General features: G+C 62.4%; 56 protein-coding genes (2 of these 56 running past the window's edge). 26 read left to right on the top strand and 30 right to left on the bottom strand.

Going from position 1 to position 55,464, the window contains the following annotated elements:
- The 3 genes from ACMA5I_RS05420 to ACMA5I_RS05430 all read right to left on the bottom strand — a co-directional run.
- Positions 1-74, bottom strand: partial view of an NUDIX domain-containing protein gene (locus ACMA5I_RS05420; RefSeq protein WP_525885225.1) — the 5' portion only. Its footprint begins 676 nt before the window's first position; the window shows 74 of its 750 coding nt (coding positions 1-74); its start codon is at positions 72-74; its stop codon lies off the left edge, out of view.
- A 20-nt stretch (positions 75-94) separates the two neighbouring features.
- Complete coding sequence (locus ACMA5I_RS05425; RefSeq protein ID WP_525885226.1) at positions 95-1,477, bottom strand: cryptochrome/photolyase family protein; 1,383 nt, start codon at positions 1,475-1,477, stop codon at positions 95-97.
- An 81-nt stretch (positions 1,478-1,558) separates the two neighbouring features.
- Positions 1,559-3,157, bottom strand: coding sequence for a BCCT family transporter (locus ACMA5I_RS05430; RefSeq protein ID WP_525885227.1), 1,599 nt, complete (start codon positions 3,155-3,157; stop codon positions 1,559-1,561).
- A 160-nt stretch (positions 3,158-3,317) separates the two neighbouring features.
- Here ACMA5I_RS05430 and glf point away from each other — a divergent pair, with 160 nt between their 5' ends.
- From glf to trpB, 3 genes are all read left to right on the top strand, one after another.
- Positions 3,318-4,472 (top strand): UDP-galactopyranose mutase, encoded by a 1,155-nt coding sequence (gene glf / locus ACMA5I_RS05435; protein WP_525885228.1) that lies wholly within the window; start codon positions 3,318-3,320, stop codon positions 4,470-4,472.
- Positions 4,469-5,401 carry a glycosyltransferase gene (locus ACMA5I_RS05440; RefSeq protein WP_525885229.1) on the top strand — a complete coding sequence of 311 codons (933 nt, stop codon included), beginning with the start codon at positions 4,469-4,471 and terminating at the stop codon, positions 5,399-5,401. Before glf ends, ACMA5I_RS05440 begins: the two co-directional genes overlap by 4 nt.
- A gap of 71 nt (positions 5,402-5,472) precedes the next feature.
- Positions 5,473-6,678 (top strand): tryptophan synthase subunit beta, encoded by a 1,206-nt coding sequence (gene trpB / locus ACMA5I_RS05445; protein WP_525885230.1) that lies wholly within the window; start codon positions 5,473-5,475, stop codon positions 6,676-6,678.
- Between the two features lie 200 nt (positions 6,679-6,878).
- On the opposite strand, the gene ACMA5I_RS05450 is transcribed toward trpB, so the two are convergent.
- Complete coding sequence (locus ACMA5I_RS05450) at positions 6,879-7,520, bottom strand: hypothetical protein (RefSeq protein ID WP_525885231.1); 642 nt, start codon at positions 7,518-7,520, stop codon at positions 6,879-6,881.
- Positions 7,521-7,761: 241 nt separating this feature from the next.
- On the opposite strand from ACMA5I_RS05450, the gene ACMA5I_RS05455 reads away from it, so the two are divergent.
- The 3 genes from ACMA5I_RS05455 to ACMA5I_RS05465 all read left to right on the top strand — a co-directional run bounded on the left by ACMA5I_RS05455 (position 7,762) and on the right by ACMA5I_RS05465 (position 9,432).
- Positions 7,762-8,124, top strand: a complete 363-nt coding sequence (locus tag ACMA5I_RS05455; RefSeq protein WP_525885232.1) for a hypothetical protein — start codon at positions 7,762-7,764, stop codon at positions 8,122-8,124.
- A 61-nt stretch (positions 8,125-8,185) separates the two neighbouring features.
- Positions 8,186-8,650: a low molecular weight protein-tyrosine-phosphatase gene (locus ACMA5I_RS05460; RefSeq protein WP_525885233.1), complete on the top strand. Its 465-nt coding sequence runs from the start codon at positions 8,186-8,188 to the stop codon at positions 8,648-8,650.
- The gene (locus ACMA5I_RS05465) at positions 8,647-9,432 is read left to right on the top strand and encodes a fructosamine kinase family protein (protein ID WP_525885234.1); all 786 of its coding nucleotides are present in this window, start codon (positions 8,647-8,649) and stop codon (positions 9,430-9,432) included. The genes ACMA5I_RS05460 and ACMA5I_RS05465 overlap by 4 nt, the downstream gene beginning before the upstream one ends.
- On the opposite strand, the gene ACMA5I_RS05470 is transcribed toward ACMA5I_RS05465, so the two are convergent.
- The 3 genes from ACMA5I_RS05470 to argE form a co-directional block, all read right to left on the bottom strand.
- The gene (locus ACMA5I_RS05470) at positions 9,429-10,265 is read right to left on the bottom strand and encodes a hydratase (RefSeq protein WP_525885235.1); all 837 of its coding nucleotides are present in this window, start codon (positions 10,263-10,265) and stop codon (positions 9,429-9,431) included. The two genes, ACMA5I_RS05465 and ACMA5I_RS05470, sit on opposite strands and share 4 nt — an antisense overlap.
- Positions 10,266-10,348: 83 nt before the next feature.
- Positions 10,349-11,473 (bottom strand): CaiB/BaiF CoA transferase family protein, encoded by a 1,125-nt coding sequence (locus ACMA5I_RS05475; protein WP_525885236.1) that lies wholly within the window; start codon positions 11,471-11,473, stop codon positions 10,349-10,351.
- Positions 11,466-12,638 carry an acetylornithine deacetylase gene (argE, locus tag ACMA5I_RS05480; RefSeq protein WP_525885237.1) on the bottom strand — a complete coding sequence of 391 codons (1,173 nt, stop codon included), beginning with the start codon at positions 12,636-12,638 and terminating at the stop codon, positions 11,466-11,468. The genes ACMA5I_RS05475 and argE overlap by 8 nt, the downstream gene beginning before the upstream one ends.
- Before the next feature lie 235 nt (positions 12,639-12,873).
- Here argE and dctP point away from each other — a divergent pair, with 235 nt between their 5' ends.
- From dctP to ACMA5I_RS05500, 4 genes are all read left to right on the top strand, one after another.
- Positions 12,874-14,274, top strand: a complete 1,401-nt coding sequence (gene dctP, locus ACMA5I_RS05485; protein ID WP_525885238.1) for a TRAP transporter substrate-binding protein DctP — start codon at positions 12,874-12,876, stop codon at positions 14,272-14,274.
- A 72-nt stretch (positions 14,275-14,346) separates the two neighbouring features.
- Entirely contained in the window at positions 14,347-14,976 is a 630-nt protein-coding gene (locus tag ACMA5I_RS05490; protein WP_525885239.1) for a TRAP transporter small permease, read from the top strand.
- A 12-nt stretch (positions 14,977-14,988) separates the two neighbouring features.
- Complete coding sequence (locus tag ACMA5I_RS05495) at positions 14,989-16,266, top strand: TRAP transporter large permease (RefSeq protein WP_525885655.1); 1,278 nt, start codon at positions 14,989-14,991, stop codon at positions 16,264-16,266.
- A 3-nt stretch (positions 16,267-16,269) separates the two neighbouring features.
- Positions 16,270-16,707 carry a universal stress protein gene (locus ACMA5I_RS05500; RefSeq protein WP_525885240.1) on the top strand — a complete coding sequence of 146 codons (438 nt, stop codon included), beginning with the start codon at positions 16,270-16,272 and terminating at the stop codon, positions 16,705-16,707.
- Here ACMA5I_RS05500 and ACMA5I_RS05505 read toward each other — a convergent pair.
- Entirely contained in the window at positions 16,700-17,440 is a 741-nt protein-coding gene (locus ACMA5I_RS05505; RefSeq protein ID WP_525885241.1) for a maleate cis-trans isomerase family protein, read from the bottom strand. The genes ACMA5I_RS05500 and ACMA5I_RS05505 overlap by 8 nt on opposite strands.
- A gap of 25 nt (positions 17,441-17,465) precedes the next feature.
- Here ACMA5I_RS05505 and ACMA5I_RS05510 point away from each other — a divergent pair, with 25 nt between their 5' ends.
- On the top strand, positions 17,466-18,131 hold the full coding sequence (locus tag ACMA5I_RS05510; RefSeq protein WP_525885242.1) for a GntR family transcriptional regulator: 666 nt from the start codon (positions 17,466-17,468) through the stop codon (positions 18,129-18,131).
- On the opposite strand, the gene doeA is transcribed toward ACMA5I_RS05510, so the two are convergent.
- Positions 18,128-19,312 (bottom strand): ectoine hydrolase DoeA, encoded by a 1,185-nt coding sequence (doeA, locus tag ACMA5I_RS05515; protein ID WP_525885243.1) that lies wholly within the window; start codon positions 19,310-19,312, stop codon positions 18,128-18,130. The genes ACMA5I_RS05510 and doeA overlap by 4 nt on opposite strands.
- Positions 19,313-19,372: 60 nt before the next feature.
- On the opposite strand from doeA, the gene eutB reads away from it, so the two are divergent.
- Genes eutB through ACMA5I_RS05530 form a run of 3 tightly spaced genes read left to right on the top strand, consistent with a single transcriptional unit; the run spans position 19,373 to position 21,884 of the window.
- The gene (eutB, locus tag ACMA5I_RS05520; RefSeq protein WP_525885244.1) at positions 19,373-20,461 is read left to right on the top strand and encodes a hydroxyectoine utilization dehydratase EutB; all 1,089 of its coding nucleotides are present in this window, start codon (positions 19,373-19,375) and stop codon (positions 20,459-20,461) included.
- A complete protein-coding gene (locus ACMA5I_RS05525; protein ID WP_525885245.1) occupies positions 20,449-21,420 on the top strand; it encodes a cyclodeaminase in 972 nt (323 codons plus the stop codon). The genes eutB and ACMA5I_RS05525 overlap by 13 nt, the downstream gene beginning before the upstream one ends.
- The gene (locus ACMA5I_RS05530) at positions 21,417-21,884 is read left to right on the top strand and encodes an Lrp/AsnC family transcriptional regulator (protein WP_525885246.1); all 468 of its coding nucleotides are present in this window, start codon (positions 21,417-21,419) and stop codon (positions 21,882-21,884) included. The genes ACMA5I_RS05525 and ACMA5I_RS05530 overlap by 4 nt, the downstream gene beginning before the upstream one ends.
- 53 nt (positions 21,885-21,937) lie before the next feature.
- On the opposite strand, the gene queF is transcribed toward ACMA5I_RS05530, so the two are convergent.
- On the bottom strand, positions 21,938-22,396 hold the full coding sequence (gene queF, locus ACMA5I_RS05535; RefSeq protein ID WP_525885247.1) for a preQ(1) synthase: 459 nt from the start codon (positions 22,394-22,396) through the stop codon (positions 21,938-21,940).
- A gap of 174 nt (positions 22,397-22,570) precedes the next feature.
- On the opposite strand from queF, the gene ACMA5I_RS05540 reads away from it, so the two are divergent.
- The 4 genes from ACMA5I_RS05540 to ACMA5I_RS05555 all read left to right on the top strand — a co-directional run bounded on the left by ACMA5I_RS05540 (position 22,571) and on the right by ACMA5I_RS05555 (position 28,188).
- Positions 22,571-24,085, top strand: a complete 1,515-nt coding sequence (locus ACMA5I_RS05540; RefSeq protein WP_525885248.1) for an NAD-dependent succinate-semialdehyde dehydrogenase — start codon at positions 22,571-22,573, stop codon at positions 24,083-24,085.
- Positions 24,072-25,442: an aminotransferase family protein gene (locus ACMA5I_RS05545; protein ID WP_525885249.1), complete on the top strand. Its 1,371-nt coding sequence runs from the start codon at positions 24,072-24,074 to the stop codon at positions 25,440-25,442. The genes ACMA5I_RS05540 and ACMA5I_RS05545 overlap by 14 nt, the downstream gene beginning before the upstream one ends.
- A 143-nt stretch (positions 25,443-25,585) precedes the next feature.
- Positions 25,586-26,197: a TRAP transporter small permease subunit gene (locus ACMA5I_RS05550; protein WP_525885250.1), complete on the top strand. Its 612-nt coding sequence runs from the start codon at positions 25,586-25,588 to the stop codon at positions 26,195-26,197.
- On the top strand, positions 26,197-28,188 hold the full coding sequence (locus tag ACMA5I_RS05555; RefSeq protein ID WP_525885251.1) for a TRAP transporter large permease: 1,992 nt from the start codon (positions 26,197-26,199) through the stop codon (positions 28,186-28,188). Before ACMA5I_RS05550 ends, ACMA5I_RS05555 begins: the two co-directional genes overlap by 1 nt.
- A 3-nt stretch (positions 28,189-28,191) precedes the next feature.
- Here ACMA5I_RS05555 and ACMA5I_RS05560 read toward each other — a convergent pair whose 3' ends face one another.
- The 5 genes from ACMA5I_RS05560 to ACMA5I_RS05580 form a co-directional block, all read right to left on the bottom strand.
- Positions 28,192-29,292, bottom strand: a complete 1,101-nt coding sequence (locus tag ACMA5I_RS05560) for an acyltransferase family protein (protein WP_525885252.1) — start codon at positions 29,290-29,292, stop codon at positions 28,192-28,194.
- A 186-nt stretch (positions 29,293-29,478) separates the two neighbouring features.
- Positions 29,479-30,585 carry a TRAP transporter substrate-binding protein gene (locus ACMA5I_RS05565; protein ID WP_525885253.1) on the bottom strand — a complete coding sequence of 369 codons (1,107 nt, stop codon included), beginning with the start codon at positions 30,583-30,585 and terminating at the stop codon, positions 29,479-29,481.
- 178 nt (positions 30,586-30,763) lie between these two features.
- Entirely contained in the window at positions 30,764-31,816 is a 1,053-nt protein-coding gene (locus ACMA5I_RS05570) for a TRAP transporter substrate-binding protein (protein ID WP_525885254.1), read from the bottom strand.
- 17 nt (positions 31,817-31,833) lie between these two features.
- Positions 31,834-33,123: a TRAP transporter large permease gene (locus ACMA5I_RS05575; RefSeq protein ID WP_525885255.1), complete on the bottom strand. Its 1,290-nt coding sequence runs from the start codon at positions 33,121-33,123 to the stop codon at positions 31,834-31,836.
- Positions 33,120-33,662, bottom strand: a complete 543-nt coding sequence (locus ACMA5I_RS05580; protein ID WP_525885256.1) for a TRAP transporter small permease — start codon at positions 33,660-33,662, stop codon at positions 33,120-33,122. Before ACMA5I_RS05580 ends, ACMA5I_RS05575 begins: the two co-directional genes overlap by 4 nt.
- 187 nt (positions 33,663-33,849) lie before the next feature.
- Here ACMA5I_RS05580 and ACMA5I_RS05585 point away from each other — a divergent pair, with 187 nt between their 5' ends.
- From ACMA5I_RS05585 to ACMA5I_RS05615, 7 genes are all read left to right on the top strand, one after another.
- A complete protein-coding gene (locus ACMA5I_RS05585; RefSeq protein WP_525885257.1) occupies positions 33,850-34,503 on the top strand; it encodes a TetR/AcrR family transcriptional regulator in 654 nt (217 codons plus the stop codon).
- Complete coding sequence (locus ACMA5I_RS05590; protein WP_525885258.1) at positions 34,469-34,948, top strand: SRPBCC family protein; 480 nt, start codon at positions 34,469-34,471, stop codon at positions 34,946-34,948. Before ACMA5I_RS05585 ends, ACMA5I_RS05590 begins: the two co-directional genes overlap by 35 nt.
- Before the next feature lie 34 nt (positions 34,949-34,982).
- A complete protein-coding gene (locus tag ACMA5I_RS05595) occupies positions 34,983-35,444 on the top strand; it encodes a VOC family protein (protein ID WP_525885259.1) in 462 nt (153 codons plus the stop codon).
- A 24-nt stretch (positions 35,445-35,468) separates the two neighbouring features.
- Positions 35,469-35,822: a DUF1428 domain-containing protein gene (locus tag ACMA5I_RS05600; protein WP_525885260.1), complete on the top strand. Its 354-nt coding sequence runs from the start codon at positions 35,469-35,471 to the stop codon at positions 35,820-35,822.
- 166 nt (positions 35,823-35,988) lie between these two features.
- Positions 35,989-37,182, top strand: a complete 1,194-nt coding sequence (locus ACMA5I_RS05605; RefSeq protein ID WP_525885261.1) for a multidrug effflux MFS transporter — start codon at positions 35,989-35,991, stop codon at positions 37,180-37,182.
- 121 nt (positions 37,183-37,303) lie between these two features.
- A complete protein-coding gene (gene aptA / locus ACMA5I_RS05610; RefSeq protein WP_525885262.1) occupies positions 37,304-38,623 on the top strand; it encodes an omega-aminotransferase AptA in 1,320 nt (439 codons plus the stop codon).
- 76 nt (positions 38,624-38,699) lie between these two features.
- Entirely contained in the window at positions 38,700-39,242 is a 543-nt protein-coding gene (locus ACMA5I_RS05615) for a hypothetical protein (RefSeq protein WP_525885263.1), read from the top strand.
- Positions 39,243-39,382: 140 nt separating this feature from the next.
- Here the strand turns inward: ACMA5I_RS05615 and ACMA5I_RS05620 are convergent, their stop codons facing one another.
- From ACMA5I_RS05620 to cueR, 6 genes are all read right to left on the bottom strand, one after another.
- Complete coding sequence (locus ACMA5I_RS05620) at positions 39,383-39,712, bottom strand: DUF779 domain-containing protein (protein ID WP_525885264.1); 330 nt, start codon at positions 39,710-39,712, stop codon at positions 39,383-39,385.
- A 64-nt stretch (positions 39,713-39,776) separates the two neighbouring features.
- Entirely contained in the window at positions 39,777-41,318 is a 1,542-nt protein-coding gene (exaC, locus tag ACMA5I_RS05625; RefSeq protein ID WP_525885265.1) for an acetaldehyde dehydrogenase ExaC, read from the bottom strand.
- 115 nt (positions 41,319-41,433) lie between these two features.
- Positions 41,434-42,459: an NAD-dependent epimerase gene (locus tag ACMA5I_RS05630; RefSeq protein WP_525885266.1), complete on the bottom strand. Its 1,026-nt coding sequence runs from the start codon at positions 42,457-42,459 to the stop codon at positions 41,434-41,436.
- Positions 42,460-42,525: 66 nt separating this feature from the next.
- Entirely contained in the window at positions 42,526-43,296 is a 771-nt protein-coding gene (locus ACMA5I_RS05635) for an ABC transporter ATP-binding protein (RefSeq protein ID WP_525885267.1), read from the bottom strand.
- Entirely contained in the window at positions 43,293-44,288 is a 996-nt protein-coding gene (locus ACMA5I_RS05640) for a FecCD family ABC transporter permease (RefSeq protein WP_525885268.1), read from the bottom strand. The genes ACMA5I_RS05635 and ACMA5I_RS05640 overlap by 4 nt, the downstream gene beginning before the upstream one ends.
- Before the next feature lie 72 nt (positions 44,289-44,360).
- Positions 44,361-44,744, bottom strand: coding sequence for a Cu(I)-responsive transcriptional regulator (gene cueR, locus ACMA5I_RS05645; protein WP_525885269.1), 384 nt, complete (start codon positions 44,742-44,744; stop codon positions 44,361-44,363).
- A 70-nt stretch (positions 44,745-44,814) separates the two neighbouring features.
- Here cueR and ACMA5I_RS05650 point away from each other — a divergent pair, with 70 nt between their 5' ends.
- Positions 44,815-45,564: a glutaredoxin family protein gene (locus tag ACMA5I_RS05650; protein ID WP_525885270.1), complete on the top strand. Its 750-nt coding sequence runs from the start codon at positions 44,815-44,817 to the stop codon at positions 45,562-45,564.
- 18 nt (positions 45,565-45,582) lie between these two features.
- Here the strand turns inward: ACMA5I_RS05650 and pobA are convergent, their stop codons facing one another.
- The 9 genes from pobA to ACMA5I_RS05695 all read right to left on the bottom strand — a co-directional run.
- Entirely contained in the window at positions 45,583-46,755 is a 1,173-nt protein-coding gene (gene pobA, locus ACMA5I_RS05655) for a 4-hydroxybenzoate 3-monooxygenase (RefSeq protein WP_525885271.1), read from the bottom strand.
- A 100-nt stretch (positions 46,756-46,855) separates the two neighbouring features.
- Positions 46,856-48,709, bottom strand: coding sequence for a bifunctional sugar phosphate isomerase/epimerase/4-hydroxyphenylpyruvate dioxygenase family protein (locus ACMA5I_RS05660; RefSeq protein ID WP_525885272.1), 1,854 nt, complete (start codon positions 48,707-48,709; stop codon positions 46,856-46,858).
- Positions 48,706-49,548: a shikimate dehydrogenase family protein gene (locus ACMA5I_RS05665; protein WP_525885273.1), complete on the bottom strand. Its 843-nt coding sequence runs from the start codon at positions 49,546-49,548 to the stop codon at positions 48,706-48,708. Before ACMA5I_RS05665 ends, ACMA5I_RS05660 begins: the two co-directional genes overlap by 4 nt.
- Positions 49,549-49,560: 12 nt before the next feature.
- Complete coding sequence (locus ACMA5I_RS05670) at positions 49,561-51,072, bottom strand: tripartite tricarboxylate transporter permease (RefSeq protein ID WP_525885274.1); 1,512 nt, start codon at positions 51,070-51,072, stop codon at positions 49,561-49,563.
- Positions 51,072-51,605: a tripartite tricarboxylate transporter TctB family protein gene (locus ACMA5I_RS05675; protein WP_525885275.1), complete on the bottom strand. Its 534-nt coding sequence runs from the start codon at positions 51,603-51,605 to the stop codon at positions 51,072-51,074. Before ACMA5I_RS05675 ends, ACMA5I_RS05670 begins: the two co-directional genes overlap by 1 nt.
- 80 nt (positions 51,606-51,685) lie before the next feature.
- Entirely contained in the window at positions 51,686-52,681 is a 996-nt protein-coding gene (locus tag ACMA5I_RS05680; protein ID WP_525885276.1) for a Bug family tripartite tricarboxylate transporter substrate binding protein, read from the bottom strand.
- Positions 52,682-52,791: 110 nt separating this feature from the next.
- Positions 52,792-53,718, bottom strand: a complete 927-nt coding sequence (locus ACMA5I_RS05685) for a LysR substrate-binding domain-containing protein (RefSeq protein WP_525885277.1) — start codon at positions 53,716-53,718, stop codon at positions 52,792-52,794.
- The gene (locus ACMA5I_RS05690; protein ID WP_525885656.1) at positions 53,718-54,668 is read right to left on the bottom strand and encodes an AEC family transporter; all 951 of its coding nucleotides are present in this window, start codon (positions 54,666-54,668) and stop codon (positions 53,718-53,720) included. The genes ACMA5I_RS05685 and ACMA5I_RS05690 overlap by 1 nt, the downstream gene beginning before the upstream one ends.
- 1 nt (position 54,669) lies before the next feature.
- Positions 54,670-55,464 carry the end of a thiamine pyrophosphate-requiring protein gene (locus ACMA5I_RS05695; RefSeq protein WP_525885278.1) on the bottom strand. It continues 885 nt past the right edge of the window, so 795 of the gene's 1,680 nt are visible here — the last part of the coding sequence; its start codon lies off the right edge, out of view; it ends in the stop codon at positions 54,670-54,672.

Below are 55,464 nucleotides of genomic sequence, written 5' to 3' on the forward strand. Positions count from 1 at the left end.
AGCTCTTCAAACTCGCGCCGCATCTCGCGGGCCAGCGCCGGATCGTCCGGCAGCAGATCATCCCAATCGGCCATAAACGCCCCCTTATCTGGCGCTACTCATCTTTGAAGGCGTGATAGAGGTCAAGCGCCCGCTTGCGGCTCTCCTTCACAGGTTCAGGAGGGCCGTCCGGGCGGGTGATCGTCCAGCTTTTAGGGATCGCCTTCTCAAACTGCGCCGCGCCCTCGCCCTTGAGCCAATAATCGCGATATTTGGCGTCCGGGTCGTATTCCTCGGCCTGCGTCACCGGGTTGAAAATACGGAAATAAGGCGCGGCATCAGGGCCGGAGCCCGCGATCCATTGCCAGCCCATGGCGTTATTGGCCGGGTCGTGATCGCAAAGACAGTTCTCGAACCACGCCCGCCCGATCCGCCAATCCGTTTGCAGATTTTTGGTGAGGTAAGAGCCGACCAGCATTCGCGCGCGGTTGTGCATATAGCCGGTGACGTAAAGCTCGCGCATCGCCGCGTCCACCACATCGACGCCGGTTTCGCCGCGCTGCCAGCCGGTTGCGACCTCGCTTTCACCCTTCCAGGGAAAGCCGTCCCACGCGCTGCGCCAATTGTCCTCGGAGAGTTTGGGGAAATGCCAGAGCAGATGCCACGCGAACTCCCGCCAGATGATCTCGGCGATGAATTTGCCCGCGCCGGAATTGCCCTCTTCCGCCGCGCGCTGCGCCGCTTGCCAGACCTGCCGGGGGGAAATCTCGCCCCATGTCAGATAGGCCGAAAGATGCGACGTGCCTTGCCGGTCGAGCCGGTCGCGATCCGTGGGATAGTCGGACAGATCCTCCTCCAAAAACGACTCCAACCTCTCCTGCGCCGCTGCCTCGCCCGCCTCGACATGGGGCCGCACCACCGCCGCGCCGCGTTTCATATCCGCATGAAGCGCCCAGTCTTTCAGGCTCTCGCTCTCGGGCCAGCTCTCCGGCGCGGTCAGATCCGGCGCGCCGATCGCCGCGCCCGGATCGCGGGTCTGGACTTTTTTGCGGTAGGGCGAATAGACCTTGTAAGGCTCGCCCTGCCCGGTCTCGACGGTCCATGGCTCAAAGAGCAGAAAGCCCTCATGGCCGGTGATCTCCAGCCCGTCTTTCTCGCACGCCTCTTTCAGCGCCTTGTCCACCTCTTTGGTCGCCGGATCATAGGACCGGCTGCAATGGATCGCCGCTGCGCCCACCTCTTTGGCCAGCGCCGGCAACACCTCCGCCGGATCGCCGGTTTTGAGGATCAGCCGACTGCCCGCCGCCTCCAGCGCCTCGCCGTAAGCCTCAAGCGCCAGTCCAAGCCGAAACCGCGAGGCCGCGCCAACCGGGATCGTCGTCTCATGGGCAATGAAAACGGGGATAACGGGGCCCGCCTCCGCCGCAGCGGTCAGGGCCGGATGATCGGCCAGCCGCAGATCGCGGCGCAGCCAGAGAAGAACGGGTGATGTGCTCATATCCGCCACCCTGACAGCCGCCTGCGCAAAAGAAAACCCCGCCGAAGCGGGGTCCTCTCATTCTTTCGTGCTGTCAGGCGCTTACGCGTAAGCCTTAAGCTTGTTGCGCTCTTCCTTGAGGCCCATCCAGATGCACACACACATCGCCAGAAGGACCATCGCGAAGGGCAGACCTGTGGTCACGGCCATCGCCTGCAGCGACGCAAGGCCGCCGCCCATCAGAAGCACAATCGCGATCACACCCTCGAAGATGCACCAGAACACCTGCTGCGGGAGCGGCGCGTCGGTCTTGCCGCCTGCGGTGATGGTGTCGATCACCAGCGAGCCGGAATCCGACGAGGTGATGAAGAACACCAGCACAAGGATGATCCCGATGCCCGAGGTCAGCTGCGCCAGCGGCAGCGCGGCCAACATCTCGAAGAGACGCAGCTCGGTCGAGGCATCCGCAACAGCGGTGTAGCCGTCATTGACGATCTGGTTGATCGCGGTGCCGCCGAAGACAGTCATCCAGATGACGCAGACGAGGCTCGGGATCAGCATGACGCAGATCAGGAACTCGCGCACGGTCCGGCCGCGGGAGACGCGGGCGATAAACATGCCCACAAACGGCGACCAGGAGATCCACCACGCCCAGTAGAACGCGGTCCAGCCCTGACGGAAGTTGTCATCGGTCCGGCCAATCGGGTTCGAGAGCGGTGCGAAATCTTTCGCATACGCGCCGAGCGAGTTGAAGAAATCCTTCACCAGCTGGCCGGTCGGGCCGACGAGGAACACGAACACGAGCAGGCAGAAGGCCAACACCATGTTGATGAAGCTCGCGCGCTGAACGCCCGCATCGAGACCAGCAACCACCGATGCCAGCGCGATGAGCGTGACCACCGTGATCAGGATGGTTTTCGACCAATCATTGACCGGGATGCCGAAGAGGAAGTTCATCCCCGCAATCGCCTGTTCCGCGCCAAATCCGAGCGAGGTCGCGAGGCCGAACAGCGTCGCCATCACCGCTACGATGTCGATGACATGGCCGGGCCAGCCCCAGACACGGTTGCCAAGGAGCGGGAAGAAGGCCGAGCGCAGCGTCAGCGGCAGGCCGAGATTATAGGAGAAGAGCGCCAGCGCGAGGGCCACGATGGCATACATCGCCCAGGGGTGCAGACCCCAGTGGTAGATGGTCGCCGCCATGCCAAGCTCTTTGGCAAGCTCCGGGTTGCCCGCAGCGCCGCCAAGGGGCGCCCAGCTTTCAGGGCTTCCTGCGCCTTCTGCCACCGAGGAGGAGAAGTGCGAAATCGGTTCGGAAACACCAAAAAACATAAGACCGATGCCCATGCCAGCGGCAAAAAGCATCGCGAACCAACCGGGATAGGAGAAGTCCGGTTTGGCATCTCTGCCGCCCAGACGGACCGAGCCCATCGGGGTGAAAATCAGCAAAATGCCGAACAGGACGAAGATATTCCCGGCCATCAGGAAGAACCAATCGAAGCTGTTGATGACAAAACTTTTCATCGCTTCAAATTGCGCCGTCGCCTGATCCGCGAATAGAATGGCATAGAGCACGAACAGAACAACACCGATCGCCGAAATGGGGAAGACCGGGTTATGTACATCGAACTGAAACGGGCCTAGAGAGCCATCGACGTTGTCTTCGCCGATATCATGCTCTGCTTCATCTTCATAAGACATGATTTCCTCATTGTTTTTTATTTCATGTTGGGGCGGTGTCTAACATATGAGTGATGATGCGCAACCCGCGCCCCGAAAAGCAAACAAAACCTGAGGCCGCGAGGGCTTTTCTTTTGACCCCGTCGCAGGTAGTCAGACGGGGAAAAGGGCAGGAGACATCATGACAGGGAAACATATGCTGATGGTCGGCGCAGGTCTCTCGGGGGCCGTGATCGGACGGCGGCTGGCCGAGGAAGGCTACAAGGTCACCATTTGGGACAGCCGCAACCATATTGCCGGGAATTGCCACACTGAACGCGACGCTGAAACGGGTGTCATGGTGCATGTCTACGGCCCGCATATTTTCCACACCGATGACGCCGAGGTCTGGGGTTATGTGAACCGGTTCGAGACCTTTAAACCCTATGAAAACAGGGTGAAAGCGACCACAGGCGGCGCGGTTTATTCGCTGCCGATCAACCTGCACACCATAAACCAGTTCTTCGGCAAGACGATGCGGCCGGATGAAGCGAAAGCCTTTATCGAGGAGCAGGCGGACACCAGCATCGAGGACCCGCAGACCTTCGAGGAACAGGCGCTGCGCTTCGTCGGACCGAACCTCTATAAAGCGTTCTTCAAGGGTTACACACAAAAGCAGTGGGGGTGTCACCCGTCGGAACTGCCCGCCAGCATCCTCAAGCGCCTGCCGGTGCGCTTCAACTACAATGACAATTATTTTTTCCACCGCTTTCAGGGGATGCCGGAGAATGGCTACACGCTGATGGTGGAGCGAATCCTCGACCATGAGAACATTACGCTGCGTCTCGGCACCACTTTCACTCGCGATCAGGCCGAAGAATTCGACCATGTGTTCTATTCCGGCCCGCTCGACGGCTATTTCGACTTCGATCTGGGCCGTCTCGGCTACCGCACCCTCGATTTCGAGCGCTTCACCTATGAGGGCGATTATCAGGGCTGCGCGGTGATGAATTACGGCGAGGAAGAGGTCCCCTACACCCGCATCACCGAGCATAAGCATTTCAGCCCATGGGAAAATCACGAGGGCTCGGTCCTTTACCGCGAGTTCTCCCGCGCCTGCGAGCCCGACGATATCCCCTATTATCCGATCCGCATGGTCGCGGAAAAAGAGCTGCTCAAGGACTATGTGGCCAAGGCAAAGGAGGAACGCGGCGTCACCTTTGTCGGGCGGCTCGGCACGTACCGCTATCTCGACATGGACGTGACCATCCGCGAAGCGCTCAACACCGCCGACATGTTCCTGCGCACCGCCCGCGAGGGCACCGACATGCCCGCCTTCGCCGTCCAGCCCTTATGAGTGATCTGACCCTCGCTGCCATTGTCGTCACCTTCAACCGCAAGGCACAGCTCGACACGACTGTCGCGCGCCTGCTCGCGGAGTCCGTCGATCATGTGGTGATCGTGGACAACAACTCGACCGATGGCACGAGGGACTGGCTGAAATCACTTGAAGACCCGCGCGTAACCGTCATTTATAACGAGGAAAATCTCGGCGGCGCGGGCGGGTTTGAAATCGGGCTGCGCGAAGCCGTGGCCCGTTTCGATCCCGATTGGTGCGTCGTCATGGATGATGACGCGCGGCCCCAGCCCGGCGCCTTCGACGCCTTCCGCAGCGCTGATCTCACCCGTTGGGACGCCGTCGTCGCCGCCGTTTACCACCCCGATGGACGCATCTGCGAGATGAACCGCCCGGCCCTCAACCCCTTCTGGCACAAAGACATCTTTCGCGAAGCGCTCACCAAAGGCCGCGCCGGTTTCCACATCCCGGACGCCCGCTATGACGAGCCGCCGAGCCCGCTCGACGAGGGCAGTTTCGTCGGCCTGTTCCTCTCCCGAAAAGCCATCGAGATCGCCGGCTATCCCGACCGCGAACTCTTCATCTATGGCGACGATGTGCTCTACACGCTGACTCTCACCGAACGCGGCGGCCGCATCGGCTTCGTGCCGCAAGTCCGCTTTGAGCACGCCTATTCCACCCAGAGCGAAGGCAGCATCGCCATGCGCCCCTTGTGGAAAAACTACTATCATTACCGCAACTTGCTCTTCGTCTATCGCAAGGCCGCAGGCCCTTGGTTCTACCCGGCCCTGCTCGCGATCCTGCCGAAATGGTATCTCAAATTCCCCCATTACGGGGCGGACAAGGGCGCGTTCCTGAAGGTCCTGACCAAAGCCGTCCGCCACGGCCTCACCGGCAAACGCGGCCGCCTGCCGGAGCATGGCGGCTGAATTTCCTTGCCTCCCCGCGTCCCCCGCGCTTTTCTCTGCGCTGACACGGAAAACACGCAAGGGAGGCGCGCATGTCCTATCTCACATCTCACCCCAATAAGGACGGGTTTTTCGGGGACTATGGCGGCGCGCAGCTTCCGCCGCCGCTGGAGCCACACTTCAAGGACATCCGCGAAGCCTATGAACGGATTAAAAATTCCGACGCGTTCATCGAAGAACTGCGCTATATCCGCAAACATTTTCAGGGTCGCCCCACCCCGGTCTCGCATCTGAAAAACCTCTCCGCAGCGGCGGGCGGCGCGCAGATTTACGCCAAGCGCGAAGACCTAAACCACACCGGCGCGCATAAGCTCAATCACTGCATGGCCGAAGCGCTTTTGGCCAAGCATATGGGCAAAACCAAGCTGATGGCGGAGACCGGCGCGGGCCAGCACGGCGTGGCGCTCGCCACCGCCGCCGCCTATTTCGGCATGGACTGCGAGATCCATATGGGCGAGATCGACATCGAAAAAGAAGCGCCCAATGTCACCCGCATGAAACTGCTCGGCGCCACCGTCGTCCCGGTTGGCTTTGGCGGCCGCTCGCTCAAAGAGGCGGTGGACAGCGCGTTCCAATCCTATCTGGATCAGGCGGACACCGCGCTTTTCGCCATCGGCTCGGTCGTCGGGCCGCACCCCTTCCCCATGATGGTCCGCGATTTCCAGCATGTCGTCGGCATCGAGGCCCGCGAGCAATTCCTTGAAATGACCGGAAAACTCCCCGACATGGTCGCGGCCTGCGTCGGCGGCGGCTCCAACGCCATGGGCATTTTCTCAGGCTTCATCGACGATGACAGCGTGTCGCTTCACGGCGTGGAACCCCTCGGCACCTCGTCGAAACTCGGCGATCACGCGGCGACCATCACTTACGGCGAGGACGGCGACATTCACGGTTTCCGCACCATGGTCCTGAAAGACGACAAGGGCGAGCCCGCCCCCGTCCACACCGTCGCCTCCGGCCTCGATTATCCCGGCGTCGGCCCCGAACACGCCCATCTCTACCGCACGGGCCGCGCCAACTACACCGCCGCCGACGACAAGGAAGCGCTCGACGCCTTCTACAAACTCTCGCGGCTCGAAGGCATCATCCCGGCCCTCGAATCCGCCCACGCCGTCGCCTTCGCCATGCGCGAGGCCAAGGCGAACCCGGACAAGACGATCCTCATCAACCTGTCCGGCCGCGGCGACAAGGATATCGACTATGTGACGGAGACTTTTGGGTTTGAAGGGAAGGCGTGACGCTCATCTGCGTCAGTGCCGCGAACGTATCATCATCGCAGCGGGAGACATGCTGCGATGATGCGCATTCAAGCGACCTGATACTCAATGCATAACGCGCGCAAGGTCCACTCCGGAACCTCGTCTCTCAGCCCGATCTATCGATAAGCGCGACAGCATAGAAACCCTGCGGTGGCCTTAAATTCGCTGTCGAGACAGCCCTATCCTCGTCTTTTCCGACCAAGCAGGAGCAGACCGCCGAGCGCAGACAGGAGGCCAACTCCGGAGAGAGGGAGCGGCACGGCACTGGGGACACGGAAGCTTTGGTCCTCTATGTCATCGGTCTCATAGTGCGCAGACCACAAACCCTTATAGTCCTCACGCACTGTAAAATTCCTCCAGATACCGATGCTGGTATTCGACGCGGAAAATTCGCTTGAATTCGCGTAGTCTGGTGGGCCGAAAAGTGCCGAAACATCGACCTCTCCATTCCGGATAGACAAGTCATAAGTGCCGCAGGCTTCATTCACGCTGGGCCGCGACAGGATTTCGGCGTTTTGCGGATTGTAGATGATGGAGTCGTAGAGACCACCATACTCGTTTGGCAAATCGTCGAAGCAATCCACGTGACTAAAATAACCCGAATATTCGAAGTTCGGCCCAACCATATCGCTCACGTCGAAAACGAATCTGAAGGACGACCACCCTGAGCCGACATAGTCCGGCTGCTCTAAGCTCCCGGGGATCTCGGGCGGGAGTTGGTCATTCGTGACAACACCGGATGTGATGTAAAAGCGAAACGTCAGAATCCCGCCATGAGCCTGACCCGCCACCAAACATGCTAAAAGAATATATTTTTTCATAAAATCACCCTCCACATCCCTTCGTAGCGCATCGCGGCGCCATTTTGGGTGAAAATTGAAGGGAAGTGGACTTAATCGCAGCATCTTGTTGATTATTATTTTTTATTTCATCTCACGATCGTCGCGTGAGGACACCTAGCGCCGAAACAGAGCACGCATACAAACCTGCGGCATCAGCGCGCATTGATTTGAGTGCATTTTTGAAGAGTTTAATAAGAAAACTTTCATCGCGAGCCAACCCATGACGGATTACTGCTTTATCCACACCACGATCCCTCAGCCGCATCTGCTGACGCTGCGCCAATATCCCTATATGGAGATGCGAGACCGCGAGGATGGCGCGCATTATTTTTACACGCCTGAATATTACAGCGATATCATAAAGCTGGTGGATCCATACAAGCACCCGACTGTCCCAAGCGACATCTGGCGCGAGCATTTGCGTATGGTAAGGGACCCCAAGGCGACGTTTTTCATCACACTGGTTCGGCACGAGGAGGGCGTAGAAAATGCCGCCATGCGCTGTTTGCGCGCGCCGATTAAAGAGGGCTGGCCCGAGGTTATCCACGAAGATGTGGAACGGTTCCGCGCCTCATCCGCTTGAAACGCCGTCCGCGCTGCGTCACAACTGAGGCGATCCGGTTCGCCATCTGAAGGAGCCCGCCATGGCTGAGACGCCCGCTATCCTCTTTGTCTGTCTTGGAAATATCTGCCGCTCCCCGATGGCGGAGGGCACGATGCGGGCGTTGGCGGAGGCGCGCGGCGTGGCGGTCGAGATCGACAGCGCGGGCACCGGGAACTGGCATGTCGGCGATCCGCCGGACCCGCGCGCGATTGCGGAGATGGCGCGGCACGGCGTCGATATTTCGGGCCTGCGCGGGCGGCAGGCGACGCGGGCGGACTTTGATCGCTTCGATCATATCATCGCGCTGGATCGCCAGAATCTCGCGGATCTGAAGACAATCGCGCCGCAGGACGCGCGGGCGGAACTGTCGCTTCTGCTCGATCATGTGGAGGGCCGCGCCGGAGAGCCGGTGGCCGATCCGTGGTTTGGCGAAGCGGATGGATTTTCCGTGACTTATGCGGATGTGCGCGCGGGCGCGGAGGCGCTTCTGGACAAGCTCGCGTGAATTTGCGCGCCCGGACCGAGGCGCTTTTGGGCGCCGCCGTGACGGGCGGCGGTCCGCTCTCCGGCGGGGATTTGTCGCAAATCGCGCGCTTTACGTTGGACGATTACCGCGAGGTTGTCGCCAAGACCGGGCCGGACCCGCGGGCCGAAGCCGACATGCTCCGCGCCATGGGCGATGCGGGCGCGCCAGTACCGCAGGTTCTGGCGGCAGCGGATGTGCTGATCCTTGAATATATTCAAGATGATGGACAGGCTTCTTGGAGTGATCTTGGCGCGGTGCTGACACGGCTGCATTCCACCACCGGGCCGTATTATGGCTGGCCGCAGAATTACGCCTTCGGCACGGTTGAGATCGACAATTCGCCTTCCGAAACATGGCCGGAGTTCTGGGCCGAACGGCGGCTCCTCTGCCATCTCCCCCACATTGACGCGGGCCTCGCCAAGCGTCTCGAAACGCTCGCGAAAGACCTGCTGAACCGCCTGCCCGCCACGCCGCCCGCATCCTTGCTGCATGGCGATTGCTGGGGCGGGAATATCCTTTTCGCAAAGGGCAAAGTCAGCGCGCTGATCGACCCGGCCTGCTCCTACGGCGATGCGGAGGTGGATCTGGCGATGCTCCATCTGTTCGCGCGTCCCGGTGCGGATTTCGCCTATGAAACCCGGCCCGGCGCAGAGGCGCGCAGGCCAATATACACGCTCTGGCCCGCGCTGGTGCATCTGCGGCTTTTCGGCGGCGGCTATCGCCCCATGGTGGAGAGGCTGCTGACCCGCTGCGGCGTTTAGTCGGTCAGCGTGACGGAGACGCTCATCGGCTGATCGGCCAGCATATATTCCGCCGAGACGACGCCGGGCTCGGCGGGGGTCAGCGGGCTCAGGGAGCCGAGCGAAATCACCGAGCCGTTGGAGAGTTCAAACCCGCCGCTTTCGATCAAAAACAACACCACATCAAGGGGATGGCCGAGCAGCATCTCGCCTGTGCCGGTGCTGACGCTCTCGCCGTCGAGCTTCAGATCCACCGTCATCGCGGCGAGCGCGCCAAGCGGATCTTCGAGGTCTTTCACCCGGACGCCCTCGCCCATCACACCGCGCCACGGCATCACGCCATAGGCGGCCATGAGCAGGCCCGTCGGCTGGACGCCCTCTTCGAGCGCCATGTCGGGCAGTTCGATAAAGGGGCGGATCTCATCCAGCGCCATCGCCGCTTCGATCCTGCTGGTCGCGGCCATCAGCGCCTCGGCATCCTCGACGGTCACGACGAGATCGGCCTCATAGAGCGGGCTGCGGGTCCCGGCGAGCGAGACCTCCGCGCCATCTTCCAAAATCATCGGCTGATAGAGCGGGCCTGCGACCGGCGCATCGACGCCGAACGCCTCCTGTGCGGGCGCGGAGGTAAAGCCAACCTTCACGCCGACCGGATCGCCATAGGCCGCGATCAGCACCTCCTCGAAAGAGGCGGCGGCGCAGGTCGCGTCCTCCATGCTCTCCAACTCCAGCGCAGGCAGGCGCTCGCCCTTGGTCCAGCCCTCGGCGGCCTTCGCCATCACGGCGGGCTCCGGGCAAGCGGCGGCCGCTGCAAAAGGTGCGGCCAGCGCCGCCAATGTGATGAGATGTTTCATGAAATCCCCCTTTTGGCGGAAGCTTGGCCCGGCGGCGCGCGCTTGACCAGTGTTTTCCGGTGCGGGCGGCATAATGTGATCGCTCACCGCCACCCGCCCTTATGACTGCCCAGGGTCGGCGCGCCGTCCCTGAGATCGAGATCGGCAGCGGAAAAGACCAACGGGCTGCGCACGCCGCGCACGCCATCCGCCTCGATCTCCATGCCGCGCGCCTGCACCTGCGGGTCGGCGAACACCTCATCGACGGTGTTGATCGGGCCCGCAGGCACGCCCTCCTCTTCCATCGCTTTGAGAATGTCGCTCTTGGTCCATTCCGCGAAGGCGCGCGCGAGCAGCGGGGTCAGCGCGTCGCGGTTCTCGACCCGCGCGGCATTGGTGGCAAAGCGCTCCTCTTCATGGAGCGTCAGCCCGAGCCTTGCGGAGCAGCGCGCGAATTGCCGGTCATTGCCGACGGCGAGGATGATATGCCCGTCCGCCACCGCAAAGACCTGATAAGGCACGATATTCGGATGCGCATTGCCGAGCCGCGTGGGCGCGATGCCGCTGGCGAAATAGTTCATCGCTTGATTGGCCAGCACCCCGGTCATGCAATCGAGCAGCGCCATGTCGATCTGCTGCCCCTGCCCCGTGCGGGCGCGCTGCATCAGCGCCGCCTCGATGCCGATCACCGCATAAAGCCCGGTGAAAATATCCGCAAAAGCGACGCCGATTTTCTGCGGCTCGCCGGTCGGATCGCCCGTGAGCGACATGATCCCGCCCATGCCCTGCACGAGAAAATCATAGCCCGCGCGGGCCGCATAAGGCCCCGTCTGGCCGAAGCCCGTGATGGAGCAATAGATCAGCCGCGGGTTCAGGGCCGCGAGGCTCTCATAGTCGAGCCCGAATTTCTTCAGCCCGCCCAGTTTGAAATTCTCGATCACCACATCGGCTTCGGCGGCCAGTTCGCGGACGCGGGCGAGATCCTCCTCGCTGCGAAAATCCGCGATCATCGAGCGTTTGCCTCGGTTGGCGGCGTGGAAATAGGCCGCGGTGCCGTCGATAAAGGGCGGGCCCCAACGGCGAGTGTCATCGCCCTCGGGGGCCTCGACTTTAATCACATCCGCCCCGAGATCGGCCAGAAGCTGCCCCGCCCATGGCCCGGCGAGGATGCGGGCCAGTTCCAGCACCTTGATCCCCTTGAGCGGGGCGTCTTTTTGCGCCTCAGCCATGGGACTGCCGCTCCGCCAGTTTGCCCAGCACGTCAAGACAGCGCTCCAGGGCTTTGATTTCGATATATTCATCCGGCTTGTGCGCCTGCGCGATGCTGCCCGGCCCGAAGATCACGGCGGGCAGATCGCGGGCGGAAAAGGCGGTGGCATCGGTGCCGAAGGGCGCGGTGGAGACGGCATTCTCCCCGCTCAGCGCCTGCGCCAGCGAGATCGCCGGGTTCGCCGGATCATAGGCCATGCCCTCATATTCGCCGAGCATTTCGGTGGTGACGCCGCAGCCCTCCCCCGCCGCTTTCATCTCCGTGTCGATGCGCGCCAGCTCGTCCATGATCCGCGCCAGATGGTCGCGCCCATCATTGGGCGGCGTCTTGCGCAGCTCCCACTCGACCACGCAATCGGCGGCCACCACATTGCCCGCCGCGCCGCCATGGATCACGCCGATATTGATGGTGTTGTAAGGCGGGTTGAACGGGCCATCCTGCGGATTTGCCGCGATCTCGGTAGCCAAATCGGTGAGGAAAGTGATAAACCGCGCCGCATAGGCTATGGCGTTCACGCCATTGCGCGGGTCCGAGGAATGGCAGGCCGCGCCAAGGAAAGTGCTTTGCGCCTCAAACCCGCCCTTTTGCCCGCCGAGGATTTTCATCTCCGTCGGCTCGCCCACGATGATCGCCTCGGGCGCAACATTCTCGTCGATGAGATGCTGCGCCAGAACCGGTGCGCCCTTGCTCCCGGTTTCCTCATCATAAGAGAGCGCGATCCAGATCGGTTTTTTCAACTCCGCCGCCGCGAAATCCGGGACCATGGCGAGCGCGCAGGCCAGAAACCCCTTCATGTCGAGCGCGCCGCGCCCGTAAAGCCGCCCGTCCTCTTCATGAAGCGTAAAGGGATCGCGCGACCAGTTCTGCCCCGCGACCGGCACCACATCCGTATGCCCGTTCAGCACCACCCCGCCCGGTGCCTCCGGCCCGATCCGCGCGAGAAGATTGGCCCGCTCGCCGGTCTCGTCCCATGAGAAACTCGGCGTGATGCCATGGCCCGCGAGATACTCCGTCACATAGTCCAAAATCGGGCCGGTCGAGCCGCCCGAAACCGTGGGAAAAGCGACCAGATCCGCCAGCAGGGAGGTGCAGCGGGAAAGGGCGTCGGATGCGGCATTTGTCATAACGTCTCCTCTTCACGATATGTTTTTCTCGGCGATTTACAGGCGCATTCACGCATAAACAGAGGTTAATTAACGGGCATAGCCCCCTGAAATTGCGTAAATTTTTATCACCTCGCATTTTCACCGAAACAGCCCGCAAGCCAGAGACATATATCTCCTTGGGTTTTGCGATCTGCCTTGTTACGCTTCGTGAAAGTTTGCCGATCTGGCAGACAAAGACAATGGAGGTTCACGCATGAAAACGCTTTTTAAGACAACCAGTCTTGCCGCCCTCGCGAGCGCAATGGTCGCCGGTCCCGTTCTGGCCGATCAGTGGAAATACGCGCTGGAGGAGGCGATTGACGAGGTTCAAGGCGTCTACGCGACTGAATTCAAAAATTACGTTGAAGAAAATTCCGACCACACTGTTGAGATCTTCCCCTTCGGCACGCTTGGCGAGTCCGCCGACACGACCGAGCTGGCGCAGATGGGGGCGATCCAGTTCGTCACCGCGAGCCCCGGCTTCATGGGCGCGCTGATCCCAGAGCTTCAGGCGTTCCTGCTGCCCTATCTTCTGCCGGAAGATCAGGCGGTGCTGGCCGAGCTTTACAAGGAAAGCCCGACGATCAACGAGATGCTCGCCGGCAAATATGCCGAGCAGCAGCTTGAGTTCATCGACATGTATCCCGAGGGCGAAGTGGTCATGACGACCAAAGAAGCCGTCTCGGGCCCGGCGGATCTCGACGGGGTGAAATTCCGCGTGATGACCTCGCCGATGCTGGTCGAAACCTACAATGCATTTGGCGCGACGCCGACGCCGCTGCCCTGGGGTGAGGTGTTCTCCTCGCTGCAACTCAACATGATCCAGGGTCAGGAAAACCCGATGTTCTTCGTCGAGTCGACCAAGATGTATGAGGTGACGGATCACATCACCTATGCGGGCCACAACACCTTCACGACCGCCGTTCTGGCGAACCAGAACTTCTTCAGCGGTCTGTCGGATGAGGACAAGCAGTTGGTGCGTGACGCGGCGGATGCGGCTTATGACCACATCATCGAGTATCAGCAGGGCCTGACCGAAGAGTCGGAAGCCAAGATCCTCGAAGCCAAGCCGGATATGACGGTGACGGTCCTGAGCGATGAAGAGCGCCAGCCGTTCCGCGACGCCGCGCAGCAGGTGCGTGAGGTCTATCTTGCGGAAGGCGGCCCGGACGCGCAGGCGGTTCTCGATGGGTTCGCGGCTGACATCGAAGCAGCGCAAGCGGCTGTGGGCGGCGATGCGGCCGCAGCGGAAAACGCCGAGCAAGGCGGCGATGAAACCGGCAGCGACACCGCAGCGGAAGCGGCGGAAGGTGCCGCCGAATCCGGTGACGACGCCGAAGCGCCGGCCACGGATGACGCGAATGCGTCGGATGGCAGCGCCGATGCGGGTGACGCAGCGGATGCCGCCGAAGAGACCGCAAGCGATGCCGGTGACGCCGCTTCGGACGCAGCGAGCGACGCAGCCGATGCCGCCAGCGATGCAGGCGATGCGGCGGCGGACGCGGCAGGTGATGCAGCAGATGCAGCCGCCGACGCGGCAAATGACGCCGCTGACGCGGCCAGCGATGCCGCAAGCGACGCGGCGGATGCAGCGGAAGACGCCACCGCAAACTAAGACAAAGGGGGCGCGCCACATGAAAGGCGCGCCCTTTTTTTGAGGCAACGATCACGAAACCGGGAGGCCCCGATGCAAGAAGACCAAGACCAAAGATTGCCGGACCCCTCACCCCCAACAGCGCCGCCCACGCCGCCCGAACAGTTTGGCGGCGTTCTCGCGCCGCTCGCCTGGCTTGACGGCATGATCGCCAAAATTGAGGCGTTTGTCCTGGCCGCAGGCACGCTGATGATGGCGACCGTCTCGGTGGCCAACGTGCTGGGGCGCTTTCTCTTCGGCCAGTCGATCTTCTTTGCCGAGGAACTGAACCAGTTTCTGATCATCCTCATCACCTTTGTCGGGCTCGGCTATGCCGCCCGGATGGGGCGACATATCCGCATGTCCGCCTTTTACGACGCGCTTGGCGATGGCGGGCGCAAGGCGATGATGGTGCTGATCTGCGTCGTCACGGCGGGGTTCATGTTCACCCTCGCCTATTACTCCTATGAATATGTCGTCAGCCAGGCCCAAACCGGGCGGATCTACCCGTCGCTCCGGGTGCCGATCTGGTGGACCCTGCTCTGGATGCCCGCCGGATTTGCAATCACCGGGATCCAGTATATCCTGACGGCGATTGCCAACCTCACGCGGGAGGATGTCTATCTCTCCGCCTCGGTCGTCGACAGCTATGACGAACATGACGACGAAATCAGCGGGGTATAAACCATGGACCAGATGACCTTAATCATGCTCGGCACCATGGTGGTGCTTCTGCTCGCGGGCTTCCCGATGATGATCCCGCTTCTGGCGGGCAGCTTCGTGGCCTTCTTCGTCTTCATGTCGGTGCCGCCCGAAGTGATGATCCAGCAGATGGTCGCAGGCATCCGCCCGACCGCGCTGATCGCTGTGCCGATGTTCATCCTCGCCGCCGATATCATCACCAAGGGGCGCTCGGCCAACCGGCTGATCGACCTCGTGATGAGCTTCGTCGGCCATGTCAAAGGCGGGCTTGGCGTCTCGACCGCCATGGCCTGCACCCTGTTCGGCGCGGTCTCCGGCTCGACGCAGGCGACCGTGGTCGCCATTGGCGGCCCGCTCCGCCCCCGGATGCTGAAAAACGGCTATTCGGACAATTTCACATTGGCGCTCATCATCAACGCCTCCGATATCGCCATGCTGATCCCGCCCTCGATTGCGATGATCATCTACGGCGTGATCTCCGGCACCTCCATCTCGGAACTCTTCATCGCGGGCGTCGGCCCCGGCCTTCTGATCCTGCTGCTCTTTTCGATCTGGTGCGTGATCTACGCTGTCAAAAACGACATCCCGACCATGCCCAAAGCCAGTTGGGGCGAGCGCGGGCAGGCGTTTCTCTCCGCCCTCTGGCCGCTCGGCTTCCCGGTGATCGTGGTCGGCGGCATCTATGGCGGGATCTTCTCGCCGACTGAGGCCGCCTCCGTCTGCGTCGCCTATGCGATCCTGCTGGAGCTGGTGATCTTCCGCGAACTCAAGCTGATGGACCTCTGGGACGTCGCGAAGTCGACTGGCCTCATCACCGCCGTCGTCTTTATCCTCGTCGCCGCAGGCACCGCCTTTAGCTGGGCGATCAGCTTCAACCAGATCCCGCAGCAGATCATCGGCGGTCTCGGCCTTGCCGAAGCCTCGCCAACCATGATCCTCGTCGCGATCTCCATCGCGTTTTTCGTCGGCTGTATGTTCGTGGACCCGATTGTCGTGATCCTCGTGATGGTCCCGATCTTCGATCCGCTGGTGCAGGCCTCGGGCCTCGACCCCGTCCTCGTCGGTGTGATCATCACCATGCAGGTCGCGGTTGGCTCCGCCACGCCGCCCTTTGGCTGCGATATCTTCACCGCGATTGCGATTTTCAAACGGCCCTATCTCGAAGTCATCAAGGGCACGCCGCCCTTCGTCTTCATGCTGCTGGCCGTGAGTGTCATGCTCATCCTGTTCCCGCAAATCGCCCTGTTCCTGCCTAATCTTGCTTTCAGGTAAACCATGTATCAGACCATTCTCGCCGCCATTGACGGCTCGTCCCATTCCGACCGGGTGCTCGATCACGCCATCGCGCTGACCAAGACCTGCGGGGCGAAACTCCACATCATGACCGTCTATCGGCACCACTCGCCGTCGGAGAGCAGCCTGTCGATGATCCGCAGCAAGGATCTCGAAACCCCGGAATCGGCCCTAAAATCCTACGCCAAAGAGGTCGCGGAGTATGGCGCGGGCAAGGCGAAGGACGCGGGCGTGACGGCCAAAACCCACGCCGTGCGCGGCGCGCCGTCGCGCAAGATCGTGGATCAGGCGAAGAAACTCGACGCCGATCTGATCATCCTCGGCAAACGCGGACTTGGCGATATGGGCGGGTTTCTTTTGGGCGGCGTGTCGCACAAGGTGACATCCCTCGCGCCCTGCGCCTGCCTGACGGTCAAATAGCGCCGAGCGCGCCGAATTGTGGCATCTCGCCGGTCTCCCCGGCGAGACGCATCGCCCGCCAGATCATCGCCTGATTGCTGGTGAGAACCGGGCACCCGAGCTCCCCTTCCAGCCACGGCACCAGCCGCGCCGCATCCGTCGCCGTGCAGGCGATGAAAAGTGCGGCGCCCGGCTGCACCAGCGGCTTGGCGGCGGCAAGGATCTCATCCGGCGTCAGCGCCGAGATTGCCTGATCATCACCGAGGCCAAGGATCTTCAGCCCCGCAATCTCCACCCCCTGTCCGGCCAGATAGTCCGCCAGCAAATGCGCCACCGGCGCTTCATAGGGCGCGAGCATCGCGAGCCGCGTCAGTCCCAGCTTTTTCAGCCCGAGCAGCACCGAAGCAGGCGGCGTCACCACCGGCACACCGGGCCGCCCTTCGGCAAAGGCATCGCTGACCGCCTGCTCTCCCAACACCGCCGTGGCCGAGGTGCAGGAGAACATGATGGAGCCCAACTCCACCCCCGGCAGGATCAGCGCCGCCGCCTTGCCCAGCTGCGGCAAGGTCGCGCGCAAGGTCTCCTCGGTGAACGGATTGCCAAAGGCGATCCGGGTCGTGTGCAGCCAATGATCCGGTCCCGCCCTGAGCGCGCCGAAATCATTCTCCGTCACCAGATCCGTCGCCAGCGCCACCAGCCCGGTGCGCCGTGCATCCACCGCCCGCGATTGGCCATTGGTAAAATTATATGTCATGTCAGGGAAGGTAGAGGGCCAGCACATGACCGACAAGACAGAACCCGACATGACCCCGGCGGAGCGCCGCTTCGACACGATCTATCGTGACCTGCGGCGCAAGATCGTCCTGCTCGATTACGGCCCCGGCGACAAACTCGATCTCGCGGAACTGGAGCAGCATTACGATGTCAGCCGCACGCCGCTCCGGCGCGTGTTGCAAAAGCTCTGCGATGACGGGCTGGTGCGGGCGCGCCACGGGGTGCCGACCACGGTGCGCCCGGTCGATCTCGACCAACTCCGCCCGGCCTTTCTCTTCCGCATGGGCCTAGCGGAGCAGATCGGCGCGCTCGATCCCTGCCCGCCAAGCCCGGAAGCCCTCAACCGCCTCCGCGCCTTTCTCGACCGCGGCGCCTTTGGCGATCTCGACGCCCGCAGCTTCGGCGAGATCGACCTCGAAGTGCATGAAATCATTTGCACGCTCATCGGCAATCCGTGGCTGCATGTCACCTATGACCGCATGTTCCACATCACCGCGCGGCTCTGGCAACTCCATCTCGACGATCTGAACATCGCCCGCGAGGCGGCGGCGTTTGAGGAAGACTGCCGCGCCATTTTCGAGGCGCTCAACCGCGGCGACGTGGCCGCAATCGGCTATATCATCCGCAACGCGCTGTCGGGGATGCTCTTCCGCCTCCACGGCGTCATTTAACGCTTCACGAACAGTTCGCGCGGATAGTCGGCGATGCAGAGCGCCGGTCCGGCTTCCTGAATGACGATGCTTTCGGTGATCTCCAGCCCCCATTCATCCATCCAAAGCCCCGGCATGAAATGGAAGGTCATGCCCGGCTCCAGCACAGTTTCGTCGGATTTGCGGATGGAGATGGTGCGCTCGCCCCAATCGGGCGGATAGCTGATCCCGATGGGATAGCCGCAGCGCCCGTCCCGCTCGATCCCGGCGCGGCCAAGCGCGTCGTAAAGGGCATGGGCAATGTCGCAGGCGCGGTTCCCGGCGCGGGCGGCGTCGATGCCGTTCTCCAGCCCCTCCAAGAGCGCCGCCTCCGCCCGCAGCACCTCATCCGGCGGTTCGCCCAGCCAGATCGTGCGGCAGAGCGGCACGTGATAGCGGCGATGGCACCCGGCAATTTCGAAAAACGTGCCTTCGCCAGGTCGGATCGGCCAGTCATTCCACGTCAGATGCGGCGCGGTCGCGTCGATCCCGGACGGCGCGAGCGGCACAATCGCCGGATAATCCCCGCCATAATGCGGCGTTCCGCGAATGCCCGCATCGTAAATCTCCGCGATCAACTCGTTCTTGCGCATCCCCGGCTCGATCACCTCGATGATCCGGTCATGCATCCGCTCGACGATCCGCGCGGCGCGGCGCATATAGGCCAGCTCCGTCTTGGACTTCACCGCGCGCTGCCAATTCACCAGCGCCGTCGCATCCACGATCTGGGCATCCGGCAGACCCTTGGTCAGCTCCTGATGCGCCTTGGCGGAGTAGTAATAATTGTCCAGCTCAACCCCGATCCGCCCCTTGGCGAGACCTTTCTCTTTCAGCAAATCCGCCAGATGCGAATGGGGGTGCTGCTTGGGGTTCTGCACATAAATATCCGGGTAGCCGATGATCCGGTCCTTCGGCAGCCATACCGTGAGTTCCGCGCCCCAGCTGTCCATCATCCGGCCCCACCAGATCGGCGTGTCGCCAAGCGGCACGATCACCGCTTGGTGGGTGTAGAACGACCAGCCATCATAGCCCGACAGCCACGCCATATTGCTCGGGTCCGTCGCAATCAGCAGATCGAGACCACGCGCCTCCATCTCCTTATGCACCTTGGCGACACGCTCAAGATATTCCTCGGTCTGAAAGGAAATGTCGGGCTGTGGCATAGAGCCTCCTTTACGCTTGTCTTTCGGTTGACGCTAAGGACACTCCGCCGGAAGATGCAAATGAATTATATCTCTTGGTCAAAAATTCAGGTAAATCCGACGAATATGCAGCAAAATTGCCCAAGAGATACACAAGTCGCGCTCCCGCCGCCCCTTGCGGATGCGGAGGCGGCACGCCGCGACATGGCGGGCGTTGCGCTGCGCACGCCGCTGCTGCCCGCGCCCGCGCTGTCGGAGATGCTGGGGCGTGAGGTGCTGCTGAAAATGGAAACCATGCAGCCCTCCCGCGCCTTCAAACTGCGCGGCGCGGCGACGGCGATTGCCCGGCTCAATCCGGCGGCGCGGGCCAAGGGCGTCGTCTGCTGCTCCACCGGCAACCATGGCCGCGCGGTCGCTTATGCTGCGCAGCAAAGCGGCATCCGCGCGGTGGTCTGCCTCTCGGAACTGGTGCCCCCGAACAAGGTCGCCGCCATCGAAGCGCTCGGCGCGGAGGTCCGGCGCATCGGCCGCTCGCAGGATGAAGCGGCGGTGGAAGTGGCGCGCCTCGTGGCCGAAGAGGGCATGACCGACATTCCCCCTTTCGATCACCCGGACATCATGGCGGGCCAATCCACCATCGCGCTGGAGATGCTGGAGGACCGCCCTGACCTCGCCCATCTCGTCCTGCAACTCTCCGGCGGCGGGCTGGCGGGCGGCATGGCAAGGGTGGCGAAGGCGATGAACCCGGCGATCCGCATCACCGGCGTCTCCATGCAGCACGGCGCGGCCATGGCGGCGAGCCTCAAGGCGGGCCGCCCCGTGGATGTGGACGAGCCGCACAGCCTCGCGGACAGTCTCGGCGGCGGGATCGGCCTTCACAACCGCTTCACCTTCGCCGCCTGCCGCGACCATATCGACGATCACTGGACGGTCAGCGAGGCGGAGATCTACCGCGCCATGCAAACACTTTACTACCGCGAACGCCTCGTCAGCGAAGGCGGCGCGGTGGCGGGTCTGGCGGCCCTCCTCGCGGGCCTTGACGGCAGCGGCCCGGTCGGCCTCGTCATCACCGGGGACGCGGTGGACATGGCGCAATTCAACGCCATCATGGCGGGCCAGGACGTGACGCTTGGCGAGACCATCCTGAAAGGGCAACCATGGCAACTGTAACCCTCCTCACCGAGCGCGATCTGCGCCAGATCATCCGCCTCGACCGCGATCTGATCGACGCGATTGCGGGCGCGTTCCGCACCTTCTCGGGAGGCGGCGCGGTCCAGCCGCCGGTGCTCTCCATGGCCCTGCCCGAAGTCCATGGCGAGGTGGATGTGAAAACCGCGTGGATTCGCGGGGAAGACGGTTTTGCCATCAAGGTCTCGCCGGGGTTTTTCGACAATCCGGCCAAAGGCTTGCCGTCGCTCAACGGGCTGATGATGCTACTGGATGCGGAGACGGGCGTGGCCGAAGCGGTCCTGCTCGACAATGGGTTTCTGACCGCCATGCGCACGGCAGCGGCGGGCGGCGTGGCGGCGCAAACCCTCGCGCCCGAAACCGTGGAGACCGCCGCGATCATCGGCACGGGCGAACAGGCGCGGCTTCAGGCGGAGGCGGCGCATCTCGTGCGCCCCTTCACCCGCCTGATGATCGCCGGGCGCGACCCCGCCAAAGCCGCCGCCTGCGCCGCCGATCTTGCTAAAACGCTTGGGATTGAAACGGTGGTGACGGATGCCGAAGAGGCCGTCCGCAGCGCCCAGCTTGTCATCACCACAACCCCCGCCACCACGCCGGTGGTGGAGGCGGACTGGCTCCATCCGGGCCTGCATATCACCGCCATGGGCTCCGATCAGGCGGGCAAGAACGAGATCGCGGCGGCGGCGCTCGCCCGACTCGATCTCTTCGCCTGCGACAGCACGGCGCAATCGCAGGCGCTTGGTGAAGGGGCCGCCGCGCCGGATCGCACGCCCACCGAGATCGGCGCGATCCTCGCGGGCGACGCCGCAGGCCGCACCGACCCCGATCAAATCACCCTTTGCGATCTCACCGGCATGGGCGTACAGGATACCGTCATCGCCGCCCTAGCGCTTCGCCGGGCACGCGCGGCGGGACTTGGCACGGAGATCGAAACCACATGACGCCCCTCGATGATCGCGACCTGAAAATCCTGCGCATCTTGCAGACCGAGGGCCGTATCACCAAAACCGAGCTGGCCGCGCGGATCGACCTCTCGCCCACCCCCTGCTGGGAGCGTTTGCAAAAACTGCAAGCCGCCGGGATCATCACCGGGTTCGGGGCGGAAATCGCACCAAGTGCCTTCGGCCCGCTGATGGAGATTTTCATGCAGGCCGAGATCGGCAGCCACCGCACCGAGGATTTCCAGCGCTTCGAGGCCGCCGTCGCGCAAGTCCCGCAAATCACCGGCTGCTGGAGCATTGGCGGCGGCATGGATTACCTGCTGCACTTCGCCGTCAGCGACGTGAACGCCTATCAGCGCCTCGTCGACAAGATGCTGGCGGACGGGATCGGGCTACAGCGCTACTACACCTATATCGTCACCAAACAGGTGAAACGCGCGCCCTTCCCGCCAGTGCCGGAATAGAGCTTTTGCCAAGGGAACTCAGCGGAAAGCCCTGACGGGCCTAAGTCTATCCTTTAGCCCCGCCCCCGATAGGGCGCGACCCCCTGCTCCGGGATCCACACCCCTTCAGGCGCGACGCCGGTCTGCCAGAACACATCAATCGGCATCCCGCCGCGGGGGAACCAATAGCCGCCGATGCGCAGCCATTGCGGATCCAGCAATTCCACGATCCGCCGCCCGATGGAGACGGTGCAATCCTCGTGAAACGCCCCGTGATTACGGAAACTGCCGAGATAGAGCTTCAGCGATTTGCTCTCGACCAGCCAGTCGCCCGGCACATAGTCGATCACCAGATGCGCAAAATCGGGCTGCGCCGTGATCGGGCAGAGCGATGTGAATTCCGGCTGGGTGAAGCGCACGCAATAAGGCACGTCCTGCGGGTTTTTCACGCGCTCCAGCACCGCCTCTTCGGGGCTTTGCGGCAGGGCGCTGTTCTGGCCAAGCTGTTCGAGACCGGCATAAATATCGCTCATGGGAGGCTCCTTTTCGGGGGTCTCTCCCCCATGCCAGCCCGCGCCAAAACCCGCAAGCAGAGAAATCCTCTGCCATTGCGGCGCGCGCCAGAGGATTTCTCTGCGCCGCCCGCAAAACTTAGACGCACCCTCTGCCAAGCCCCTGATATTCAAGCGATCAGAGGAGGTTTACCCATGCAAAAGAGACGAGCGCCGGAGCTTGACCGGCTGAAAGACAAAGCGCTGATGCGCGAATTTGCCTATGTGGATGGCGAGTGGCGTGCGGCGCAGAACGGGGCGACGGTCGATGTGACCAACCCCGCCAATGGCGACTGGCTGGGATCGGTGCCGCAATTCTCCGGCACGGAGTCGCGGGCCGCGGTCGATGCGGCCGAGGCGGCGTTTCGCGGGTGGGACGACACGCTCCCCCAGGAACGCGCCGAGATCCTGCGCCGCTGGCGCAACCTCATGCACGACCACCGCGAGGATCTGGCGCTCATCATGACGCTGGAACAGGGCAAGCCCATCTCCGAATGTCGCGGCGAGATCGACTATGCCGCCGTCTTTCTGGAGTTCTATGCCGAGGAAGCCAAGCGCGCGAATATCGAGGGCATCACCTCACATCTGCGCAATGCCGAGGTCGAGCTGTGGCGCGAGCCTTGCGGGGTCGCCGCGCTGATCACGCCGTGGAATTTCCCTTCGGCCATGATCACCCGCAAAGCGGCGGCGGCGCTGGCGGCGGGCTGCGTCTGCGTGGTGCATCCCTCGAAGGAAACGCCCTTCTCCGCCCTTGCGCTGGCGGAACTTGCCGAACGCGCCGGTGTGCCGAAAGGCGTCTTCAACGTCGTGACCGGCCAGCCCGCCGAGGTGGTCGAGCCGTGGACGGCGGACCCGCGCGTGCGCGTGCTGTCCTTTACCGGCTCGACGGAAATCGGGCGGCTGCTCTATCAGCAATCCGCGCCGACCATCAAACGGCTCATCATGGAGCTTGGCGGCCACGCGCCCTTCATCGTGTTCGACGATGCGGATATGGACCGCGCCATCGACAGCGCGATTGCGGCGAAATTCGCGACCACCGGGCAGGACTGCCTCGGCGCGAACCGCTTTTACGTCCATCGCAGCGTCTATGACGATTTCTGCCAGCGCTTCACCGAGGCGACCGAGGCGCTGACCCTCGCGCCCGGTATCGAGGACAAGGATCTCGGCCCGCTGATGAACGCCAATGCGGTGCAGAAACAAAAGGATCATGTCGCCGATGCGCTGGAGAAAGGCGCGGTGCTTTTGACTGGCGGCGAGGTGGACGCGCAAGGCCCGCTGTTTTTCCAGCCGACTGTGCTGAAAGACGTGCCGGAAAACGCCTCGATCCTGTCGGAAGAAACCTTCGGCCCGGTCGCCCCGATCCTGCCCTTTGACGATGAGGACGAGGTGATCGCCAAGGCCAATGCGACGGAATACGGCCTCATCGCCTATTTCCACACCTCCGACGCGGCGCGGATCTACCGCATCACGCGGGCGCTCGAATACGGCATGGTCGCGGTCAACCGCACCAAGGTCACCGGCGCGCCGATCCCCTTCGGGGGCATGAAACAATCGGGTCTCGGGCGCGAAGGCGCACGGCAGGGGCTCGAAGCTTTTACCGATATCAAATATGTCTGCCGGAATTATGACCGCGCATCGAAAAACAAGGAAGGACGCTATGCTGACCAATGACCAACTGTCCCAGTGGGACCGAGAGAATTTCATGCACCCCTCGACCCATCTGGCGCAATTCGTGCGCGGCGATATGGGGAACCGGATCGTGACCGGCGGGGACGGCGTCTTTATCGAGGATCGCGAGGGCAACCGCCTGCTCGATGCTTTTGCGGGGCTCTACTGCGTCAATGTCGGCTATGGGCGGCAGGAGGTGGCCGACGCGGTCGCCAAACAGGCCAAGGAGCTGGCCTATTACCACGCCTATGTCGGCCACGGAACCGAGGCCGCGATTACCCTGTCGAAAATGATCCTCGACCGCGCGCCGGAGCATATGAGCCATGTCTATTACGGTCTCTCGGGGTCCGACGCGAATGAGACCAACATCAAAATGGTCTGGTATTACAACAACATCCTTGGCCGCCCGAATAAGAAGAAGATCATTTCGCGCTGGCGCGGCTATCACGGCTCGGGCCTGATGTCCGGCTCGCTGACGGGTCTGCACGCCTTCCACCAGAAATTCGATCTGCCGATGGAGGCGGTGATCCACACCGACGCGCCTTATTACTACCGCCGCGAGGATGAGAGCCTGTCCGAAGCCGAGTTCGTCCAGCAATGCGCCAAGAACCTCGATGCGCTGATTGAGAAGGAAGGCGCGGAGAATATCGCCGCCATGATCGGCGAACCGGCGCTCGGCACGGGCGGTCTTGTCCCGCCGCCGCCGGGCTATTGGGAGGCGATTCAGGAGGTGCTGACCAAGCATGATATCCTGCTCATCGCCGATGAGGTCGTGACCGGCTTTGGCCGCCTCGGCTCCATGTTCGGCTCGGCGCATTATGGCATGACCCCCGATATCATCACCATCGCCAAGGGTCTCACCTCAGCCTATGCGCCGCTCTCCGGCTCGATCTTCTCCGAAAAAATGGTCGATGTGCTGATGAAAGGCACCGACGAATTCGGCGCGATCGGCCATGGCTGGACCTACTCCGCCCACCCGATCGGCGCGGCGGCGGGCGTCGCCAACCTCAAGCTGGTCGATGAACTGAACCTTGTGAAAAACGCAGGCAAAACCGGCGCTTACCTCAAGCAGAAGATGGTCGAGGCCTTCGGTGATCACCCCAATGTCGGCGAGATCCGCGGCGAGGGCCTCTTGATCGCGGTCGAACTTGTGGAAAACCGCAATCCGCGCACCTTCTTCGATCAGCCTATGGCGAAGGCGGGCGCTGTCAATGCGGCGCTCCTCAAGCGCAAGGTCATCTCCCGCGCCATGCCGCAGGGCGACATCCTCGGCTTCGCGCCGCCGCTCTGCATCAATGAGGCCGAGTGCGACCAGATCGTCACCGCCATGTCGGGCGCGCTCGACGAGGTCTTCGGCTAACCCCGCCTCACCATCCCCCTGCCCCCGTTACCGAACCGGGGCAGGGTTTTTTAAGCCGATTTCGCTCCCTTTCTTGACCGAACCGGGCCGCCGCGTCATACCGAACCAACCGCGGCACAAGAGGCCGCGTAAGGGAGGACAGAATGGGCGCACTGATCGCGCTGTCACGGGTCATCGACCGCGTGACTTTACTTGTTGGAAAGGCCGTATCCTGGCTGATCCTGGTCGCGGTGCTCGTCAGCGCCACAAATGCGGTGATCCGCAAGGTCTTCGACACCTCCTCAAATGCGTGGCTGGAGATGCAATGGTATCTCTTCGGCGCGGCCTTCCTCGGCGCCGCCGCCTATACGCTGCAACAGAACGAACATATCCGCATCGATATCGTCTATGGCCGCTGGTCGCGCCGCACCCAGCACTGGATAGACCTGTTCGGCCACCTCTTCTTCCTCATGCCTTTCGTCATCATCACGCTCTGGCTCGCCTGGCCCTATTTCATGCGCAGTTTCAACAGTGGCGAGATGTCGAACAACGCCGGCGGGCTGATCCTCTGGCCGTCGAAACTGCTGGTCGTCCTCGGCTTCGGCCTGCTCTTCGCCCAAGGCATTTCCGAAATCATCAAGAAAATCGCGGTGATGCGCGGCGATATCGAAGACCCCCACCCGTTCCACGGCCCCGATGATCCGCAAATGGAAGGCCATGGCGGCATCGGCATGGACAGCCTCAAAGATCCGAACCGGGATTGGGAGCAGAACTGATGCTGGAATTTATCGCTCTCAACCTCGCGCCGATCATGTTCGCCTCGCTGGTGATCTTCCTCTTGATCGGCTACCCGGTGGCCTTCTCCCTCGCCGCCAACGGTCTTCTCTTCTACATTATCGGCGTGCTGCTGACCCCCTATGCGGACGGCGCCATCAATATCGGCTGGAACCTTCTCAACGCCTGGCCCGCGCGAACCTACGGCGTCATGTCGAATGAAACGCTGCTCGCCGTGCCTTTCTTTACCTTTATGGGCATCGTGCTGGAACGCTCCGGCATGGCCGAAGACCTGCTCGACACCATCGGCCAGCTTTTCGGCCCGGTGCGCGGCGGTCTGGCCTATGCGGTGATCGTCGTCGGCGCGCTGCTTGCCGCCACCACCGGCGTCGTCGCCGCCTCCGTCATCGCTATGGGCCTGATCTCCCTGCCCATCATGCTGCGCTACAATTATGACCGCAGCATCGCCACCGGCGTCATCACCGCCTCCGGCACACTGGCCCAAGTCATCCCGCCCTCGCTCGTCCTCATCGTTCTGGCGGACCAGCTTGGCCGCTCCGTGGGCGATATGTATAAGGGCGCGCTGCTGCCGGGCCTGATCCTCGTCGGCATGTATATGGCCTATGTGCTGGTGATCTCGATCCTGCGCCCCAAAGCCATGCCCGCCCTGCCGCCCGAAGAACGGCGGCTCGGCTCCGGGCTCCTCTCGCTGATCATCTCGCTCGCGCTCGGCTTCGCAATCTTCTGGCTCGCCCGTCGTCATTTCGGGCAAACCAATCCCGAAGACGCGCCGATCATTGCCGCCGGTCTCGCCGTGCTGATCCTCTATGGCGCGGCCCTTGCGGATAAATACTTCAAACTCAACGTAATGAGCCGCCTCACCCAAGAGGTCATCATCGTGCTGATCCCGCCGCTGGCGCTGATCTTCCTCGTCCTCGGCACCATCTTCCTCGGCGTGGCCACCCCGACCGAGGGCGGCGCCATGGGGGCCGTCGGCGCGCTCATCATCGCCGCCGCCAAACGCCGGCTGAACCTGCAAATGCTGACCTCGGCGCTCGACAGCACGACCAAACTTTCGGCCTTCGTGATGTTCATCCTGATCGGCAGCCGCGTCTTTGCGCTGACCTTCTATGGCCTGAACGGGCACCAATGGGTCGAGCATCTGCTGACCAGCCTGCCGGGCGGCGAATGGGGTTTCCTCATCGTGGTCTCGCTGCTGATCTTCGTGCTCGGCTTCTTCCTCGATTTCTTCGAACTGGCCTTCATCCTCGTCCCGCTTCTCGCCCCCGCGGCGGAAACCCTCGGGATCGACCTGATCTGGTTCGGCGTGATCCTTGGCCTCAACATGCAGACGAGCTTCCTCACCCCGCCCTTCGGCTTCGCGCTCTTCTACCTGCGCTCCGTCGCGGCCCGTGTGCCTTATCTCGACCGCATCACCGGCCAGAAAATCGACGAGGTGAAAACCGGCGAGATCTATAAGGGCTCGATCCCCTTCATCTGCATTCAGGTGTCGATGATCGCGATCGTGATGCTCTTCCCCGGCCTCGTCATGCACTACAAAGGCGCGCCGGTGGACACGTCCAATGTCGAATTCACGGTCCCCGATTTCGGCTCGTCCGGCAGCGGCGGCTCTTCGGGCGGTCTCGGCGGCTTCGGCGGCATGTCCCTCGACGGCGCCCCCAGCTTCGGCGGCGCCCCCGCAGGCGGATCAACAGGCAGCGAGGCCCCCGCCGCCGGCGGAATGGACCTCAGCCAGCCCCCCAGCTTCGGCACCCCCGCCCCGGCGGAGGACGCACCCGAAGCCCCCGCCGCGCCCGACCTCTCGTCCCCGCCGGACTTCGGCACCCCTGCCCCGGCAGAAGACGCAGCCCCCAGCACACCTGACCTCTCCACCCCGCCCGATTTCGGCGGCGCGGAGCCAGCGGAGGACCCCGCAGAACCAGAGGCCGAGGCCCCCAACATGGACCTCAGCCAACCGCCGAGTTTCAACTGATCTTTACCGGCTCTCTGCCCGCCGTCTGCGCAGGAAAGAGCCGGTAAATCCCCAGCGCCCGTTGTAAAGGAATTTCAGCAGCGGCACGCGCTCAATCACGGCGAAATGCAGCGCAAAACTGAGCGCAAGCGCGATGGCAACCGAAGCGAAGTAATAAATGATCCCGCGCTCCATTCCGATGCGGACGGTCCCATAGGCCAGAAGCGCAAGGATAGGGTAATGGAACAGATAGACCGTGTAGATCGACCGGCTCACGCCCCGGGAAATCGGCCCGTCCCAATTGGCAAAGCGCCGGAAGAAGGCGAGGAGTTGCAGTGTACCGATCATGTTCAGAGCACCTTTGAAGGCATAAGTCACCGCATAGGGAACGTCGCCGCGGGTCAAGAGGTGGACCCCCAGTAGCAAAACCCAAAGCAATATAAGCCGCCAGTCGATGATCAGCAGTTTTTCAAAATTCTTGAAGCAAAGCCAGCTCATCGCCCCTAGAAGGAAAAACGGCAAGTGATGGACAATGATGACTGCCGTATTGTCGATCTGGGCATCCAAATCCGCAGTCTGGACGAGAAAATGCAGAACACCGCATAGCAGGGCAATGGACGCGACAAACCCGACCTGCCCCCAAAACAACCTGTGGCGATCATAATAGGTCGCTAGGCGGCCTGCTAACTGACGCGCTTGCATCATCTCCACCACAACTGCGGCGAGCGGGATATAAATTAAGAGCGCAAGAAGAAACCACAAATGTGAAAAAACATTTTCGTATTGGAATGTGTAGGTTCCAATCAGGGTGTCGAGAAAACCTTCCGAGCGTTCAGGATAGGCTTTCACCGCATTCGTCGCCCATTTCAGAACGGGAACAATTGTCAGAAACCCGGCGATAAGCGGCACGCCAATCGCTACCGCGCGTCGACGCAGGATGGCTGCAAGGCCCCGCTTTTCCAATACCACTGAAAATAGAAGCCCCGACACAAAGAAAAATGCTGCCATCCGGAACGCCCAAGAGGTTTGCCAGACCATTTTCGAGGCCACATTCGGCGCAAATTGATGCGCGTGAAAAAAAACGCCGAAGATCATCGCGAAGCTGCGAAGCGTGTCGAAATACAAAATACGCACAGAAATACCCCTAAAATCCTGACGGCATAAGGTAAAAGGTAAAAATCAACCCGTACAATCCATCGATGATTAAATTTTTGTAAAAATTCTAAGACTTTTGAATGGCTCCCGCCGTTCACCAGACACAAAAAAACCGGGGCGTTGCCACCCCGGTTTCCATTCACACAACCTCAGAAATCAGAGATTTCCGCCACGCTGTTGCAGCATCATGAAGGTGTCGAAATTGTATTCCGACGTCTGCGCGTAGAGGTAATAGTCGTTGCGGAATTCCTTGATGTTCTCCCAGATCCGCTTGAAGAACTCGTTCTCCGCCGTCATCTCGTCATAGACCTCATTGGCCGCCGCGTAGCAGGCCTCCAGGATCTCCGGGCTGAAAGGACGCAGTTGCGCGCCGCCGGCCACAAGCTCCTTGAGCGCGGTCGGGTTGCGCCAGTCATATTCCGAGAGCATGTCGACATTCGCCGCTTGCGCCGCGGTGCGCAGGAGCGATTTGTAGTTGTCGGGCAGCTCTTCGAATTGCGCCTGGCTGAAGAGGAAGTGGACCGTCGGGCCGCCTTCCCACCAACCGGGATAGTAGTAATAGGGCGCCACTTTCTGGAAACCGAGCTTGGCGTCGTCATAGGGACCGACCCATTCCGCCGCGTCGATCGTGCCTTTCTCCAGCGCCGGATAAACATCCCCGCCCGCAAGCTGCTGCGGCACCGCGCCGAGACGCTCCAGCACCCGGCCCGCGAAGCCGCCGACGCGGATCTTGAGCCCGCTCAGATCCTCGACGCTGTTGATTTCCTCGCGGAACCAGCCGCCCATCTGCACGCCGGTATTGCCGCCCGGCAGGCCGTAAAGCCCCTGCTCGGCAAGGAATTCATTGTAAAGGTCGATCCCGCCGCCATGGTAATGCCACGCATTCATCGCGCGCGCGTTCAGCGAGAACGGCACCGCCGCGCCAAGCGCCCAGGTCGGATCTTTCCCCCAGTTGTAATAGCCCACCGTGTGACAGGCTTCGACCGTCCCGTCGATCACCGCATCCGTGGCTTGCAGACCGCCGACGATCTCGCCCGCCGGAAACACCTGAATGTTGAATTGCCCGCCCGTGGCTTCGGACACCATCTGCGACAGCACTTCCGCGCCGCCATAAATCGTGTCGAGCGATTTGGGGAATGACGAGGTCAAACGCCAGGTCACACTCGGGTTTTCCTGCGCAATCGCAGGCGCGGCGAGGGTGGTGGCTCCGGCCGCACCGGCGGCCCCCATCCCGGCCTTAGTCAAAAAAGAACGACGATCCATTTCATACCTCCCATGGTCTCATTGATCGCGGCGGGCGGTCGCACCGCCCCGCACCGGGATACATTTGCATCCCGCGCCGCGCCTGTCCACGCTCTCGTGACCGCAGCGTCACGAAAAAACGCCGCATCCTTTGCGGGATACGGCGTTTTCATCGGGCTTTTCTGAACGTGGTGAAGGATCAGTCCATCTGCGCGCGGCGCGAGCGTTCCACAGCGGTATTGGCCGCATCCACCGCATCGCCAAGCGCATCGAGCGCCTCGTCGCCGCCCTCCACATTGTCAGCAAACCATGTCACCACCGGCTGTGCGGCATCGCGAAACGCCTGCTTTTCCTCCGCGCTCGGCACATAGACCTCGCCGCCCGCTTCGGTAAACGCCTCATAAGCGGCAATGCTCTTGCGCTTCGGCGAGGCGAAAGTCGCCTGCTGAAGCTGCGCGAACCCATCGGCGACCACCGCTTGAAGATCCTCCGGCAACTCTTTGAATTTCTGGTTGTTCATCCACCAGAACGCCGCCATGTATGCGTGGTTGTCGAGGGTCAGATAGGTCAGCCCCGCATCGGTGAATTTCATATTCATGATGTCGGTGATGCCATTCGCGGTCCCCTCCACCACGCCGGTTTGCAGCGAGGTGAAGAGCTCCGGCCAGGCAATCGGCGTCGGGCTTGCGCCGAGCGACCGGGTCAGCTCCTGCGGCAAATCGGCCGGCACCGTGCGCAGCTTCATCCCCTCCAGATCCGCAGGCGTTTTCACGGTCTTCTGCGTGTTCGCGAAGGACCGCCAGCCGCCGGTATTGCCAATCGTCATCAGCCGGATCGTGTCGCCACTGTCGGCCAGCGCCTTGGTCTGCACCCATTCGGGGAAGGAGCCGGACAGCACATGCTCCGCCACCCGGTCGTTATCCATCAGATAGGGCAGGTCAAGCACCTGAATATAGGGGAAAATCCCTGCCGCCCCGCCGGAAGTGGACATATAGATGTCAATCGAGCCATCCGCGACGCCCTGCAAACATTCCTCGCCCGTGGTGCAAAGCTGCGTGCCCATGAAAATCTCGACCGCAATCGCGCCGTTGGACGCGTTTTCGACGTAATTCTTGAACACGACCAGACCGTCATAATCCTCGTCATCCTCATTGGAATTGGCCGTCGCGCGCAGGGTGTAATCCTGTGCAAAAGCGGGGGTGACGAGTGCGGTCGCGGCCAAAAGCAGCGCCGCGCGGGCGAAATGTGTCATGGAGTCCTCCTCTTGTCCTAATCAACAAAGCCGAAGAGGCGGGGCAAGGTCAAGGAAATCGCCGGGATATAGGTGACCATGAAGATCACAATCACTTCGGCCAGCAAAAATGGGATGATCGCGCGCACAATGGCGCTGACTTTTTCGCCCGACACGGCGGAGGCGACGAAGAGGACCAGCCCCATTGGCGGGGTCGCGAGGCCGACGGTCAGGTTGATCGACATAATCATCGCGTAATGCACCGGATCGACGCCGAGCTGCGTGAAAATCGGGCAGAGGATCGGGCCGAGAATGATGATCGCGGGCCCCGCATCGAGGAACATGCCGGTGACGAACAGCAGCAGGTTTATGAGGAGCAGCAGCGTCAGCGGGTTCTGACTGAGCGAGAGCATCAGATCGGCCAGTTTCTCCGGCGTGCGGTCGAGGCTGACGGCCGTTTTGAACGCCATGGCCGCGCCGACGAGAAGCAGGATGATCGCCGTGGTTTGCGCTGCCTTTCCAAACACATCCGGCAGGTCTTTAAAGCGCAGGGTCTTGAGAACGAAGAGCGAGATAATCAGCGCCCAGGCCACCGCGACGGCGGCGGCCTCCGTCGGGGTGAAGATGCCGAGAAGGATCCCCCCGAGGATGATAATCGGCGTCATCAGCGGCAAAAACGCCCGCATCCCGGCCTGCCCCCGCTCGCCCCAACTGGCCTTCTCCGTCGCGGCGGGCAGATGGTCGGCACTGGCCCGAAACGCGGTCAGCAGCATCAGCGAGAGGCCAATCATCACCCCCGGCACGAGGCCCGCGAGGAACAGCGCCGCGACGCTTTCGCCCATCACATAGGCATAGATAATCATGATCCCGGAGGGTGGGATGATCGGCCCGATCACCGAGCTTGCGGCGGTGATCGCGGCGGCGAAACGGCGTGAATAGCCCTGTTTTTCCATGGCTGGAATGAGCATCGAGCCAAGCGCCGAGGTGTCCGCCACCGCCGAGCCGGAGAGGCCCGCGAAAAGCATGGAGGACAGGATGTTCACATGGGCCAGCCCGCCCCGGAGGTGCCCCATCAGGGCGCTGGCGAAATCGACCAGCCGCGTGGTGATCCCGCCCCGGTTCATGATCTCGCCCGCGAGCATGAAGAACGGCACCGCCATCAGGGGAAAACTGTCGATCCCGCGGTAAATATTGCGCCAAATCAAGGCGAAATCGCTTTCCTGACCGCCGAGCAGCATGAGGCTTCCGGGGGCCAGCAGCAGGGCGAAAAACACCGGCAGGCCGAGGATCAGCAGGACGATGAAGACCGGAAGCAGCAACGCCATCATGCGTCTCCCGTCATGGCGGCGCTGCCCGGCGCGACGACATTGGCGAGCGCCCGCAGGATCAACTCCGCCGTCGCCGCGATCATCAGGATCACCCCTGCGAGGAGCGACATATGCATGTATTTCAAGGGCATAGCGCCCATGCCGGGGATGGTCAGGGAGCTGGATTTGAACCGTCCGGCGAAGCCGAAGACGTGGTCCCAAGCGAGCGGGAAGAGCATAATCAGCACCGCCATGGAGAGGCCCATCAAGATGAGCGTCAGCAGCGCGGCGGCCCGTTCGGGCAGCTTGTCCGCCACCATGTCGATGGAGACAAACGCCCCTTCGCGGAGCGCCTTTGCGCCGAGAAGGCCGGTCACCCAAAGCATCAGGAACCGCGCCGCCTCTTCGGGCCAAGGCAGAGCGTTATCAAAGACATAGCGGAGGATGATCTGCAAAAGCACGATGGCGACCATGGCCATCATCGCCAAAATCGCCGCGCCGTAAGCCAGCCTTAGCATCCATCGGTTGACGGTCGAAAGGACCCCAATCAGCGCGTTCATGCACCCCCTGCTCCCCCGCACCTTGCGCGCGCGGTTTTCGCCAAATTGCGGGGTTTGCGCGGCCAAGGCAAGCCCTAGCGCACCGCAACCGCGACTCAGGCGATACGTTAACCTTGCGATAACGTTCGACTCTTTTTGCTAGGAAACATACCGACCGGTCGGTATGTTTGAGGGGAAGGAGTTAACGATGTCTGAACCGAACAGCAAACGTCCACGCCGGGGAGAGGCCCGCGAAAAACTGCTGGAGACGGCGATGACCGTGATCCGCCGGGGCGGGTTTTCGGCGATGACGGTGGAGCAGCTTTGCCAGGCGGCGGGCGTCACCAAGGGCGGGTTCTTCCACCATTTCGACGGCAAGGAAGCGCTTGGCGTCGCGGCGGCGAAATATTGGGGCGAGACCACATCCGCCCTCTTCGCCGAGGCCGATTATCACAAGCCGAAACGCGCCAAGGACCGGCTCTTTGCCTATCTCGATCTGCGCGAACTGCTGGTCAGCGAGGATTTCGCGGAATTCACCTGTGTCGCAGGGACGATGGTGCAGGAGCAATATGACAGCTCGCCCGCGATCCGGGAAGCTTGCGGGGACGCGATCCTTGGCCATGCGCAATCGCTGGAGATGGATATTGCGGCGGCGCTGGCGGGCGCGGGCCGCGATCCGAGCGAGGCGGCGAGTTTGGCCCGCTTCACGCAATCGGCGCTTCAGGGCGGGTTCATCATCGCCAAAGCCGCCAATGACCCGGAACCCGCGCGGGAGGCCATTCGCCACCTACGCGCTTATTTTCAATCGCTTTTCGGAAGGAAACCCGATGCCCCAAGCCCCCCATCCATCCGCTACCCGTGAGCTGCGCCTTGAGCGCGTGCTGGACGCCTCGGTCGAAAACATCTGGCGCTGCTGGATGGAGCCGGAGCTGCTCGGGCAATGGTTCTGCCCAAAGCCTTGGTATATCGACGAGATTACGCTGGAGAACCGTCCCGGAGGCCGCTGCAATTTCACCATGCACGGACCCGATGGCGAGGTGATGCCGCAGCGCGGGCAATATCTCGCGCTGGAGACCGAAAAGCGGATCGTCACCACGGACGCGTTTGTCGGCGACTGGATGCCGAGCGAAAACCCGCCCTTCATGACCGCCGAGATCCTGCTGGAGCGGGATGGCGAGAAGACCCGTTACACCGCGATTGCGCGGCACTGGTCCGACGAGGCGCGGAAACAGCATGAGGAGATGGGCTTTCACGAAGGCTGGGGCATTTGCGCCGACCAGCTTGAAGCCCTCGCCAAAACCCTTTGAAAAATCTGAAAACGTCGCTCTGAAGGAGGAGATCATGAGAGACCAGATCACGGTGAGTTGCCTGTGGTTCCAGCGGGAAGCCAAAGAGGCGGCGGAGACCTATTGCGAGATTATCCCCGACAGCCGGATTCACCATGTTGTCGAGGCGCCGGAGGGCCACCCCTTGGGCAAAGGCACCCCGATGGCGGTGCAATTCGAGATTGGCGGCGTGGTGTATCTCGCCCTCAATGGCCGGGAGGAAAACGGCTTTAACCATAGCTTTTCCATCTGCGTGAATTGCGACACGCAGGCCGAGATTGACCGTCTCTGGGAGAAGCTGAGCGCAGGCGGCAAGGAGGGCCGCTGTGGCTGGCTAAGCGATCGCTTCGGCGTTCACTGGCAGGTCGTGCCCCGCGAGATGGCGGAGCTGATGCAAAACCCCAAGGCCGCCATGGCCTTGATGGATATGACGAAAATCGACGTGGCCGCGCTCAAGGCCGCTGGAAAAGACAGCTAAACACCCCCCTGAAGGAGACTGACCATGACCTATATTTCCGGATTTCTGAGCCCCGTGCCGACCGCGAACAAGGACGCGTATCACGACCATGCCGCCAAGGCCGCGCCCTATTTCAAATCGCTCGGCGCGCTCGAAGTGGTTGAGGCCTGGGGCGCGGATGTGCCCGACGGCGAGCATACCAGCTTTCCCATGGCCACGAAGCTGAAAGAGGACGAGACGGTCGTTCTCGGATGGATGATCTGGCCGGACAAGGCCACGGCGGATGCGGCCTTTGAGAAGATGATGAGCGACGAAGAGTTCCACAATTCCATGGGCGAGATGCCGTTTGATGGCAAGCGCATGATGTGGGGCGGGTTTGAGCAGTTGCTCAAGGAATAACGCCCGCTGCGCCCGAAAGCCGCATGAAAAACGGTAGCTTTCGGGCGATTCATTAGGTAAACGAGCCGGATCGTCACCGCACGGGCTTTCCCATGGCGGTGGCGATTTTTCTTTCCTGCGCGCCGCCCCGCTCCCCGCGCCGCGCCGCAAAAAAGGCCCAAAAATGATGCGTGATCCGCTGTTTCGTATGGCCCTCATTCTGGGGCTTTTGTCCGCCGTTGGTCCCTTCGCGATCGACATGTATCTGCCCGCTCTGCCCGAGGTCGCCCGCGACTTGGGCACCTCCGAGGCCGTGGCGGCGAACACGCTGACCTCCTATTTCATCGTTTTTGGCATTGCGCAGATGATTTACGGGCCGATGGCCGATGCGGTTGGCCGCAAGCGCCCGCTGATCCTTGGCGTGGTGATTTTCACCATCGCCACCATTCTGGCCGCCCGGGCGCCGAGCATGGGCTGGCTGATCGCCGCGCGCGGGTTGCAGGGCCTTGGGGCGGCGACGCTGATGGTCGTCCCGCGCGCCGTCATCCGCGACATGGCGACCGGGCCGGAGGCGGCGAAGATGATGGCGGCGATCATGATCGTCATTTCCATTTCGCCCATGCTGGCCCCGCTCACCGGCTCGATTGTCATGCAATGGGGCGGCTGGCGCGAGATTTTCGCGGTGCTGGCCGTGGCGGCGCTGATCAGCCTTGGCCTGATCGTTTTCGCCCTGCCCGAGACGCTGCGCCCGGAGACCCGCCAGCCGGTGCGCTTTGCCCAGATGACACGCGGGGCCAAACGGCTGCTGACCAACCGGCATTTCATGGGGCTGACGATGATCGGCGGCTTCGGCATGTCGAGTTTCTTCGTGTTCCTCTCGACGGCGAGTTTCGTCTACACGGCGCAATATGGGCTGGATGAAACGGGCTTCTCGCTGGCCTTCGCCGTCAACGCCATCGGCTTTTTCACCGCCTCGCAATTTGCGGGGAAACTGGCGGAGCGTTTTGGCATGGAGCGGGTGATTTCGCTGGCGATCACGGGGTTTGCGGTGCTGGCGAGCCTGCTCACGGGGATCGTCTGGGCGGGGTTTGACGCACTGCCCATCGTGATTGCGGGGCTGTTTTTGTCGAACGCCTGTCTCGGGCTGGTGATGCCGACGGCGATGGTGATGTCGCTCGACCCGCATCCCGATATTGCGGGGCTGGCCTCCTCCATCGGCGGCACGCTGCAAATGCTGACCGGCGGCGCGATGATCGCCCTTGTCGCGCCCTTTATGGACAACACTTCGGCCACCATGGTCCCGGCGATTGCGTTTTGCGGGCTACTGGCTTGGCTCACCGCCTTCGCCTCCCTGCCGCGTCTGCGGATGCTGGCGAGTTGAGCCGCGCCGGCGCTTTGCCGCAAATTTGAGCAATTGGTCAAAGAATAAGTTGCGAAGGCGCGGGAATTGTGGATTGCTTTGAGGGTGGCCTTCGGGCCGCCCTTTTGCATGGAGGCCCGTTATGACGCACAACATTCCGAACGATCTCAACGCCTATTGGATGCCCTTCACGGCGAACCGCCAGTTCAAGGCCAATCCGCGCATGATTACCGGCGCGAAAGGCGTGTGGCTGGAGACCGCGGACGGGCGGCAGGTGCTGGACGGCATTGCCGGTTTGTGGTGCTGCAATGCCGGTCACGGCGCGCCGCGCATCGTGGAAGCGGTGCAAAAGCAGGTCGCGGAGATGGATTTCTCCTCGCCCTTCCAGATGGGCCACCCCAAGCAGTTTGAGCTGGCGAACCGGCTGGCGGATCTTGCACCCGGCAAGCTGAACAATGTGTTTTTCACCAATTCGGGCTCCGAGTCCGTGGAGACCGCCCTCAAGATCGCCATCGCCTATCACCGCACCCGCGGCGAGGCGCAGCGCGTGCGGCTGGTTGGCCGGGAGAAGGGGTATCACGGCGTCAATTTCGGCGGGATTTCCGTGGGCGGGATCGGGCCGAACCGGCGGATGTTCGGATCGCTCATGTCGGGGGTGGACCATCTGCCGCACACGCATGACCTCTCGCGCAACGCCTTCACCAAGGGTCAGCCGGAGCATGGGATGGAATATGCCGACGCGCTGGAGCATCTGGTGACGCTGCACGGGCCGGACACGATTGCCGCGGTGATCGTCGAGCCGGTCGCCTGTTCGGGCGGGGTGATCTTCCCGCCGAAAAACTATCTCCAGCGCCTGCGGGAGATCACGAAGAAATACGGTATCCTCTTGATTTTCGACGAGGTGATCTGCGGCTTCGGGCGTCTCGGCGCGGCCTTCGGGGCGGAGCGGTTCGGCGTCGAGCCGGACATGATGACCACCGCCAAGGGGCTGACCAGCGGCGTGGTGCCCATGGGCGCGGTCATCCTCAACGAGGATATTTACAACGAAATGATGGTCGGGCCGGATCACATGATCGAGCTCTTCCACGGCTATACCTATTCGGGCCACCCGCTGGCCTGCGCCGCCGGTCTCGCCGCGCTCGATACCTATCGCGACGAGGGCCTCTTCGAGCGCGCCCGCGAGATGGAGCCCTATTTCGCCGATGCGATTTTCTCGCTCAAGGACCACCCCAATGTCATCGACATCCGCACCATGGGCATGGTCGGCGCGATTGAGCTGACGCCGCTCGAAGGCCAGCCGACGGCGCGCGCCTTCTCCGCCTTCCTCGATTGCTATGAGCGCGGCAGCCTCATCCGCACCACCGGCGACACCATCGCCCTCAGCCCGCCGCTGACGATTGAGAAAAACGAAATCGACAAGCTGATCACGGATGTGGGCGCGGCGATCAAAGCGGTGGCGTGAGGGTTTTAAGAGTCGGGTGTTCGGGATGGTCACGCGCGGCGGTGGTCGCGCGGATATCTTTGAGGTGAGGGTCTGAATGATGCGAAGAACAGCGCTGCTCTGTCTGATGCTTCTGGCGGGGTGCGGGGCTGCTTGGATCGAGAACCGGGCGCCGGATGATCATATCTCCAATGTAAACTTCGACTTTGTGAACCGCGCGATGCGTGAAGCAACTGTGCGAAGTGGCATGGACAGACATGCAAATGAGATCCTCATTACGACGCGCGCCCTTGCCGCATCACAGCCGGAATTATGTCTGACAGGCCCCGATTACATCGCCTGCTCCGCAATGAAGCCGGTCAATATCCTGAATGGACGGCGCGCATTCGCGGGACTGCAGGCTGTTGGCATTGTCGAATTCGCGACCGGTGAGCGATGCAGTCTAGAAGCCCGGTTTGATAATGATGAAAATTCAAACCGGTCTTTTGAGTATGCGCGCGTATGGCTCAGTAGATCACTGCCTCCCGACATCGTCGGCGAGCGATCAAAATCCAAACGCAGAGAAATCCGTGAGAGAGATTTCAAAGCCTCCTTCTCGACCGCTTATCTCGCCCAAATCTGTAACAGGCTCAGGGGGTGAGTGCGTCATTGCTCGGCGATGGCGCAAACCCAAAGATCACGGCGATAAGCGGCACGATCAAAGCCGTGGCGTGACCCATGCTTTTGCATGAGCGTCGGTGACGGCGGCCCCGGCGGGGCCCCGCATCGGCGCTTTTCGCCTCAGATCGCGCAGACTTCGGAGCGGGTCAGGAAGCGCCGGCCGGTGCCGTTGTCGAGGCTGAACATGCCGCCGATCCCGTCAATCGCGTCGATGATGAGGTCGGTATGTTTCCAGCGCTCGAACTGGTCGCCATTCATGTAGAACGGTACGCCGTCGATCTCGCCCACCTTCACATCGCCGCTGCCGAGGCGGTAATCCCCTTCGGCAAAGCACATCGGGGCGGAGCCGTCGCAGCAGCCACCCGATTGGTGAAACAAAAGCGCCTCGCCATGGCGCGCCTTGATGGCCCTGAGCAAATCCAGCGCTGCGTCGGTTGCCGTCACATCCATGCTTGTCTCTCCTCGAAAGGCGGGGCGACCGGAGCCGCCCCGCCGAGTTTACCATCAGCGCGCTTTAAAAGAAGCCCATCGGATTGGGATCATAGCTGACGAGCAGGTTTTTCGTCTGCTGGTAATGATCGAGCATCATCAGATGGTTCTCGCGCCCGATGCCCGATTGCTTGTAGCCCCCGAAGGCCGCGTGCGCCGGGTAGAGGTGGTAGCAATTTGTCCAGACACGGCCCGCCTGAATGCCCCGGCCCATGCGGAAGGCGCGCGAGCCGTCGCGGGTCCACACCCCGGCCCCGAGGCCGTAGAGCGTGTCATTGGCGATCTTGAGGGCTTCGGCCTCGTCCTTGAAGGTTGTCACCGCCAGCACCGGGCCGAAGATTTCCTCTTGGAAGATCCGCATATCGTTGCGGCCCTTGAAGACGGTCGGCTGGATATAGCAGCCCTTCTCCGCGCCCTCGACGCTGCCCTTGTCGCCGCCGATCAGGACTTCCGCGCCCTCATCCTTGCCGAGTTTGAGATAGGAGGTGATTTTCTCCATCTGCTCGGTCGAGGCTTGGGCGCCGATCATCGTGTCCATTTGCAAGGGGTTGCCCTGCTTGATCTTGCCGACCCGCTCGATGGCGCGGGCGATGAAGTCGTCATAAATCGACTCTTGGATGAGCGCGCGGGACGGACAGGTGCAGACCTCGCCCTGATTGAGCGCGAACATCGCGAAACCTTCGAGGCATTTGTCGAAATAGGCGTCGTCGGCGCTCATCACGTCCTCAAAGAACACGTTGGGCGATTTGCCCCCGAGTTCCAGCGTCACCGGGATGATGTTTTCGGACGCATATTGCATGATCATCCGCCCGGTGGTGGTTTCCCCGGTAAAGGCGATCTTGGCGATGCGTTTCGAGCTGGCGAGCGGCTTGCCCGCCTCGATGCCGAAACCGTTCACGACGTTCAGCACGCCCGGCGGCAGAAGATCGCCGATGAGTTCCATCAGCACCATGATCGAGCCGGGGGTTTGCTCCGCCGGTTTGATGACCACCGCATTGCCCGCCGCGAGCGCCGGCGCGAGTTTCCATGTTGCCATCAGGATCGGGAAGTTCCATGGGATGATCTGCCCGACCACGCCCAGAGGTTCCTTGAAATGGTAGGCATAAGTGTTCGCGTCGATCTCGGCGATGGAGCCTTGCTCGGCCCGGATCACCCCGCCGAAATAGCGGAAATGGTCGATGGCCAGCGCAATATCGGCGTTGATCGTCTCGCGGATCGGCTTGCCGTTGTCGAGGGTTTCGGCGACGGCGAGCAGGTGGTGATTGTCCTCCATGACCTGCGCGATCTTGAAGAGCATGTTCGAGCGCTCGGCGAGTGAGGTTTTGCCCCAATCGGGCGCCGCTTTATGGGCCGCATCGAGCGCGAAATTCACGTCATCTTCATTGGAGCGCGCCACTTCGCAGATGACTTCGCCGGTCACGGGGGTGGTGTTTTCGAAATATTCGCCCGATTTCGGCGCGACGAATTCACCGCCCACAAAGTTTCCGTAGCGCGATTTATAGGGAAACTTCACATCAAGATGCGATGAGTCGAGCGCCGCAGAGGGCGCATTTTGCTGTGTATTCATGATTTTACTCCCTAGAGCGGGTCATGTGTTCTGACCCTGCTCTTCCAGCTTCGCGCTGACGGGAGAAGAAATCAAGGGTTGCGGCGGATTGTCGCACCCATTGGGGCAGGCGGCGTTAACCGTAATACTCCTCATACCAGCGCACGAAGGCGGCGATCCCCTCGTCGATCGAGGTGTTGGGGGTGAAGCCCGTGACCTTCTCCAGCGCCGCCGTGTCCGCCCAGGTCGCGGAGACATCGCCGGGCTGCATCGGCATCATATTGAGTTTCGCCTCAATCCCAGCGTGTTTTTGCAGAAGATCAATCACATCCATCAGCCGCTCCTTGCGCGAATTGCCGATGTTATAGACCTTGTAAGGGGCCCAGCTTCCGGCAGGGTCCGGGTTTTTCGCGTCAAAATCCGGGTCCGGCGCGGCGGGTTGCGGGATCAGGCGCACGATGCTTTCCACGATGTCATCGACGAAGGTGAAGTCGCGATACATATCGCCATTGTTGAAGACGTTGAGCGGCTCGCCGTCCTTCATCGCCTTCATGAAGAGATACATCGCCATATCGGGCCGCCCCCACGGGCCGTAGACCGTGAAAAACCGGAGCCCGCTCGTCGGGATATCGTAAAGCGAGCTGTAGGAATGGGCCATCAGCTCATTGGCTTTTTTCGACGCGGCATAGAGGCTTTTGGGATGGTCCACATTGTCGGAGACGGAGAAGGGCATTTTCTCATTGCCACCATAGACGGAACTTGAGGACGCATAGAGCAGATGCTTCACATCGCCATTGCGGCACCCCTCCAAGATATTGAGAAAGCCCGCGATATTGGCCTCGATATAGTCGCGCGGCGCTTTGAGCGAGTGGCGCACCCCGGCCTGCGCGGCGAGGTTGATGACATATTCGGGGTTGTCCTCGGCGAAGATCGCATCGACGGCAGCGCGGTCCGCGAGATCGGCGCGGACGGTGCGGTGGCCGTCATAGCCGTCCAAGATTTTCAGCCGGTCCTCTTTCAGCGCGACATCGTAATAACTGTTGAGATTGTCGATCCCGACCACGCGGTGCCCGTCCTCCAGGAGACGTTTGGCGAGGTGGAAGCCGATGAACCCGGCGGTGCCGGTCACGAAAATCGGGCGGGTGCTGAGGGTCTCGGGCATGGCGGCTCCTGTCGGCTGGCCCATGGCGGGCTGTGCGCTTGGTATTTCAAAGCGCCGCGCCCTTGTCTAGCGCGGGCGCGGTGTGAGGGTGTCGAGGGGCTGGAAAATCGGGCCGTCCGCCGTCTCTTGGTAATAGGCGCTGACGCCGAAACCCGCGCGGATATTCTCGGGGGTCAACACGGCGGCGGGCGGGCCGTCGGCCATGATGCGCCGCTCGCCGAGCATGACGAGCCGTGTGCAATGGCGCGCCGCGAGGCCGAGATCATGGAGCGAGGCGATGACCGCGCGGCCCCCCGTCGCCAGCCCCGCGAAACTGCGCATGGTCGCGATCTGATGCGCCGGATCAAGGCCCGCGACTGGCTCGTCGGCAATAAGGAGCGGCGTGTCCTGCGCCAGCGCGCGGGCGATCAGGGCGCGGGTTTGCTCGCCGCCCGAAAGGCGCGTCGCGGTGCGGCTGCGGAAATCCTCAAGCTGCATATGGCGGATCGCGGCGTCGATTTTGGTTTGGTCCTCGTCCGAAAGTTTCCGGCCCGCAGCGAGATAGGGGCTGCGGCCAAGGGCGACGAGGCGCTCCACGGTGACGGGCCACGCAATTTCATGGGATTGCGGCAGGAAGGCCGCTTGCTTGGCGCGGGCACGGGGCGAAAGCGCGGCAAGGGAGCTGTGGCCGTCGAAGGGGATCAGGCCAAGCGCGGCGCGCATCAGGGTCGATTTGCCCGCGCCATTGGGGCCGATAAGGCCGATGAATTCGCCCGGCGCGACGGTGAGCGAGACGTCTTTCAACACCGCCCGCTCGCGCAGGGTGACGGAGAGATTTTGGAGGGAGAGCAAACTCATAGCCCCTCCTGCCGCGTCTTGTAGATGAGGTGTAAAAAGAGCGGCGCGCCGACGAGGGCGGTGAGGACGCCGAGCTTGAGGTCTTGCCCCGGCAGGATCACCCGCACGGCGATGTCGGCGGCGAGCAGCATCACCGCGCCGCCCGCCGCGGAAGCATGGACGAGGCGGGACGGGACCGCGCCGACGAATGGGCGCAAGAAATGCGGGACGACGAGGCCGACAAAGCCGATCGCGCCCGCCACCGCCGTCGCCGCGCCAACCGCGCAGGCGGTGCCGATCACGAGGCGCAGGCGCAGGGCGGAAAGGTTCATGCCAAGCGCTTCGGCGGCGTCCTCGCCCAAGGTGAGCGCGTCGATCCCCCGCCCGAGCGAGAGGAGCAGCGCCCAGCCGAGCAGCGAGAGCGGGAGTGCGAGCCAGAGATGGATCATCGAGCGGTCCGCCAGCGAGCCCATCATCCAGAACACGATTTCATTGGCCGCAAAGGGGTTGGGCGAAAGGTTGAGGACGAGCGAGGTCAGCGCGGCGGCAAGGGCGGAGATGGCGATCCCCGCGAGGATCAGCGTGAGCGCGCCACCGCGCGGGCCGGCCAGCATCAGGATGATGCCGGTGCCGATGAGCGCGCCGATGAGCGCGGCGAGCGGCAGGCCGAGGGCGAAACTCGCGGCAAGGCCGGTATGGATGGCGAGAACCGCGCCGAGGGCGGCGGAGCCGGAGACGCCGATCAGCCCCGGTTCGGCCAGCGGGTTGCGCAGATAGCCCTGCATCGCCGCGCCCGAGAGGCCGAGGCTGACCCCGATGATCACGCCAAGCACCGCGCGCGGCAGGCGGATCTCGCGCATCACGACCGCGATTGGCCCGCCCTCCCCGGTCACGAGCGCGCGCAGGCTCTCGCCCCACCCCGCTTCCGCCGGGCCGACGCAGAGCGAGACCGCGAAGAGCAGCGCCGCCAGCGTCCAGAGCGCCGGGATCAGCCAGGGGGTGTCGCGCTGCATATCGCTCCTTTGCGGTTGGTTGGGGCGCAGAAAACCACCCCGCCCGGAGCGGGGCAAGGGGTTCCGCAGGGTTCAGCCCAGATAGTCGATGATCGGGCAATCGGGCCGCGCGTCGCCGTTGCAGGCGCGGACGAGGCTGGCGAGCGTGTCGTGAAGGGCCTGCAACTCGCGCTGTTTCTCCTCGATCTCGGTCAGGCGGTGCTTGGCGAGGCGTTTGACATCGGCGCTGGAGCGGTTCTGGTCCTGATAGAGCCCCAGAAGATCGCGACATTCCTCCACCGAAAAGCCGAAGTCGCGCGCGCGGCGCACAAAGATGAGCCGCCGGAGCGCCGCATCGCCATAACTGCGATAGCCCGCCTCGGTCCGCCCTTCGGCCTCGACCAGCCCGATATCATCGTAATAGCGCACGGTTTTGACCGGCAGCCCCGCCTCTTGCGCGACCTGAGAAATATTCATAGATATCTCCTTGACCCTCCAGTTACTGGAAGGATTAAATCATCGGGATACACAAACGCAAGAGGGCGATATGGCCAAGGATTCCGAACCCAAATACGAGCTTTACCGGATGGTGATGACGGAGCATATGTGCCCGTCCGGCCTGAAAGCGAAGGATTTTCTGGACCGTCAGGGGATTGATTTCGAAGATCACCACCTGACGAGCCGCCCCGAAGTCGATGCGTTCAAGGAAAAGCATGGGGTGGAGACGACGCCGCAGCTTCTCGTCGATGGCAAGGCGATTGGCGGCTATGAGGCGACGCTGAAATATTTTGGCAAAGAGGCCCCCAAGAAGAATGAGACCAGCTACCAGCCGGTGATCGCGCTTTTCGCGGTTGGCGCGCTGATGGCGATTGCGGTGACGTGGCTGGCCGCCGGGACGCTCGTGAGCGGCATGACCTTCCCGAAATTCATCGCGATTTCGATGGTCCTGCTCGGGCTGCAAAAGCTCAAGGATATCGAGAGCTTCTCCTCGATGTTCCTGACCTATGATTTGCTGGCGCAGCGGCAGGTCCGCTACGGCTATGTCTACCCGTTCCTTGAAACCGGCGCGGGCCTTCTGATGCTCGCGGGCGCGCTGACTTGGCTGGCCGCCCCGGTGGCGCTGGTCATTGGCGGGATCGGCGCGATCAGCGTGTTCAAGGCGGTCTATATCGACAAGCGGGAGCTGAAATGCGCCTGTGTGGGCGGCGATTCCAACGTCCCGCTCGGCTTTGTCTCGCTGACCGAGAACGTCATGATGGTCGGCATGGCGCTCTGGATGCTGACGCGAATTTTCTAAACCTCGCGGCTTGCCCTCTTAGTAGGGCAAGCCGACATAATTTTCGGCCAGTGCGGTCATCGCGGCTTCGGATTCCAGCGTGTAATCCAGCTCCGCCTGATGGACGCGCTGCACGAAGGGATCATCCTCCGCAAAGGCGTGCAGCATGGTCGTCATCCACCACGAAAACCGCTCGGCTTTCCAGACACGGGAGAGCGCGCGCTCGGAATAGGCGTCGAGCGCGGCGGTGGATTTCTCGCCGTAAAACTCCTTCAGACCCTCAAAGATGTAATGCACGTCGCTCGCGGCGAGGTTGAGGCCCTTGGCCCCTGTCGGCGGGACGATATGGGCCGCGTCGCCGCAGAGGAACAGCCGTCCGAAGCGCATCGGCTCGGCCACGAAACTGCGCAAGGGGGCGATGGATTTCTCGAAACTCGGGCCGGTTTTCATGTCATCCGCCACATTCTGCGGCAGGCGGCGGCGCAGCTCGTCCCAGAAGTCATCGTCGGACCATTGCTCGACCTTATGGCTCATCGGCACCTGAATATAATAGCGGCTGCGGGTCATGGAACGCAGCGAGCAGAGCGAGAAGCCGCGCGGGTGGCGGCCATAGATCAGCTCTTCGCGGACCGGCGGCACCTCGGCGAGAATGCCAAGCCAGCCAAAGGGATAGACACGCTCGAAGGTGCGGATCGCGTCGATCGGCACCGCGCGGCGCGAGACGCCATGATAGCCGTCGCAGCCGATGATATAGTCGCAGTCGATCCGGTGGGTCTGGCCGTCTTTCTCATAGGTCAGCCACGGCTTCTCGCTGTCGAAATCGCGGGGCGTGACATGCTCGGCGTTGTAGATGGTTTTGAGATCCGCCGCCTCGCGGGCATCCATCAGATCGCGGGTCATCTCGGTCTGGCCGTAGACGGTCACATGTTTGCCGCCGGTGAGCTGGCGCACATTGATGTCGTAGAGCTTGCCTTCCATGGCAATGTGAAAGCCGTCATGGGGCAAGCCCTCGGCCTTGAGCCGGTCGTCACAACCCGCCTGGGTCAGCAGATCGCATGTGCCCTGCTCCAGCACCCCGGCCCGGACGCGGCCCAAAATATACTCCCGATCCACCCGGTCGAGAATGACCGCCTCGACCCCGATGGTGTGGAGCAATTGCCCCAAAAGCAGCCCCGACGGACCCGACCCGATAATCGCAACCTGAACACGCATGAATATCCTCCCTTTTGACGTAAAGTCTCATAGGCTGCGCTTCTGGCAAAATATAAAATACACCGGAAAGCATAACTCTCCGGCTATAAAATTTGTGATTTTAGTGCCGGGGCATGTCCTCTGGCGGGGCCTGCCGGGCCTGCGCGGCGAGGCGGATCGGCGCGTTCGCGGCGCCGAAACCCTGATAGCCCTCGCGCTGCACGACCTCGAAGAAAAAGAGGTCATGGAACGCGCCGGTATAGAGGTGGAGATAGCGCCCGTGCTCATCCTCGTCATAGAGCAGGTTGCCCGCGCGAAGCTGGTCCACGAAGTCCGGGTCGAGCGGGAAGCGGGTTTCGAGATCGTCGTAATAGTTGCGCGGGACCGGGAGGACGTTGACGCCCGCCGCCTTAAACTGCGCCGCCACCTCGAAAATCCGGTCGGTGGAGAAGGCGATATGCTGCACCCCTGCCCCGAGATATTCGGCCATGAAGCGCGAGGAGAGCGTGCGGCGCGAGGCGCTGGTGTTGAGGCAGATGCGCAAATCGCGGTCCTCATCCTGTAGCGCGATGCTTTCCACGATGCCGTTCGGGTCCACCACATCGACCTGTGGGGTGGTCTCGAAATCGAAGAGGGAGAGATACCAGAGCCGCCAGCTCAGCATCTCGTCCGGCGACATGGATTGCGCGATATGGTCGATGCCAAGAAGCGGGCCAGCGGGCGCTTCGTCCTGCGGTTCGAACTCGATGTCCCAGACCTTGGATAGCTCCGACTGCCCATCGACGAAATGGAGAAGCGAGCCGCCGAGCCCTTTGACGGCGGGAATGTCCAGCTCCCCGGGCCCGACCGCCTGGGAATAGCTTTGCATCCGCAGCGCCTTGGCACGGTCCATCGCGGAGGCCGCATCGCCGACGCGCAGGCCCATGGTGACAACCGAAGGGCCATGCATGAGTTGGTGGGAATGGGCGAGGCCATCCGGGTCCGTGTTCAGAACGAGGTTGATCTCGCCTTGGGAAAAGCGGGTCACATCCTTGCTGCGATGCGCGCCGGAGCGGGCGAAGCCCATGGCGGTGAAGAGCGTGGTGAGCGCCTCGGCGTCGCTTTCGGAGACGGCGAATTCGATCCACTCGACCTTTTCCGGCTCGACGCGCGGCGGCATCCCGCCCGGTTTCGCCTGATCGTTGAGCCAGAGAAGCGCGCGCTCGCCATCCTCGGCGATGCGGCGCGGCGCGGCCATGCGGAACCGGTCGTTGAAAATCTCATGGCTGAGCCAGCCGTCATAGCCGGTCGCGACCACCGCCTCCATGAAGGCCCCGACGGGCAGATCGCCCTGCCCCGGAAAATTGCGGAAATGGCGCGACCATTGCAGCAGATCCATGTCCATCAGCGGCGCGTCGGCGAGTTGGACGAAGGTGATCTTGTCCGCCGGGATGGAGCGGATCTTGTCCACCGGCAGCTTGCGCGAGAGGATGTGCCAGCTGTCGAGGATGGTGCCGACATTGGGATGATCGGCGCGGCGGACGATCTCCCACGCATCGCGGTAATCATTCACATGGCGGCCCCAGGCGAGCGCTTCATAACCGATCTCAACATCGAAGCTTTTGGCGATCTCGCCGAGTTCGCGTAAGTCTTCGGCGGCCCGGTCGATCCCGCCAAGGGAGGCCGGCGAGACGCTGGAGCAGACGAGAATCCGCGAGGTGCCAAGCTCATTCATCAGGGCGAATTTGCGTTTGGCGCGCTCGAAATTGCGACTACGCTGCGGCTCGGGCATCCCTTCGAAATCGCGGAAGGGCTGGAAGGCGACGATGTCGAGCCCATGCTCGCGCACCATCTGGCCGATCTCCGCGGGGCCGCCATCATGGGCCAGCACGTCATTCTCGAAAATCTCGACCCCGTGATAACCGGCGCTGGCAATGGCGCGCAGTTTTTCGGGCAAGGTGCCGCCCATGGAGACGGTGGCAATGGCGTGTTTCATACGGTCTCCGCCTCCAGCGCGGCGCGCAATTCGGCCTCGTCAATCGCCTCGCCATGGAAGATCGCGAAGGAATTGACACCTTGGTAGAAGAACAGTTCATAGCCGGAAATGATGGTCAGCCCGGCCTTTGTTGCATCGAGGATGAAGGGGGTCTCCACCGGGGTATAGACCGCGTCGAACACCCACTCCGCGCCGCCCAGAAGCGCTGCCGGAACGGGCGTGCCGCCATAGCCGACCATGCCGACCGGGGTGCAGTTGACGAGACCCGCCGCGCCCGCGACGCCCTCGGCGATCTCGCCGGTGACGCGCACATCCGCAAGGCCCGCCGCCCGAAGATTCTCGGCCAGCGCTTCGGCTTTTTCGAGGTCCCGCTCGACGATTGTGAGGCGCTCCATGCCGAGGGTCATTAACGCGAAAGCAATCGCCTTGCCGACGCCGCCCGCCCCGATCATGCAGACCGGCCCTGGTTTGGCCTCGCCGCGCACACGGCGATAGCCGGAGATGAAGCCGGTATAGTCCGTATTGTCCCCAACCGGCCCGCTTTCGGTGAATTTCACCGTGTTGACCGCGCCGAGCGCCTTGACCTGCGGGTTCTCGACCCGGACCAGCGGCACCACCCGTTCCTTATAGGGATAGGTGACATTGAGGCCGCGATAGCCCGCCTCTTTGGCGAAGGCGAAGACCTCCTCGAAGCTCTCGCCGCGGGCATCGGGAACGAGCCTCTCATAACGCACATTGCGCCCGGTCAAGCGTCCCGCCAGCTCGTGCAAAGCTGGCGAGCGCGATGCGGCGATATTGCCGCCGATCAAACCGAGTTGGATGAGAGGTCCGTCCGTCACGTTGGGTCCTTTTTATTGGGTTTGGTCGGAATTGCGGCGCGAGAGGCCGATCCAGCGGAAGAAAGGCGTCTGGCTCAGCACCGTCAGCACCACGGCGAGCAGCAAGCAGATCGAGAGCGGGCTGGTGAAGAGCTCGCCAAAGAAGCCGCCAAGGCTGCCTTGCTCCGACAGGATCGCGCGCCGCCAGTTCTCGTCGATGAGCCGCGAGAGGATCACGCCGAGGACGATCGGGCCGACCTGATAGCCGTAATGTTTGAGGATGAAGCCGATGATCCCGAAGGCCAGCGTCCAGTAGACATCGGTGATCGAGTTGTTCACCGCATAGGCACCGGCGACGGAAAGAAGAAGGATCAGCGGGAGCAGGATGCCGCGCGGGATCTCCACGATCTTGGTGAAGAGCTTGATGCCCGTCAGGCCGAAGATCAGCAGGAAGATATTCGCCAGCACGAGGTTGCCCACCATGAAGTAGAACATCTGCGGCTGTTCGATCATCAGCATCGGACCGGGGTTGAGGCCGTGGATGAAAAGCGCACCGATGAAGATGGCGGTCACCGCATCGCCGGGGATGCCGAGCGTCAGCATCGGGATGAAGGCGCCGCCAACGGCGGAGTTGTTCGCCGCCTCGGGGGCCACGAGCCCTTCCTGTGCGCCCTGACCGAAGGGGACCGCCGGGTTCTTGGTGGTCCGCTTGGCGAGGTCATAGGAGATCAGCGCCGCAATGTCGCCGCCGACGCCCGGAAGCGCACCGACAATCGTGCCGATACCCGAGCTTTGCAGCGAGAGCGGCAGATATTTGCGGACCGAAGAGAGCGACGGCACGATCTTGTCGATCTTCTGCTTCATCGCGGCTTTGTCGATATGGCGCGTCTGGTCGAGCGCTTCGGCGACCCCGAAGAGGCCGATCATGACGGCGATGAAGGAAATACCGTTCCACAGCTCCACCCGGCCAAAGGTAAAGCGCTCTTCGGCGGTCAGCGGGTCGAGCCCGACCGCGCCGATGAGGATGCCGAAACAGGCCGCGACGACGCCCTTGGCAAGCGACTCGCCCGCGAGCGAGCCGACGAGCAGCAGCCCGAGAATGGCGAGCAGCAGATAGTCGCGCGGCTGGAAGGTCAGGGCAAATTCGGAGATGCGCGGTGCGGCGAGCGCGAGCGCGGCAATCCCGAAGAACCCGCCGACGACGGACATGACGGTGGCGATTCCGATGGCCTCGCCCGCCTTGCCCTGCTGCGCGAGCGGGTAGCCGTCCAGCGCGGTGGCGATGGCTGAGGGTGCGCCGGGAATGTTGAGCAAGATCGCCGTGCGCGAGCCGCCGTAAACGCCGCCCATGAAGATGCCCACCATCAGACAGAGCGCGTCATTCACGTCCCATGCGAAGGTGAAGGAGATGAGGATCGAGACCGCCATGGTGACGGAGAGGCCCGGAATCGCGCCCACATAAATGCCGCAGAAGGTGCCGATGGCGATCAGGCTGACGAGCCACGGATCGGTCCAGGCGGTGAAGAAATATGCAAAGCTTTCCATTACTGTGCCCCCTCTTCGGCTGCGGGTTCCGCCCCGGCGAAAAGATCGCCAATGGCCCCGAGAATTTCACGTTCCGGCACGATGCCTTCGGGCAAAATGACCTGAAAGATCACGCGGAACAGGATATAGATGACCGCCAGCGAGCCCGCCGCGAGCAGCACGGTGAAGCCCCAACCGCCGCGATAGAGCATCTTGGTGCCGATCACGAGGAAGAGAAAGGAGGAAAGGATGAAGCCGAGCGGGACGAGCGCCACCGCATAGGCGATCACCAGCAAGGTGAAGAGAACGATGGGGCGTGTCACCAGAGGTTGCGTGTCGTGATTGACCCGCTTGCCCGCATCGCCAATCACCACGATCAGCGCGGCGATCACCATCACCGCCGCCGCCGCCATCGGCACCGCACCGGCAGAACTCATTGATTCAAAACCGGAGATGGCCCAGCTTTGCCACAAAAGCAGCACCGAAATGGCCAGGACGATCAGGCCGAAGAGGCCCTCCCCCGGCGCTTTGCTGCGATGTTCATGAAGATCCATTTTATCCTCCCCCGCGGCGCTCTGACGGCGCCATATTCAGGATAAGGCGCGGGCCATGAGCGGCCCGCGCGATGTTTGGCTTATTCGGGCTTCGGAATGTCGAATTCCTCCGGCGAGACTTTCGCCAGACCCGCTTCGTCAATCAGCCAGGCGGTGGTGGACTGCCACTGATTGAGGAATTCGCGGGCCTCGTCGCCCGAGAGATCCATCAGCTCATAGCCGCGGTTTTCCAGAAGGGTCTGGAATTCCTCCGCCTGCGCGCCCGCATGGAACGCTTCGGTCAGCTTGGCGACCGCCTCATCTGGGGTGCCGTTCTTGGTAAAGACGCCGAAGAACGGGCCCCAAGGCAGATATTTGCCAAATTCCGGGTGGGTATCGACGATGGCGGGCGTGTCGGGCAGCACTTCATTGGCTTCGGGCTCAAACACCACCAGCGGCTTCATGCGGCCGGCCTTGATGTTCTCGATCGCCGCGCCAAGCACCGCCGGCATCACGTCGATCGCGCCGCCCATCAGCGCGGTGAGCGCCGGGCCGTCGCCATCATAAGGCACGGTGGTCACGTCCACGCCTTCGATCTGCGTCGTGATCATCGCCGAGACAACCGAAGCGAGACCGCCCGGACCGGTCGATCCGAAGCGCACCTCGCCCGGATTTTCCTGAATATAGGCAATCAGTTCTTCGAAGGTGTTATAGGGCGCATCCGGCGCTGCGACGAGCATTGGCACACCGCGGGCGAGGATGTTGATCGGCACGAAATCGTTGTAATCGACATCGCCGAGGCCCATCACCTTATAGATCTGCGGGTTCTCTGCGCCCATCAGAAGCGTGTAGCCATCGGCCTGCTGGGTCATCGCAAATTTGGTGGCAATCGCGCCGACGCCGCCCGTGCGGTTGGTCAGAACGATATCCTCGCCCAGCACTTCTTCGGCGAAGGGCGAGACCGCGCGCATCACCGTGTCGGTCGAGCCGCCCGCGCCCCACTGAATGATCCCCTGAATGGTCTTTTCGGGATATTCGGCAAGCGCCGGTGTGGCGAGCACAAGCGCCATCGCGGCGCTGGTCAGAAAGGTTTTCATGGTTTGATCTCCCTTATGGTTTATGGGGATTCTTCGCCCCCATCTCCGTCATCATACGGTATGTTAACCAATACCGTTATGAATCAAATCGAAGGATCAGTAACATGATGTTAATGCCCTGATCCCTCCCAAGGGCGGCTTGCGACCGCCTTCTTGAGCTCCTTTTGCAGCATATCCTGCGCCGTTTCGGCGTAGGAGGACAGCGGCTGGTTCTTCCGCGTCAGCGTGTAAATTGTAATTTCAGCATGTTCTTCCAACGGGATGCGCGTCAACCCCGGCATATAGACCCCCGCCACGGAGAACTCGTCGATCACCGCAACGCCGAGGCCGTGGCGCACGAGGCTGACCACAGTTTGTGCAAAGCGCGCGCGGATGGAGAGGACATAGTCCAGCCCGGCATCCCGAAACGGTTTGGCCATCACCGCGCCGTAAGGGTCTTCGGGCGGCACGCCAATGAGCGGCTCGCGGGCAAGTTCGGTGATCGAAAGGCTCTTGCGCGATGCCAGCGGATGCTCATCCGGCACGACGGCGATCAGCTTACCCCGCCCGATCTCGGTGGAGACAAGCGAGGCGTGTTCGTAATCGTAACTCATCGCGACCAGCTCGCCCCGGTCGAGCAGCAGATAATCCACCGCCTCTTCGAGCTTCAGAATATTGAGGTCGATCCTGAGTTCGGGGAAGCGCTTGCGCAGATTGACGCAGGACCGCGCCACCATGAACTGCGCGACGGACGGCACGGAGCCGAAGGCGAGCAGCCCCGATTTGCCGGATTTGAGGTCACTCAGCGCGGCCTCCAGCCCGTCCATCTTGCCGAAGACTTCGTTGATCTGGTCGAACACCCGCCGCGCTTCAGGGGCGGGCAGGAAGGCGCCGGATTTGCGTTCAAAGAGCCGCAGGCCGAGCGATTCCTCCGCATGTTTGATCATCCGGCTGATCCCCGGCCCGGTGGTGTTGAGATGCCGCGCCGCGCCTGCGATGGATCCCGCGATCATCACAGCGCGGATCACCTCGATCTGCCGGAGCGTCAGCGCAGACATCACCCGCCTCCCGGCACGAGCAGCCAGAGAAGCGCGGTGAGGGTGACGAAGGACAGGATCGTCATAGCGAACAGCGTGACCGAGGCGCGGCCCGCCTCCCCGTAGCGCTGCGCGAGAATGGGATAGATGGTCACGGTCGGCATCCCGGCATAGAGGATCATCGCGCGGACCATGTCCCCGTCGCCAACCGGCAGGCCGATCAGCCCGACCAAAAGGATCGCCAGCGCCGCCAGCAGCGGGTGCAGCATCAATTTGCCGAAGACGACGGGCAGCACCTTGGACGAGAAAGAGCTGATCGGAAGCGTCGCCAGTGTGCCGCCGATGAAGAAGAGCGAGACGGCGACGGAGCTATTGCCGAGAAATTCCGCAGGCCGGGCGATGATTGCGGGCGGTGTGATGGAGATGAGCGCGAGGATCAGCGAGACGATCAGCGTCATCACAATGGGGATCATCAGCACGCGGGCGAAGATCCGGCCCAGCACTTTGAGCCCGCGCGCGCTGTCGGACGCGCGTTCGGCCATGAAGAGCGTCAGCGGGATCACGACGAGATTGTCGATGATGAAATGGAGCGCCAGCGCCGGTGCCGCCACATCGGGAAACACCATGATGACAATGGCATAGCCGATAAAGCCACTATTGGCGCAGGAGATGCCCATGCCCTGGAAACTCGCCGCGAGATCGGTCATCCCGGCGCGGCGCGAGCCGAGATAGGCGATGGCGAAGGCCGCGACGCTCGCCGCGCCGTAGGCGAGAAGGTAACCAAGATTCAGCACTTCGCTGAGATCGCGGCTGGTCAACGTGCTGAAGATCAGCGCGGGAAGGGCGAAGTTGAGGACGTAGCGGCCAAGAATGGGCATGTCCTCGCCCTTGAAGAGCCCGCGTTTGACGGAGAAAAAGCCGAGGCCGATCAGCACGAAAACGGCACCGGAGACCGAGAGAACCGCGCCCATCTCAGCCAAGCCTGATGTCGAGCAGCGCGGGTTTGCGGTCCTCGCGGCAGATTTTGAGGGCGCGGGCGAGCGCATCCGGCAGCGCATCCGCCGCGTCCACCGCTTCGGCCCAGCACCGGCTGGCGGCAGCGGTCTGGGTGAAGTCCGGCACCGGCTCAAGGCTGGTGAGCGGCATCCGGTTCGCCTTCGCGGCGTGGCCATCCGGGTAAAGATCCGTCACCGAGCGGCGCACCGCGCCCCATTCGCCATTGTTGAGAATGAGGATCAGGAGCGGCAGGTTCAGCGCCTCGGCGATCTGGTGACAGGCGGTCGGGTTCGAGAAGATGTAGGAGCCATCCCCCATGCTCGCGACGATGAGCCGGTCCGGTTCCGCGAGTTGCGCGCCGAGCGCCGCCGGGAAACACCAGCCGAGCCCGCCCGCATGGGGTTCCTGAAACCAGCTTTTCGGCTCGCGGCGAAGGAGCGGCGCGAGCGGGACGCCAAGTTCCGAAAAGACGCTGGAGGGGATGGTGTCCAGCGCTTCACCGAGGCGGAGGCTGACCAGTTCCTTGGTCAGCTTGCCGCTTTCGGCGTGGCTTTTTGTGGCTTCGCGCCATGTCGCGGAGATCTGGGCGAGCGCCTTGGCGCGGGCGGTGTGGGCCTCCCCCGCCCCGATCGCGTCCATCGCGGCGATGAGCGCCGGGAGCGTGTCCGCGCTCTCGCCCGCAATGGCGAGATCGCAGTGGAAATTGCGCACGGGATAGCGGGAAAAGAGCGGGTCCGGTCCCATCTGGATGACCTTGGCGCCGTCTTTCAG

Source organism: Jujubicoccus corallicola (assembly GCF_047345645.1).
GTDB lineage: Bacteria > Pseudomonadota > Alphaproteobacteria > Rhodobacterales > Rhodobacteraceae > JBLEFH01.

What these genes read in the sequence shown, in the direction of transcription:
- ACMA5I_RS05425 (WP_525885226.1), bottom strand. Translation starts at nt 1,477, where the DNA reads ATGAGCACATCACCCGTTCTTCTCTGGCTGCGCCGCGATCTGCGGCTG.
- ACMA5I_RS05430 (WP_525885227.1), bottom strand. Translation starts at nt 3,157, where the DNA reads ATGTCTTATGAAGATGAAGCAGAGCATGATATCGGCGAAGACAACGTC.
- glf (WP_525885228.1), top strand. Translation starts at nt 3,318, where the DNA reads ATGACAGGGAAACATATGCTGATGGTCGGCGCAGGTCTCTCGGGGGCC.
- ACMA5I_RS05440 (WP_525885229.1), top strand. Translation starts at nt 4,469, where the DNA reads ATGAGTGATCTGACCCTCGCTGCCATTGTCGTCACCTTCAACCGCAAG.
- trpB (WP_525885230.1), top strand. Translation starts at nt 5,473, where the DNA reads ATGTCCTATCTCACATCTCACCCCAATAAGGACGGGTTTTTCGGGGAC.
- ACMA5I_RS05450 (WP_525885231.1), bottom strand. Translation starts at nt 7,520, where the DNA reads ATGAAAAAATATATTCTTTTAGCATGTTTGGTGGCGGGTCAGGCTCAT.
- ACMA5I_RS05455 (WP_525885232.1), top strand. Translation starts at nt 7,762, where the DNA reads ATGACGGATTACTGCTTTATCCACACCACGATCCCTCAGCCGCATCTG.
- ACMA5I_RS05460 (WP_525885233.1), top strand. Translation starts at nt 8,186, where the DNA reads ATGGCTGAGACGCCCGCTATCCTCTTTGTCTGTCTTGGAAATATCTGC.
- ACMA5I_RS05470 (WP_525885235.1), bottom strand. Translation starts at nt 10,265, where the DNA reads ATGAAACATCTCATCACATTGGCGGCGCTGGCCGCACCTTTTGCAGCG.
- ACMA5I_RS05475 (WP_525885236.1), bottom strand. Translation starts at nt 11,473, where the DNA reads ATGGCTGAGGCGCAAAAAGACGCCCCGCTCAAGGGGATCAAGGTGCTG.
- argE (WP_525885237.1), bottom strand. Translation starts at nt 12,638, where the DNA reads ATGACAAATGCCGCATCCGACGCCCTTTCCCGCTGCACCTCCCTGCTG.
- dctP (WP_525885238.1), top strand. Translation starts at nt 12,874, where the DNA reads ATGAAAACGCTTTTTAAGACAACCAGTCTTGCCGCCCTCGCGAGCGCA.
- ACMA5I_RS05490 (WP_525885239.1), top strand. Translation starts at nt 14,347, where the DNA reads ATGCAAGAAGACCAAGACCAAAGATTGCCGGACCCCTCACCCCCAACA.
- ACMA5I_RS05495 (WP_525885655.1), top strand. Translation starts at nt 14,989, where the DNA reads ATGACCTTAATCATGCTCGGCACCATGGTGGTGCTTCTGCTCGCGGGC.
- ACMA5I_RS05500 (WP_525885240.1), top strand. Translation starts at nt 16,270, where the DNA reads ATGTATCAGACCATTCTCGCCGCCATTGACGGCTCGTCCCATTCCGAC.
- ACMA5I_RS05505 (WP_525885241.1), bottom strand. Translation starts at nt 17,440, where the DNA reads ATGACATATAATTTTACCAATGGCCAATCGCGGGCGGTGGATGCACGG.
- ACMA5I_RS05510 (WP_525885242.1), top strand. Translation starts at nt 17,466, where the DNA reads ATGACCGACAAGACAGAACCCGACATGACCCCGGCGGAGCGCCGCTTC.
- doeA (WP_525885243.1), bottom strand. Translation starts at nt 19,312, where the DNA reads ATGCCACAGCCCGACATTTCCTTTCAGACCGAGGAATATCTTGAGCGT.
- eutB (WP_525885244.1), top strand. Translation starts at nt 19,373, where the DNA reads ATGAATTATATCTCTTGGTCAAAAATTCAGGTAAATCCGACGAATATG.
- ACMA5I_RS05525 (WP_525885245.1), top strand. Translation starts at nt 20,449, where the DNA reads ATGGCAACTGTAACCCTCCTCACCGAGCGCGATCTGCGCCAGATCATC.
- ACMA5I_RS05530 (WP_525885246.1), top strand. Translation starts at nt 21,417, where the DNA reads ATGACGCCCCTCGATGATCGCGACCTGAAAATCCTGCGCATCTTGCAG.
- queF (WP_525885247.1), bottom strand. Translation starts at nt 22,396, where the DNA reads ATGAGCGATATTTATGCCGGTCTCGAACAGCTTGGCCAGAACAGCGCC.
- ACMA5I_RS05540 (WP_525885248.1), top strand. Translation starts at nt 22,571, where the DNA reads ATGCAAAAGAGACGAGCGCCGGAGCTTGACCGGCTGAAAGACAAAGCG.
- ACMA5I_RS05545 (WP_525885249.1), top strand. Translation starts at nt 24,072, where the DNA reads ATGCTGACCAATGACCAACTGTCCCAGTGGGACCGAGAGAATTTCATG.
- ACMA5I_RS05550 (WP_525885250.1), top strand. Translation starts at nt 25,586, where the DNA reads ATGGGCGCACTGATCGCGCTGTCACGGGTCATCGACCGCGTGACTTTA.
- ACMA5I_RS05555 (WP_525885251.1), top strand. Translation starts at nt 26,197, where the DNA reads ATGCTGGAATTTATCGCTCTCAACCTCGCGCCGATCATGTTCGCCTCG.
- ACMA5I_RS05565 (WP_525885253.1), bottom strand. Translation starts at nt 30,585, where the DNA reads ATGGATCGTCGTTCTTTTTTGACTAAGGCCGGGATGGGGGCCGCCGGT.
- ACMA5I_RS05570 (WP_525885254.1), bottom strand. Translation starts at nt 31,816, where the DNA reads ATGACACATTTCGCCCGCGCGGCGCTGCTTTTGGCCGCGACCGCACTC.
- ACMA5I_RS05575 (WP_525885255.1), bottom strand. Translation starts at nt 33,123, where the DNA reads ATGATGGCGTTGCTGCTTCCGGTCTTCATCGTCCTGCTGATCCTCGGC.
- ACMA5I_RS05580 (WP_525885256.1), bottom strand. Translation starts at nt 33,662, where the DNA reads ATGAACGCGCTGATTGGGGTCCTTTCGACCGTCAACCGATGGATGCTA.
- ACMA5I_RS05585 (WP_525885257.1), top strand. Translation starts at nt 33,850, where the DNA reads ATGTCTGAACCGAACAGCAAACGTCCACGCCGGGGAGAGGCCCGCGAA.
- ACMA5I_RS05590 (WP_525885258.1), top strand. Translation starts at nt 34,469, where the DNA reads ATGCCCCAAGCCCCCCATCCATCCGCTACCCGTGAGCTGCGCCTTGAG.
- ACMA5I_RS05595 (WP_525885259.1), top strand. Translation starts at nt 34,983, where the DNA reads ATGAGAGACCAGATCACGGTGAGTTGCCTGTGGTTCCAGCGGGAAGCC.
- ACMA5I_RS05600 (WP_525885260.1), top strand. Translation starts at nt 35,469, where the DNA reads ATGACCTATATTTCCGGATTTCTGAGCCCCGTGCCGACCGCGAACAAG.
- ACMA5I_RS05605 (WP_525885261.1), top strand. Translation starts at nt 35,989, where the DNA reads ATGCGTGATCCGCTGTTTCGTATGGCCCTCATTCTGGGGCTTTTGTCC.
- aptA (WP_525885262.1), top strand. Translation starts at nt 37,304, where the DNA reads ATGACGCACAACATTCCGAACGATCTCAACGCCTATTGGATGCCCTTC.
- ACMA5I_RS05615 (WP_525885263.1), top strand. Translation starts at nt 38,700, where the DNA reads ATGATGCGAAGAACAGCGCTGCTCTGTCTGATGCTTCTGGCGGGGTGC.
- ACMA5I_RS05620 (WP_525885264.1), bottom strand. Translation starts at nt 39,712, where the DNA reads ATGGATGTGACGGCAACCGACGCAGCGCTGGATTTGCTCAGGGCCATC.
- exaC (WP_525885265.1), bottom strand. Translation starts at nt 41,318, where the DNA reads ATGAATACACAGCAAAATGCGCCCTCTGCGGCGCTCGACTCATCGCAT.
- ACMA5I_RS05630 (WP_525885266.1), bottom strand. Translation starts at nt 42,459, where the DNA reads ATGCCCGAGACCCTCAGCACCCGCCCGATTTTCGTGACCGGCACCGCC.
- ACMA5I_RS05635 (WP_525885267.1), bottom strand. Translation starts at nt 43,296, where the DNA reads ATGAGTTTGCTCTCCCTCCAAAATCTCTCCGTCACCCTGCGCGAGCGG.
- ACMA5I_RS05640 (WP_525885268.1), bottom strand. Translation starts at nt 44,288, where the DNA reads ATGCAGCGCGACACCCCCTGGCTGATCCCGGCGCTCTGGACGCTGGCG.
- cueR (WP_525885269.1), bottom strand. Translation starts at nt 44,744, where the DNA reads ATGAATATTTCTCAGGTCGCGCAAGAGGCGGGGCTGCCGGTCAAAACC.
- ACMA5I_RS05650 (WP_525885270.1), top strand. Translation starts at nt 44,815, where the DNA reads ATGGCCAAGGATTCCGAACCCAAATACGAGCTTTACCGGATGGTGATG.
- pobA (WP_525885271.1), bottom strand. Translation starts at nt 46,755, where the DNA reads ATGCGTGTTCAGGTTGCGATTATCGGGTCGGGTCCGTCGGGGCTGCTT.
- ACMA5I_RS05660 (WP_525885272.1), bottom strand. Translation starts at nt 48,709, where the DNA reads ATGAAACACGCCATTGCCACCGTCTCCATGGGCGGCACCTTGCCCGAA.
- ACMA5I_RS05670 (WP_525885274.1), bottom strand. Translation starts at nt 51,072, where the DNA reads ATGGAAAGCTTTGCATATTTCTTCACCGCCTGGACCGATCCGTGGCTC.
- ACMA5I_RS05675 (WP_525885275.1), bottom strand. Translation starts at nt 51,605, where the DNA reads ATGGATCTTCATGAACATCGCAGCAAAGCGCCGGGGGAGGGCCTCTTC.
- ACMA5I_RS05680 (WP_525885276.1), bottom strand. Translation starts at nt 52,681, where the DNA reads ATGAAAACCTTTCTGACCAGCGCCGCGATGGCGCTTGTGCTCGCCACA.
- ACMA5I_RS05685 (WP_525885277.1), bottom strand. Translation starts at nt 53,718, where the DNA reads ATGTCTGCGCTGACGCTCCGGCAGATCGAGGTGATCCGCGCTGTGATG.
- ACMA5I_RS05690 (WP_525885656.1), bottom strand. Translation starts at nt 54,668, where the DNA reads ATGGGCGCGGTTCTCTCGGTCTCCGGTGCCGTTTTCGTGCTGATCGGC.